The sequence below is a fragment of the Buchnera aphidicola (Tetraneura ulmi) genome (assembly GCF_964058925.1).
Taxonomy (GTDB): domain Bacteria; phylum Pseudomonadota; class Gammaproteobacteria; order Enterobacterales; family Enterobacteriaceae; genus Buchnera_D; species Buchnera_D aphidicola_B.
Genome location: NZ_OZ060366.1, coordinates 388,665 through 446,335, shown reverse-complemented (window position 1 = coordinate 446,335; position 57,671 = coordinate 388,665). Strand labels below are relative to the sequence as shown.

Genomic DNA, 57,671 nt, shown 5'->3' with positions numbered 1-57,671 from the left:
GGTTTTTTTAGTTCTTTTAATAATTTTTGTAATTCTTCGATTATAGAAGAAGATAATTTTCATAGTGCTATGAAAAATGATTTTAATACTCCTAAAGCAATATCTGTTTTGTTTAGTATAGTTAAAAAGATAAATTTTTTTAAAAAAAATAAAAATTTAAAAAATGTTTTTTTGTATTCCTTTAAGTTAAAGGAATTAGTAAAAATTTTAGGTTTTTTTACAGATCAAAATGTTTTTTTAAAAGATAAAGATATAAATGAAGAAACATTAAAAAAAAGAAATAAAAAAAAAAGTATTGCATTATTTATAAAATTGAGAAACAAAGCTAGAAAACAAAAAAAATGGGATTTAGCTGATAGTTTTAAAGAAAAATTATTAGAATTTGGAGTAGTTATTGAGGATAAATCTTATAAAGATTTGAAATAAAGAAATTAATTTTTTTTATTTTTATTAAGTTCAAAATTTTTATATGCATAAATAGTATTTTTTAATAAAGTTGCTACTGTCATTGGTCCTACTCCTCCAGGAACTGGAGTAATAAAAGATGCTTTTTCTAAAGCAGAATTAAAATCTACATCTCCAATTATTTTCCCTTCTTCGTTTCTATTAATACCTACATCTATTATAATAGCCCCTTCTTTAATTAATTTTCCATTCAGAAAATTTTTTTTACCTACACTAACAATAATTAAGTCAGCGTTTTTTGTATAAAATTTTAAATTTTTTGTAAATTTATGTACTACTGTAGTAGTACATCCTGCTAGTAATAATTCCATACTCATTGGTCTTCCAACAATATTAGAAGCTCCTATAATTACAGAATTTAAACCGTATGTATTTATTTTATATTTTTTTAATAAAGTAATAATTCCATATGGAGTACAAGATCTCATCAGAGTAGGATGTCTTTGACATAACATTCCTATGTTATAAGGATGTAAACCATCTACGTCTTTTTTAGGATCAATTTTTTTTATTATATTTATAGGATTAATAAATTTTTTAGGAAGAGGTAGTTGTATTAGAATTCCATCGATATGATTATCTTTATTTAGTTTTTCGATAATTAATAATATTTTTTTTTCATCTATTTTTTCATTTAAATATATAACTTTTGAAAGAATACCTACTTTCTTGCATGCTGATTGTTTTTTTTGTATATAAATTTTAGAAGAATAATTATTTCCAATAATTATTATTGCTAATCCTGGAATTCTTCTTTTATTTTTTTTTATTTTTTCTTTAATGTATTTTTTTATGTTTATAAAAATTTTTTCTGCTATTAATTTTCCTTGCATAATTTTACAGTTCATGATTATCTCTTGTATAAATAGGTTATTAGTATTATATTTATTTTTTTTATTTTTTTTCTTTTTATAAAGAAAATAAAGTAATAATTAGAATTATTCGTTGTTGTATTTATAAAATTGTAATATAATCTTTTCTATTATATATTAACCAGCGTTCTTAGCTCAGTGGATAGAGCAACGGCCTTCTAAGCCGTAGGTCATAGGTTCGAATCCTATAGAACGCAAAAAAAAATTTATTCAAAATTTTTTTATAAAAGAATTTCTTTTATTTTTTTTTGTATTTCTAAAATAGAAATACTTGTATTTATTCTAAAATATTTAATATTTTTTTTTTTATTTTCTTTAATATAAAATTTAATTAATTTTTTTGAAAATTTTTTATATTCTTGTATTCTTTTTTTTATAGATAATATATTATCATCATTTCTTTCAGTTAATTTTTCTCCAGTTATATCATCTATATCTTCTTTTATAGGAGGATTAAATATAGAATGATAAATCCTTCCAGATGGAATATGTATTTTTCTTCCTAAAATTCTTTTTATAATTAATTCAGTAGACATAAAAAATTCAATTACATAATCTATTTTTATTTTTTCTTTTTTTATAAAATACGCTTGTTTCATTGTTCTAGGAAAACCATCTAATAAAAATCCTTTTTCACAATCTTTTTTATATATTCTTTTTTTTATTAAATCGAAAATTATTTCATCGTTTACTAGTTTTCCAGAACTTATTATTAAATTTATTTTTTTTCTGATTTTTTCATTTTTTATAGTATTTTTTGATCTTAGTAAATCTCCTAAAGTAATTTTTGGTATATTAAATTTTTCTTTAATAAAATTAGATTGGGTTCCTTTTCCGGTTCCTGGAGCTCCCATGAGTATGATTTTCATTTTTTATTTTTTCTTAATTTTTAATGATTATTTAATCGTATGTTATAAAGATATTTTTTATAAAATATCTTTATAACTATTTAAATTAATAAAACTTTTTAGTTTGTTAAATATAAATTATTCATTAATTTAATAAAATTACTTGGATTTTCTAAACTACCTCTTTCTGCTAAAAGTGTTTGTTCTAATAATAAATCGATCCAATTCTTAAATAATTTTTCGTCTTTGATAGATTTTATTTTTTCTATTAATTTATGATTTGGATTTATTGCTAATATATATTTAATTGGATTCACGTTTTGTCCTGCAGCTAAAAACAATTTTTCCATCTGTGTAGACATTTCGTTTGAATCTGTTAAAACTATAGCTGGAGTTTCAGTTAGTCTGTAAGTTAGCCTAACGTCTTTTACTTTTTCTCCTAGTATTTTTTTTATTTTCTTTATAAACTGCAAACAATCGTTATTGTTTATATTTTTTTTATTTTTTTCATTTTCTTCTGTTAATCTATTGATAGATGAATCATTTATACTAACTGATTGGAATTTTTTATTTTTAAATTCAGTTAAATAATTCATCATCCATTCGTCAATTCGATCGGTTAAAATTAAAACATCGATTCCTTTTTTTTTAAATAGTTCTAGATGAGGATTGTCATATGCAGAATCATAACTATCGGATGTAATATAAAATATTTTTTCTTGTTTTTCTAACATGTTATCAATGTAGTTTATTAAAGAAATTTTATTATTATTTTTTTTAGTTGAAATAGATGAGAATCTTAATAAACTTGAAATAATTTCTTTATTTTCAATATCTTCTGCAGGACCTTCTTTAAATACTGAACCAAATTCATTCCAAAATTCTAAATATTTTTTTGGATTTTTTTTCTCTAAGTTTTGTAGATTTTTCAAGATTCGTTTTGTTATTGATTTTTTTAATTTTTTTATAATTTTATTTTCTTGTAAAATTTCTCTTGATATATTTAAAGGCAAATCGTGTGTATCAATTATTCCTTTAACAAATCTTAAATAATTTGGTAGGAATTGTTTAATTTCTTCCATTATAAAAACTTTTTTAATGTATAGCTTTAACCCACTTTTGTTTTCTTTATTCCAAATATCCCAAGGAGCTTTGGATGGAATGTATAAAAGATTAATATATTCTAGTTTTCCTTCTACGTGATTATGTATCCATAAAATTGGTTCGTGAATATCGTTTGTAAGTTTTTTATAAAATTTTTTGTAATCTTTGTCAGAAATCTCTGATTTTTTTAATGTCCATAAAGATTTTGCAGTATTTATTTTTTTCCAAGAGTAAGTTTTACTTTTTTTATCATAATTTTGTATTTCTATAGGTATAGAAATGTGATCTGTATATTTATTAACTATTTTTTTAATTTTTTGGTTTTCTAAAAAGTCTAGTTCTTTTTCCTTTAAATATAAAGTAATGCTAGTTCCACGGTTTTTCTTAGTACAATTATTTACAGTAAATTCTCCTTTTCCTTCTGATTCCCACATTATTCCTTCGTTAAAAGGAACGTTTGCTGTTCTAGTTCTAACTAATACTTTTTTTGCAACTATAAAAGATGAATAAAACCCAACACCAAATTTTCCAATTAATTTATTATTTTCTTCAGAAATTTTTTTTATTGATTTTAAAAAACTTTTAGTCCCTGATTTTGCTATAGTTCCTAAATTTTCAATAACTTCTTTTTCTGTCATACCGATTCCATTATCAGAAATAGTTATTGATTTATTAATTTTAGAAGTAGTTATTTGAATTTTGGTTTTTGAATCATTTTCATATATTTTTGCATTAGATATTGATAAAAAATGTAATTTTTCTATAGCATCTGCAGAATTAGAAATCAATTCTCTAAAAAAAATATCTTTATTAGAATATAAAGAATTTATCATTATATCTAATAATTGTTTTGATTCTGATAGAAATTTATAGTTCTTTTTTTTATTTTTCATTTATTTTTCCATGATTTTTATTTTTTAAAATAATTTAAAAAAAAATTTTTAATTTTTTTTATATTTATAAATTATTTTTTTAATTAAACAATTTTATTGTCATTTTTTTATATTAATGGAAGATTTAATCCATTAGGAAATGGTGATTCTGCAGAAATTGAGTCCATTTTTTTCTTTTTTTCTTCGGACATTCGTCTAATAGCGTCATTAAAAGCTGCAGTAGTTAGATCTTCTAATATTTCTTTTTCATCAATAGATAATAAACTAGGATCTATTTGTACTATTTTACAATTATATGATCCATTAATAGTAATTTTTACTAAACCAGCCCCTGATTCTCCAGTTACTTCTATTTTTTCTATTTCTTTTTTTGTTATTTCTATTTTTTTTTGTATTTCTTGCGCTTGTTGCATAAAATTACCTAATCCTTTTTTAGTAAACATTTTTTCTCCAGTTATATAAATGTAATAAAATGATTTTTTTTAATTTATTTAATAAGAATTTATTTTTTATTAGAATTTAGTTATTCTTTTTAAGAAATTTTAAATATTTTTTTTATCATTTTTATATTTAAATTATTTTTAAGTTTTTTTTTATTTTTTTTTTCAGAATTTATTTTTTTATTTTTTATGTTTTTGTTTTTTTTTAAAAAGTATTTTTCTTGTATTTTTAAAATTCTTTCATTAGAAATAGTTTCTTTTTTTTTTTCTTTTTTTAAAAATTTTTTTTTTTTTAATAATAAATGTATAATTTTTATAAATAGTTCTGTAGTATTTTTTTTTTCATTGTTTATTATTTTTTTTCTAATTATAATAATATTACGCTTAATAAAGTCATTTCGACACTAATTTTTTTAGTAGGAGCTAATTTTATATCTTTTTTTCCTATTATTATTTTATTATATATTTTTTTTATTTTTAGTTGAGATGTTTTATTTGCAACTTTTATTAATTTTTTTTTTTGTTCTTTCGTGAATTCTTGATCTTCCCAAATTAAAGGATAAGATTGTGATATAAAAATATAGTATAAAATTTTAAGTAAACTTGTTAAAATTTGTTCCCATTCGATTCCAAACTCACTTATTTTTTCGATAATTTTTATTAATGATATTGGATCTTTTTTTAATAAATAGATAATTATTTTTATTGAATAATCTTCATTTAAAATCCCTAACATATTATTTACGATAGTATTAGAAATACTTCCATTACCTATAGAAATAGCATTTTCAATACTACATAAAGCGTCTCTAAGACTACCTTCTGAAAATCTAGAAATATTTTTAATGGCTTTTTTTTCAAAAGAAATTTTTTCTATTTTTAAAATTTCAACTATTTTTTTATAAATTTTTATTTCACTAATCGGTCTTAAATTAAACATTAAACATCTTGATAAAATAGTTTTGGGTATTTTTTCAATATTTGTAGTTGCTAAAATAAATTTAACGTATTTAGGAGGTTCTTCGAGATATTTTAATAATGCATTAAAGCTATGTTTAGATAACATATGAATTTCATCTATCAAATATATTTTAAATCGTCCTTTTATAGGAGGATATTGAATGTATTTGAGTAATTCTTTTATATCTTCTACTTTAGTATGAGAAGCACCATCTATTTCAATTAAATCTAAAAAGTTTCCTTTAGATATATTTTCACAATTTTTGCATTTTTCACATGGATTATTAGTTATTTTTTTTTCGCAATTCAAATTTTTAACTAATATTCTAGCTATACTAGTTTTACCTATTCCGCGATTTCCAAAAAATAGCCATGCATGATGGATTTTTTTCATAGATAGGCTATTACTAATTGCTGATACTATTTGTTCTTGTCCTATTATTTCTTTTAGATTTTTTGGTCTCCATTTTATATACATTGCTTGATAATTCATGTTTATTTCTTAGGATCATTGATATTAAATTAATATTTAATATGCTAACACAATCCTAACTGATATAAAGAATATAAGAATTAATATTTTATAAAAATTATAAAAAAAATTTGTAACAAACTCTAAAATATGATATATCTCTACTAAAGATAGATTATATGTTATAATCTTTCAATTGTATTGTTTTCTGTTAGTTTTAAACTGTAATGTTAGTTTAAAAAACTGGTCAGGTTCGAAAGAAAGCAGCCAATTTAAATGATTACATGTACTGGAAATACTAGCAGAAAACAACACAAGTAAGTTTTATTTTTTTATTTTTATTTCTATTGTTTACATAATTTTAAGTTGAATTTTATGCATTTCCCAATACTTCCCTTTCTTAGTCATTAAGCTTTTATGATTTCCTGATTCCACAATTTCTCCATTATCCAAAACAAATATATTATCTGCTTGAATTATTGTTGATAATCGATGAGCAATTACTAATAAAGTGGTTTTTTTTTTTATTAAATGCAAAACTTTTTGAACAAATTGTTCTGTTTCTGAATCAATGTTTGCTGTAGCTTCATCTAAAATTAGAATTTTTGGATTAGTTATTAATATTCTAGCAATAGAAAGTAGTTGTTTTTGTCCTACAGAAAGATTATTTCCTTGTTCTCCTAACATTGAATAAATTCCATTTTTCATAGAATTTACTAAAGGTAGTAATTGTACTTTTTTTAAAATTTTAAAAACTGTTTCTTCTTTGATTTTTCTTCCTAAAGTTATATTTGAAAATAGAGTATCGGCTAAAATAATTGGATCTTGTTGTACCATACTAATTCCGTTTCTTAAAACGTTATGACTTAATTTTTCTATTTTTCTATTATCTAAATATATTTCTCCATTCTCAATAGGATATTGACCCATAAGAAGGTTAGCTAAACTGCTTTTACCGCTTCCTGTATGTCCTACAAAGGCTACAAAGCTTTTTTGTGGAATAAATATATTAATATTTTTTAATACTTTTATAGAATTATTTTTATAACTAAAGTTTAAATTTCTAATTTCAATTTTTCCACTTTTAAGATTTTTTTTATCATTTCCATAATGTTGTCTAGGTGAATCTATTAATTCAAATATTCTTTCTCCTGCTACTATAGCTTGTTGTAATATCGATTGTTGTGTAGTAATGGCAATTAATGGTTCATTCAATCTTCCTAAATAATTAATAAAAGCATATAAAACCCCTACTTTAAAGAATCCTATTGGAAAATAACTAAATAGAATCATTAGTGCAGATAACATAATAGCTGAAAATAAACTTATAAGTGGTCTTAACAAAAAACCATCCAATTGTAATGTTTTCATTCTCATAAAATAATGTTTTTGGCATGTTTTTTGTATTATTTCTTTAAATCTTTTTTGTTGGGAAAATTGTTGAATAATTTCCATTCCATTAATGACTTCATTAAATTTGTTGTTTATATTAGCTAAATAGGATCTTATTTTTCTTATCATAGGAATACTATAGTATTGATATGTAAACATTATTATTACTATAAATGGAAAAATAGAAATAGATACTAATGCCATATGCCATTCTAAAGCAAACATCGCTAGTAATATCACTATAATTAGTGAACTACTACGAAAAATAGTGACGATAACAGTATCGTACAGCTCTCTAATTACTTCAGTATCATTAGTTACCTTAGAAATTATTTGACCAATAGGTTCTGTATCAAATTTTGCAATTGGTTGTTGCAAAGCAGCTTCAATGACGTCAGATCTTATTTTTTGAATAATTTTTATTGCTATTTGACTAAACAGTATTGTTTGAAAATAGTTTAAAATAGCTGCGACAGTTTGTAAAATAACGAATGTTATTATTATAAATACAACAAGTTTTTTATTAAAATAGTGTTCTTCTATTATATTATGAATATAATAACTAATTAATATTGGTCCTAGTACTTCGGAAATTGATGATCCTAATAAAAGTAAAAAAGCTGAATATAATGATTTTTTCCATGGAATACCATATTTTAACAACCTTTTTAATATTGGCCAAAATTTTATTAAATTAGCCATTTTTTAGAAAACCTCTTTATTTTTTATTTGAGTATTTTTTATATATTTATCTTGATAATGATATGTTTGATGATACCAATCATTTTTCTTTTTAATTAACTCATCATGAGTTCCTTGTTGAGAGACAGTATTATTATTAATTACAATTATTTTATCCATTTGTGATAACACGGATAATTGATGAGATACCACAATAATTGTATGTCCGCTTTTTTTCCAGGATTTTAAACTATTTAATATTTTTTTTTCAGTAAAAGTATCTACTGCAGATAAAGCATCATCTAAAATTAAAAATTCGGATTTTAATAATAATGCTCTAGCAATTGCAATTCTTTGTTTTTGACCGCCTGACAACATGACTCCTCTTTCTCCTATAGGAGTATTATATCTTTTTGGAAATCTCATTATATCTTCATGTATATGTGCTAGTCTTGCAACTTTTTTTATTTCTTTAAGAGAAGAATTAGGTTTTCCAAAAGCAATATTTTTAGCTATAGTATCTGAAAATAAAAAAGTAGTTTGATTGACAACAGATAATTTGTTTCTCCATTGTTCTAAATTTAATTTTTCTAAAGAATGGTGGTGATAACATATTTCTCCTTTAGGAATAAAAAAATTTTTTTGTATTAATCGAATAATAGTGCTTTTTCCAGAACCTGTTGGACCACAAATACCAATTTTTTGTTTAGGATATATAGAAAAGAAAATATTTTTTAAAAAGTATTTTTTATTGTTAGAATAAACAAATTTTTTTATTTTTATTTCTAATAATCCACAAGAAGATGGGATATTTTTTTTTCCACTTTTTATAAGAATTTTATTTTTTAGAATAGATTGAATTCGATCCCATGCAGCACTTCCTCTTTCGACTATATTGAACATCCAAGCTAATGCTAACATTGGCCAAATCATTACTCCTAGATACATAATAAAACTAGTTAATTGACCTAAGCTAATTTTTTCATTCCAAACCAACCATCCTCCAAAAGTAATAGCTAATAAATTAGACAAAGAAATTGCTAAATGTATTGTTGGATCAAATTTTGCATCTATTTTTGCAACAAGCATATTTTTTATTCCAGCATCTTTGGTTATTTCATAAAATTTTTGATATTGTCTTTTTTCTAAACCAAATGTTCGTATCATTCTAATACTAGTTAGACTTTCTTGTGTTTGATCATTTAAATTAGAAAAAGCGGCTTGTGCTTGTCTAAAATGTTGATGTAGTTCTTTTCCATATGTTTTTATTAAAAACGCCATTATTGGCATTGGTATTAATGAAATTACAGTCAATTTCCAACTAATTTGACTTGTCATAACTATTAATACAGAACAACCCATTACTAAAGAATCTACTAATGTTAAAACTCCTTCTCCTGCTGCAAATACAACTCTATCAACATCATTGATAGCTCTTGACATTAAATCACCAGTTCTATTTTGTAAATAAAAAACAGGAGATTGTTTACTAAGATAGGAATAAAATTTTACTCGTAATTCTACAGCTAGTTGATAAGAAGCTCCGAATAATAAAATTCTCCATATATATCTCAAAATGTATACAGTTATAGCAGTAACTATCATAATAACTATTAATAAAAAGACATTTTTTTCGTTTGTTTTTTTTTGTACAATTGAATCAACTATTATACCAACAAGTTTTGGAGGTAATAGTTGCAGTATAGATATTATAATTAAAAGAGAAACAGCTCCTAAGTATCTTTTCCACTCTTTTATAAAATACCAATTTAGTTGTTTAAATAATTTCACAAATATTCCTATTACTTTTTATTAATTGTTAATTTTATTAACTTCGAAAAAAATAAATTATACATATCTATTTATATATAAGTATATTTTTTAAAAAAAACTAATTTTTAAAATATATAGTGAATAAATTTTATATAAGTAATTTTTTTGTTAAATATTTTTCTTAACATTAAATTTTATATTTATGAATTTTTTATTTTGTAATCATTGATGATTTTTATGAATATGTTTTATTTATTTCTGAAATTGATTAAAAATTTATTTTATAGAAAAATTTTTCCATATTTTATATTAGAATTTTTTTGCAAGTTTTTTAAAATAGTAGCTAATATTATTTCTGATTTATATTGTTTAAAATAATTAGAGATAATTTTTTTTTCGGATGGATTTAATTTTTTATTAAATACTTTATAAAAACATATAATATTTAAATTTCCTATTTCATTTTTCTTAAGAATATATATTTTTTTATTTTTTTTTGGGTAAGGTAATTGAAAAACTGTTCTAGATAATGAATTATTAATATCTCTTGATAAAATTATGTGTTTTTTAAATTTGTATTTGTTATTATTTGATAAAAAATTTTCATTTTTAGTTAGATTTTTAATTATATTTAATCCGATTTTTTTTGATTTTTTTCTTGATTTTTTGTTTTTTAAGATTAAATAAATTTTATTTTTTACTTTTTCGAATTGAATTAGTTTTTCTTTTTTAATTTTTTTAAATTGAATTAAGTACATAAGATTTTCATTTATTTTTATAAATGATGTTTTTTGTTTTTCTTTTTCTATTTTAGGATCAGATAGTAATCCAATAATTTTTTTATTAGATAATTCTTTAGGAATATTATTTTTTGTAATCCATTTAGTTTTATTTTTTTTTATATTTATGTTTTTAGAAATTGTTTTTATCGATTGAAATAGAAATTTTTTATTTTTATTTTCTATTGTTTTTTTTAGATTTTCATAAATTTCTGATTGTTTATAAAATTTAATTTTTTTTATTATATTATTTTTAATTTCGTTGATTTTTTTTATTTTTTTGATTTTTATGTCATCTAATTTTATTATTATGTAAATTTTAGAATTTATTTTAATTATTTTTGATATTTGACCTTTCTTGATTAATTTTGCTTTTTTAATAGAAATTGGAAGTTCGTTTGAATTAAACCATCCTAATTCTCCATATTTTTTTGAAGAGATTGGATCACTAGAATATTTTTTTGCTAATTTTTTGAAATTGCTATTTTTTAATAATAATATAGATAATATTTTTTTTAGTTTTTTTTTATTGTCACTTTGTATAATACTAAATTTTTTAAATTCATTTGTATAAAATTGTGATAAATGTTGTTTGTACCAGTGTTTTATTTCTTTATTTTTTATTTTTATTGGAATTTTATTTTTTTGAATTTTTATGTAAGAAATTTTGATTTTTTTTGGAGAAATGAATAATTTTTTATTTTTTTTAAAAAAGTTTTTTATTTCATTTTTTTTAACTTTTTCTTTTTCGAATAGAGAAAAATTATTAATATTTAATATTTTAATAAATCTTTTTTCTGATATAAGTTTAGAGATGAAATCTGTTTCTTTTTTTAAAGAAAAATTTGTATTGATGAAAGTGTTAATAAAAGTGTTCGTGGCAATTTTGTTTTTTATTTTTTTTTCATATTGTTTAGGGGTAATATGATGTTGATATAATTTTGAAAGATATAAATTATAATTAAATTTTCCTTCTTTTTTAAAATATGGTTTATTTATTATTTTTTTTTGAACAATAAAATCTGAAACAGAAAAACCAATTTTTTTTGTATATTGTTCTAATAAAGCATCATTTATTATTTTTGACAAAATTTGGTTAAAAATTTCTAGTCTTATTGATTGATCGTTTTTTTCATAAAAGGATATTTCTTTATTTTTTTTTTCTATTTCTTTTTTGTATAAATTAAATTTATTTAAAAATTTTTCGACAGTTATTGTTTCACCATTAATTTTTAAAGCATATGAACGATAATTTTTATTATAGTAATTTAAAAAACTACTTAAAAAAATAGAAATTATTATTATAAATAAAATAGTGTTTAAGAAAATTGTTTTTATTTTTTTTTTAGAATAATTCATGAAATCTAATACCTATGTTTAATAAAATTAATTAGATTTTTTTTATTTTTTCTACAAGGCTGGCAATTCGATTATTTTTTGCCAGCCAAAGAAATTTAAAAAAAATAAAATAATATATTTTATGTTTAATATATATATTTTTATTTTAAGAATAAGGATTTTTCTCCAATGCTAACACTAGTACTTCTTGGATGTTTTTTACTGGATGTATTTTTAAACAAGAAAGAATATTTTTTGGGATTTCTTCTAGATCTTTTTTATTTTCTTTAGGTATTAACACTTTTTTTATTCCACCTCTATGGGCAGCTAACAGTTTTTCTTTTAGACCTCCTATAGGTAATATTTGTCCTCTTAAAGTGATTTCACCAGTCATTGCTAAATCAGATCTTACTGGGTTTTTTGTAAAGCAAGAAACCATTGCTGTACACATTGCGATTCCTGCACTAGGCCCGTCTTTAGGAGTTGCACCTTCTGGAACATGCACATGAATATCATTTTTTTCATAAAAATTTTTAGTAATTTTTAATTTTTTTGCTTGGGATCTTACTACAGTTAATGCTGCTTGTATAGATTCTTGCATAACTTCTCCTAAAGACCCTGTATACATCAATTTTCCTTTTCCAGAAATACAAGCGCTTTCTATTGTTAGTAATTCTCCTCCTACTTCTGTCCAAGCTAAACCAGTTACTTCACCTATTTGGTTTTTTTCTTTTATTTTTCCATAATCAAATTTTTTTACCCCAAGATATTTTTTTAAATTATTTTTATTAACTTCTACTTTTTTTATTGATTTATTTAGTAAAATTTTTTTTACTGTTTTACGACATATTTTTGATATTTCTCGTTCTAAACTTCTAACTCCTGCTTCTCTTGTATAATACCTAATAATATTAGTAATAGCTTCATCATCAATAAATAATTCTTCTTTTTTTAGAGCATTTCGATTAATTTGTTTGTTTTTCAAGTGTGATTTAGCAATATTTAATTTTTCATCTTCAGTATATCCAGATAGTCTAATTACTTCCATTCTATCTAGCAATGGTTCTGGAATGTTCATAGAATTGGATGTTGCAACAAACATAACTTCAGAAAGATCATAGTCAACTTCTAAATAATGATCGTTAAAAGAGAAATTTTGTTCTGGATCTAATACTTCTAATAGTGCAGAAACTGGATCAACTCTCATATCACAAGACATTTTATCTATTTCATCTAATAAAAATAGTGGGTTTTTTACTCCAATCTTTGCCATTTTTTGAATTAATTTTCCAGGCATTGAACCAATGTATGTTCTTCTATGTCCTCTTATTTCAGCTTCATCTCTTATTCCACCTAAAGCCATTCTAATATATTTTCTTCCAGTGGCTTTTGCTATGGATTTTCCTAGAGATGTTTTTCCAACTCCAGGAGGTCCTACTAGGCATAAAATAGGGCCTTTTATTTTAGATGTTCTATTTTGGACTGCTAAATATTCTAAGATTCTTTCTTTTACATTTTTTAACCCAAAGTGATCAGAATCTAAAATTTTTTCTGCTATTAATAGATTTTTTTTAATTTTACTCTTTTTTTTCCAAGGAACTTGTAACATCCATTCAATATAAGTTCTTACAACAGTAGCTTCAGCAGACATAGGAGACATCATTTTTAGTTTTTGTAATTCTGATTCTAATTTTTCTTTTGCTTCTTTTGGTATACAAATTTTTTGTATTTTTCTTTTTAAAATTTCATTTTCATCGGGTATTTCTTCATTTTCTCCTAATTCTCTTTGAATAGCTTTCATTTGTTCATTTAAATAATATTCTCTTTGACTTTTTTCCATTTGTCTTTTTACTCTATTTCTAATTCTTTTCTCTACTTCTAATAGTTCTATTTCATATTTCATCATTGCAATTAGATAAGAAAATCGCTTTTCTATGTTTGTTATTTCTAAAAATGATTGTTTATTAGTTAATTTTAATGGAATGTGGGAAGCAACAATATCTCCTAATTGTTCAATATTTTTTATTTTTTTAATAGATTCAAGTAGTTCTATTGGAGATTTTTTATTTTTTTTAATAAATTTTTTAAATTGATCAATTATTGTTTTAGCTAATATTGTTTTTTCTTTTTGTTTAATTTTAGAGCTTTTTATTACTTCTATTTCTGCAGATAAGTATTTTTCATTATTTAACAAACATAAAATATTGGCTCTTTGTATACCTTCTATTAGTACTTTTATTGTCCCGTCCGGTAATTTTAATGTTTGTAAAATTACTGAAATTGTACCTACTTTGAATAGATCGTTTATTTTAGGTTCATCAATTGATGCTTCTTTTTGAGTTACCAACATAATTTTTTTTTCATTATTCATGGACGATTCAATACACATAATCGATTTTTTTCGACCTATAAATAAAGGAATTACCATATGAGGGTATATTACGACGTCTCTTAGTGGTAAAACAGGAATTTTAATGCGTTCTGAACGCTCAAGATTCATAGATCTGTCTCTCTTTTCTGCAACATACGATGGGAGATATGATGTAATAAATAAAATATATGATTGCTCTCTTTGATGATTTAAGGAGTAGTTTTTTTGAATAGATATTTAAGATATTACAATAATTAAATAATAATTATTATTATTAATTTTTTTATTTTTTTATATCAAAAAATAGTATTAATTTTTAATTATTCTCCAGATTTTATTTCTTTGTTAATTTCTTTTTTTTTATAAATAAAAATTGGTTTTTCGTTTTTGTTGATAACTGATGGACTGATAATTACTTTTTTTACATTCATTAAGGAAGGTAATTCATACATAGTATCTAATAAAATTTCTTCTATTATCGATCGAAGTCCTCTAGCACCTATTTTTTTTTCTATAGCTTTTTTTGCAATAAAATCAATAGATTTTTCTTGAAATTCTAGTTTTACTCCTTCTAATTGAAATAATTTTTCGTATTGTTTTAATAACGAGTTTTTAGGTTTTGATAAGATTTCTATTAGTAGTTTTTTATCTAAATCGTGTAATTTTATAATTATTGGTAATCTTCCTATGAATTCTGGAATTAAACCAAATTTAATTAAATCCTTTGTTTGTATGTTTTCTATTTTTTTTTCTTTATTTTTTCTTTTTTGTTCATGTTTTTTTTTTTGAAATCCAATATTTATGTTTTTATTTTTTCTTTTTAAAATAATTTTATCTAAATTGTAAAAAGTTCCTCCACAAATGAATAAAATTTTTGAAGTATTTAAATATATAAGATCTTGTTGTGGGTGTTTTCTACCTCCTTTAGGAGGAATGGATACGATAGTTCCTTCAATTAATTTTAGTAATGATTGTTGTACTCCTTCTCCTGAAACATCTCTAGTAATTGATAGATTTTCAGATTTTTTAGATATTTTGTCAATTTCGTCTATATAAATGATACCTAATTCAGCTTTTTTTATATTAAAATTACAATTTTGTAATAGTTTTAATAATATATTTTCAACGTCTTCACCTACATATCCTGCTTCTGTAAGCGTAGTGGCATCAGCTACAGCAAATGGAACTTGTAAGTATTTAGCCAATGTTTCTGCTAAAAAAGTTTTACCGCTTCCTGTAGGTCCAATCATTAAAATATTGCTTTTTCCTATTTCAACTTTATTTTCTGTTTTGGTATTTATATATTTTATTTTTTTATAATGATTATATACGGCGACTGATAACATTTTTTTTGCTTCATGTTGACCAATTACATATTGGTTTAAATATTCATATATTTTTTTTGGAGCGGGTAAATTAGTTAATTCTATACATTTTTCTTGTTTTTTATTATTGTTTTTAACAATTTTATAACATATTGTAATGCATCTGTCGCAAATATTTACAGATGGACCAGATACAATTTTTTGTAGTTCTTCTTGTTTTTTTTTACAAAAAGAACAAAAAATATTATTTTTAGAATTATCATTTTGATTTTTAGACATAATCTTTTTCTTAAATTTTTAGTTTATGTTTTTTTATTTTTTTTAGATTTTTTAAAATTTCAAGATAAAAAAATCAATAAATAGAACATTTTTTAGTAAAGTTAATTAACTTTTTTTAGAAATTAGTTATTTTAAATATAATTTAAATTTAATAAAAAAAATTATCTTTTTACTATAATTGAATCAATTAGTCCATATTCCATTGCTTCATTAGGGGAAAAAAAACGATCTCTTTCACTATCTTTTTTTATTTCTTTGATATTTTTTCCTGTAAGTTTTGAAAAAATTTTATTAATTTTATTTTTTATTTTGATTATTTCTTTAGTATGGATTTCTATGTCTGTTGCTTGACCTTTTATTCCACCAATTGGTTGATGTATCATAATTCTAGAATTTGGTAATGAAAATCGTTTTCCTTTTTTTCCTGATGCTAAAATAAAAGCTCCCATAGAACATGCTTGTCCTAAGCAAATAGTATTTATTTCAGGTTTTATAAATTGCATTGTATCGTAAATAGAAAAACCAGCAGTTACTGATCCTCCAGGAGAATTAATATATAAAAAAATATCTTTTTTTTCATCTATCGATTCTAAGAATAATAGTTGAGCTACGATTAAATTAGACAATTCATCGTTAAGAATTCCGGTAAAAAAAATTATTCTATCTTTTAGTAAACGAGAATAAATGTCATATGAACGTTCACCAGTAGAATGTTGTTCTACAATCATTGGAATAAGATATGAATTAATTTTGTTTTTTTTTTTGTTTTGATTTTTATAGAATATCATTTTTTTTTTCTCAAAAATATTTTTAGAAATTTGGTTTTTATTTAAATTAATTAAAATATAGATTTAATTAAAAATTATTAAATATCTAGATTATTTTTATCGATTATTTTTTATCAATTTAGTTATTATATATTTCAAACAACAATTTATTTTTTTTATGGAGAAAATATTTTACATTTTTTTAGTAAGAAATATTATTTTTGAAAATATTAATTTAATTTTTTCAAATAAATGGAAGGAATAAACAAAAGATTTAATTCTAAGGAAGAGATAATTAGGTTATTAAAATTTATATTCTTAAATTTGTATAAATTTATATATTTCATTTTTTATATATATTTTTTTTGAATTTAGTAATTTAGTTTTTTTTTAGTATTTATTTTTTTTTAAAACAATATATCAATAATTTTCCTATCTTTTTTTTTAAATGGAAATTATTATTTTTAGTTAAAATTTTTTGAAATTTATTTATTTTTTTTAAAAAAAAATATTTTATTTGTTTTCAAATTTAAGATTTTATTTAATTTTTAAAAATTTTTATAATATTTCGATTTTTTTAAATAGTGTTTAAAATAAGTTTAAAAAAATATTCTTTTATAATGTATGTATAACAATAATATGTAATATTAGCATATTTTAAAAATATTAATAATTATTAATATCAACTAAACATTTATTTTAAAAAAAATAAATATTTATAGATAATATTTTCTACAATTTTTTCATTAAATATGTTATTTTTTTTGATAAATTGGATTTTAAACAATTTTAAATGAGGAATATTATAATGAAATTTAAAGAAAAAAGTAACATTATAATAAAAATTATATTTTTTACAACCATATTATTTCTTTCTGGTTGTAGTAGTAATTTTCTTTTTCCAAAAGGAGAGATTGCTATTAAGCAATATTCATTAATTGTAATTGCTTTTTCTTTAATGTTATTGATAGTAACACCTGTATTTTTTATGACTTTCTTTTTTGTTTGGAAATATAAAAAGAGTTTTTATAAAAATATTTATAAACCAAATTGGGATCATTCTAATATAATTGAAGTTATAGTTTGGTTTTTCCCAGTTTTAATTATCTCAATTTTATCTTATTTATCTTATCAATCAGCACATGAATTAGAACCTAGCAAACCTTTGTTGTCTGTAGTTAAACCTGTTAAAATAGAAGTAGTTTCTTTAGATTGGAAGTGGTTGTTTATTTATCCAGAAGAAAATATTGCAACTATTAACGAGATTGTATGTCCAACGAATACTCCTTTAGAATTTAAAATTACTTCTAATTCAGTTATGAATTCTTTTTTTATTCCATCTTTAGGAAGTCAAATTTATGCAATGCCTGGAATGGTTAGTAAATTACATTTATTAACTCATTATCCAGGTTTTTATGAAGGTTTCTCTGCTAACTATAGTGGAAAGGGATTTTCTGATATGAAGTTTAAAGTTTTAGCAATAAATAATCAAAAATTATTTCGTTTATGGGTAAAAAAAGTAAAAAAATCTTGTAAACAAATTAATAATTTTTATAGTTTTAAAAAACTAGCCGTATCTGATGAAAATCATTCTATTGAATATTTTTCTGATATTGGAACTGAACTTTTTAATAAAATTCTAAAAGATAATTGTAAGGATTAAAAAACTACTAAAAAAAAATTTTAAAAAATATTAAAATAACATAATATTTAAAGGATAGAATAAGATGTTCGGAAAATTAACAATTGCAGCTATTCCATATCATGAACCTATTATTATTTTTACTTATATAATAGTAATGATAATTGGAATTTTTTTATGTGTTTCTATAACTTATTTTAAAAAATGGAAATATTTGTGGAATGATTGGTTTACAAGTGTGGATCATAAAAAAATTGCAGTAATGTATTTTTTTGTAGCATTAATAATGTTTTTCAGGGGCTTTGTTGATGCTTTAATGATGAGAACGCAACAATTTCTTTCATCTCATGAAAATACTGTTATAGGTAGTGGTTCTATTAATAACAGTGGGTTTTTACCTGCAGATCATTATGATCAAATATTTACTGCTCATGGTGTAATTATGATTTTTTTTGTTGCCATGCCTCTTGTTATAGGATTTATGAATTTTATAGTTCCTTTACAAATAGGAGCAAGAGATCTTGCTTTTCCAATATTAAATAATTTAAGTTTTTGGTTAACTGTTACTGGCGTAGTAATTATTAATTTATCATTTTTTATAGGTGAATTTGCTAGAACTGGTTGGTTGTCATATCCTCCGTTATCTGGTATTAAATATAGTCCTGGAGTAGGAGTTGATTATTGGATTTGGAGTTTGCAGTTAGCAGGTATAGGCACTACTATGACAGCTATAAATTTTATAGTTACAATACTTAAAATGAGAGCTAAAGGAATGGATTTATTTAAAATGCCTATTTTTACGTGGACTTCATTATGTACTAATGTTTTAATTTTAGCTTCTTTTCCAGTTTTAACAGCAACCTTGTTTTTATTAACTTTAGATAGATATTTTAATTTTCATTTTTTTACTACTGAAATGGGTGGAAATCCTATGATGTATGTGAATTTAATTTGGATTTGGGGGCATCCTGAAGTATACATATTAATTTTACCTGCTTTTGGTATTTTTTCCGAAATAGTTTCAACGTTTTCTAGAAAATCATTATTTGGTTATTTTTCTTTGGTTTTAGCCACAATAGCAATTACGATTTTATCTTTTATTGTTTGGCTTCATCATTTTTTTACTATGGGAGCTGGTGCAAATATAAATTCTTTTTTTGGAATTACTACTATGGTAATAGCTATACCTACTGGTGTAAAAATTTTTAATTGGTTATTTACCATGTATCGAGGTCGTTTACACATACATACATCATTATTATGGACGATAGGATTTTTAGTTACTTTTACAATAGGTGGAATGACTGGGGTTTTATTATCTTTACCTAGTATTGATTTTGCATTGCATAATAGTTTATTTTTAGTTGCACATTTTCACAATGTAATTATTGGAGGTGTATTATTTGGTTGTTTTGCAGGAATTAGTTATTGGTTTCCAAAAATTTTTGGTTTTCTTTTAAATGAAAAATGGGGGAAACGTGCTTTTTGGTTTTGGATAGTAGGTTTTTTTGTTACATTTATTCCGTTATATTTTTTAGGTTTAATGGGAATGACTCGACGATTAAGTCAACATATTAATCCTGAATTTCATAATTTATTAACTATCTCAATTTGTGGTACAGTTTTAATTTTTATTGGAGTAATTTGTCAAATTATACAGTTTTATGTTTCTCTTAGAGATAAAAATTTAAATCTTGATCTTACAGGAGATCCTTGGCATGGAAGAACATTGGAGTGGTCTACATGTTCTCCTCCTCCTATATATAATTTTTCTATCTTACCAATTGTAAAAAGTAAAGATGATTTTTGGAGAAGAAAAATTGAACAAAAGGATTTTTTTTCAATATCTTCATTACCAGAAATTAAAATTCCAAAAAATACTAATATTGGTTTTTTTGTTGGTTTATTTTCTATTTTTTTAGGTTTTTCAGCAGTTTGGCATATTTCATGGATGTTTTTTTTGTCTTTATTTTTAATTTTTTTTACTTTTTTTATTAACAGTTGTAAAACTAGCTTTAAGTATTCTCTTTCTTCTAAATGTGTTAAAAATATTGAAATGGAGAATTTATTAAAACAGGAATATAACGATAATGACAATTATAAACGATAAAAAATACAGTGATATTTCTTGTAATAAAAATAATAATCTAGACAAAAAAATATTAGGAATGTGGTTATATTTAGTTAGTGATGCTATTTTTTTTTCTGTTCTTTTTGCAGTTTATGCAGTTATGTTTCATAACAATAATATAAATTTTTTTAAACAAGAATTATTTAATTTAAATTTAATAGTTTTAGAAACATTAATTTTATTATTTAGTTCAATAACTTGTGTTTTAACTACAATTTATTTTGATTTAAGTAAAAAAAAGTCTACTTTTTTTTATTTAATTTTAACGCTATTTTTAGGTGTTACTTTTATTTCTATAGAAATATTTGAATTTTTAGAATGCAGCTCAAAAGGTTTTTTACCACAAAAAAATGGTTTTTTGTCTATTTTTTTTACTATTATATCTCTGCATGGATTACATGTTTGTTTTGGGGTAATATGGATGTTTTGTCTTCTTTTTCAAATAATAAAAATGGGATTTACTCCTCTAGTTTATTCTAGAATAAAGTGTTTTAGTTTATTTTGGCATTTTCTGGATTTAATTTGGATTTTTGTATTTACCTTTATTTATTTAATTGGGGTAATTTTGTGAAAAGTTCTTTTGAAAAAAAAATAATTATCAATAGTATTAAAATGAGAAAAAAAGATTGTTTTTTAGGTTTTTTTTTATCTGTTCTTTCAACAATAATTTCATTTTTATTAACAATAAAAAATTATTTATCTAAAGAAGAAACTATATTTTTAATCGTTTTTTTTTGTTTATTTCAAGTTATTGTTCAACTTCGATTTCTTTTTGGATTTAATGCAGATAATTATAAAAGTTGGAATATAATTTTTTTGTTATTTTCTTTTTTTGTTATTTTGATAATTTTTTTTGGATCTGTATGGATAATGTATAATTTAAACAATAATCTTATGAAACATTAGAAGAAATATAAAAAATGTTACTTTTTTATTTAGAATTAATTAAACCTAGAATAATTTTAGGGAATTTAATTACTATGGTTGGAGGTTTTTTTTTCTCTTCTAAAGGAGAAAACGACTATTTTTTATTGTTTTTATCCTTGATTGGATTAACTTTAATTATTTCATCTAGTTGTATTATTAATAATATTATTGATAACGATCTTGATAGATTAATGAATAGAACTAGGAATCGAATATTAGTAAATCGGAAATTTTCAACATGGAAAATTAGTTTTTTTTCTTATATTTTAGGTTTTTTAGGGTTTTTAATTTTTTATTTTTTTTTAAACAGAATCGTATTTTTATTAAGTTTTATTGCATATTTTGATTATTTGATTTTATATACTTTTTTCTTAAAAAGAAATACTAAATATTCAACTTATGTTGGCGGAATTGCTGGAGCAATTCCACCAATTATTGGTTATTGTTCAGTATCAAATAGTTTTGATTTATGTTCTTTAATTTTATTTTTTACATGTTTTATATGGCAAATTCCTCATTTTTATTTGATTGGGATTAAATATTTAGAAGAATATAAAAAAGCAAAAATTCCTATATTTCCTGTGATAGAAGGATTTAAAAAAACTAAAAAACGAATTTTGTTTTTTATATTATTTTATTTTTTGTTTTCTTCATTATTAACTATGTTAAATTACACAGGTTATTATTTTTTTTTTACTAACTTTATTTTTTCTTTATTTTGGTTTTTATTTTCTTCCTTTATACAAAATAAAAAAAATTATATCCTTTATATTCGTAGTGCTATATTTTTATCTATATTAGTTATATTTAATTTTAGTTTTTTTATTTCTTTTGATTATATTAATTAAAAAAAAGAAAAGAATTTTTACAAGCAATGATTTGGTTTTGGTATTCCAGCAATTTTACTAGCTTGGTTTGCTGCACCTTTAGGAAATAATTTATATAAATAAATACTGTTTGACTTTTTATTTCCAAATTTTAATTTTAAAGATTTTGATAACATTTTCATAGATGGGGTTATTTTAAATTTTAAATAGAAATTTCTTATAAATAAGATTATTTCCCAATGATTAATTGTTAAATTTATTGATTCTTTTTTTGCAATTTCTATTGCAATTATTTTGTTCCAATATAAATAATTTTTTAGATAACCATTTGAATCAAATAAATTGTTATTTGAATAAATTTTTGATTTTTTTTTCATATTTGTTTTATTTATTTTGGTTTTTATTTTTTTTAAATAAATTATTTTTTATTTATTTTTTTAAATGATAAAAAAGTGATTTTTAAAATATTTTAATATTTTTTTATAGAATAAAAATTTTTTCTAAACAATATTATGTTTTTGATTTTTTAAAAAAAATGAATCGTTATTTTTTAACTTTTTTTTAAAGATTTTTTTAAACAACTTTTTTTTAAATTCATTTGTTTTTTATATAAAAAAAATATCTTTTTTTGTATTTTTTCTAAAGAAAAATTATATTCATGAAAAATTATAAATATCCATTGAGTGAAAAATATCTTATTTTAGTTTTTTGTTTTATATTTTTTTTGAGAATGTTTGGTTTATTTGTTATTAGTCCTATAATTCCTATTTATGGTTTTAATCAATTGAAAATAAATGATTTTTGGGTTGGAATTGCTATAGGAATTTATGGTTTTTTTCAATTTATTTTTCAAGTTCCTTTAGGTTTTATTTCAGATATTTTTGGGAGAAAAAGAATTATTTTATTTGGTTTGATATTATTTTTTTTTGGGAGTTTAGTTGGTGCAATGACATTTTCTTTAACTGGTTTAATAATTAGTAGAATATTACAAGGTTCTGGTTCTATTTCTTCTATAATAATGGCTTTTATGACAGATTTAGTTACAGAAGAAAATAAAACTACATCAATGTTTTTTTTAGGTTTTTCTTTTGTTTTTTCTTTTGTTTTATCGATTATTGTTGGTCCTATTATTTTTAATTTTTTTGGTTTTCAATTTATATATTTAATAGTTTCTATATTAAGTTTATTATGTATAATAATAACTTTTCTATTTTTGCCTTCTGATTACTCTTCTTTTTTAAATAAAAATAAAAATAAAAAAATAAATTATAAAAAAATTTTTAATTTTATTAATAAAGATTTAAAAATTTTGTTTTTAAGTATTTTTCTTGTCAATGTTTTATTGACGGTAAATTTTATAATTTTTTCAAAAGAATTAAATTTTTTGGGTTTTAAAATTAATGATTATTGGAAAGTTTATTTACCGATTATATCAATAGCTTTTTTAGCAATATCATTTTTTATAAAGAAAATAGAAAAATTATTCTCTCCAAAAACTATTTTATTAAAATTTATATTTTTGTTGTTCATATCAGAATTAATATTTTTAGAAAATATTAATAACAAATTTAATTTTTTTGTTTATTTAGAGTTATTTTTTATATTTTTTAGTTTTTTGGAATTTTATATTCCCTCTTTAACTGGAAGGATTGTTCCTATTTCATATAAAGGAACAATCATGGGTTTATTTTCTATGTTTCAATTTTTTGGAACTGCAATAGGAGGTAGTATCGGTGGATTAGTTTTAAGTTTTTTCAGATTATATTATGTTATTTTTTTTCTTTTAGGAATCAGCATATTTTGGTTTTTATTTGTATATTTTTTTTGTTCTTCAATGGAACAAAGAAATAAATTTTAATCATTAATATTTTTTTTTATTTTAGATGCGGCTTTATCTAGAACTCCGTTAATAAATTTATGGCTGTCTTGAGCTCCAAATATTTTTGCTAATTCAATTCCTTCATTAATTAATACTTTATAGGGAATATCGTTTCTTATTAAAAGTTCATAGAAAGCGATTCTAAGTATTGTTTTTTCTATTGGATCAACTTGTTTTGAAGTTCGGCTGAGATATGGTTTTATTTTTTTGTCAATATAATTATAGTTTTTTACTACTCCTAAAATTATTTTTTTAAAATATATAACATCAACACAATGCATATTTTTTTCTTGTAGGAATTGTAGTTTTATTAAATTAATATCATTTCCAGATGTTTTCCAAGCATATAGTGCTTGTAGTGCATACTTTCTTGCTTTTCTTCTTGACGTAGAATTTATCATTTTTTTTATTTTTCTTAATTTTTTTTAAACTAATTTTAACTTATAGAATTTTATTTTTTCTAAGTGTAATTTTTAAATCTGAAGAAATTAATTTAATGCTATAGAAGATTAATTTTTGTTTTTTGTTAACGTCTTTTATTGGGTTTTTTAGCTCAAAAAGCGGTTTTGCTGTTTGACCTAATATTTTAGGAGATGTATATAAAATTAATTCGTCTATTAGTTTTTTTTCTAAAAAATATCCTGCTAAGCGGGGTCCGGATTCGATCCAAACTATATTAATTTTTTTTTTTCCAAAATATTGTAATAGTTTTTTTATGTTTATTTTTTTTTTAGATTTTTCAAAAATTATTTGTTTAACATGTTTAGGCCATTTTTCTTCATCTTTTTTTAATCTTATTATCCAAATTTTCTTTTTATTTTTTAATATAGAATGATGATTAGGTTTAATTTTATTTTTGTTATCTATTATTACTAAAATTGGTTTTTTTATTTTTTTATTTTTGTTTTTATGTTGTACATTAAATAATGGGTTATCTGATAAAATAGTTTTGCTACTTGTTAGTATTATTTGACTTTGAGCTCTAAAATTATAAACATCTTCTCTAGATTTTTTACAAGTAATCCATTTACTTTTTCCATTTTCAAGAGCTATTCTACCATCTATAGACATACCCAGTTTTAATTGTATCCATGGAATTCCAGTTTTCATTCTTTTAAAAAAACCTATATTTATGTTTATAGCTTCTTTTTCTAGAACTCCAATTTTTACTACAACTCCATGATTTTTTAAATATTCAACTCCTTTTCCTGAGACTTTTGGATTAGGATCTAATGTTGCAATTATTACTTTTTTTATTCCAGATTTTACTATTTTTTTGCAACATGGTGGGGTTAAACCATAATGAGAACAAGGTTCTAAAGTGACGTACATAGTTGAACCGTTGGTTTCATTTCTTGCCATGTTTAAGGCGAATATTTCAGCATGGTGTTCTCCTGTTTTTTGATGCCATCCAAACCCGATAATTATTTTTTTTTGATTTATTATAATGCATCCTACATTTGGATTTGGTGGTGTGGTAAAAAAACCGTTTTTTGCTAATTTTATTGCTTTTTTCATGTAAAAAATATCATTTATCATGTTTTTTAATTTTTTTTAATTAGTAGAATTTATTTTTTATTAATTTTTTATTTTAAAAAACTATTTTTTTTAAAATTTATTTTATGATTTTTTAAATATTTTTTTTTATTAATTTAATTAAATTTAAAATTTCCAATGTACAAATAGCTGATTCGTATCCTTTATTTCCTAGTTTTGATCCAGCTCTTTCAATTGCTTGTTCAATGTTTTTAGTCATTAGTAATCCTAATATTATTGGTATTGAGTTTTCTAGACTTATTTTCATTAAGGCATTGCTTATAGTTTTAGATATGTATTTGAAATGATAGGTATCACCTTCTATTAAGGTTCCTAAAACTATGAAAGCTGTAAATTGATTTGGAAAATTTTCTATTACGCTTTTTGTAATTATTGGAATTTCATATGCTCCTGGAACTTTAAAAATAGAGATATTTTTATTTTTAATAAGTCCAATTCTAGTTAAAGTTTCTATTGCTGAATTTAATAAGTTTTTATTTATAAAATAATTAAATCTTGAAATTATAATTGCAATTTTAATTTCTTTATCATTTACGACAACACCACTTTCAAAAATTTTCATTTTTATCTAATAATATTTATTAAAAACAATATTATACATAAATCTTATAATAAAAGTAACAATACTTTTTTAGTGTGTATAGTTGTTTATTTTTTTAAAGTCAAATAGAAAAAAAATGTTGCTATTTTAGTCGTATTAAAGTATGATTATTATCGCGGGGTGGAGCAGTCTGGTAGCTCGTCGGGCTCATAACCCGAAGGTCGTTGGTTCAAATCCAACCCCCGCAACCATTTTTATTTTCATTTCTTGAGAATTTCTGTTTCTAAATTTTAATTCAAAAAAAAATATATTTAAAAATTTGTTTTAATAAACAAATTTTTAGTATAAAAATTTATTTTCTTTTGAAATACGAAACATATAAGGTTCAATAATTTATGAATAAAAGAAATACAGAACTAATAACTGGATTTCGTCAAATTGTTCCGTATATTAATTTTCATAGAGGAAAAATTTTTGTTATTATGTTATCTAGTGAAGTTATAAAAAACGAAAATTTTTCAGAAATTGTTAGTGATATTGGTTTATTACATAGTTTAGGTATTTCTTTAGTTTTAGTTTATGGTGTATCGTTACAAATTGATAATTTTTTATCTAAACTTAAAATAAAAAAGAATTATCATAAAAATATTAGAATAACTGATTTTAAATCTCTTTCATGTGTTAAAAGAGAATCTGGAAGATTACAATTAGAAATTACAGCTCTTCTTTCTATGAGTTTAAGTGATACTCCTTTAGAGGGTGCTAACATAAATGTTGTAAGTGGAAACTTTATTATAGCTCAACCTCTTGGAATAGAGGATGGAGTTGATTATTTACATAGTGGAAGAATAAGAAAAATTAATAAAGAATCGATTTTAAAACAATTAGAAATTGGATCAATAGTGTTAATAGGTCCTGTCGCTGTTTCTGTTACTGGAGAAAGTTTTAATTTAATTTCAGAAGAAATAGCAACTGAATTATCAATTCAGTTAAAAGCAGAAAAATTAATTGGATTTTGTGAAAAACAAGGAGTTATGAATAAAGATGAGAAAGTTATTTCTGAATTATTTCCTAATGAAGTAGAAAAAATAATAAAAAATAAAAATAAAAACAAAAATATTGTTTTTTCTTCTAGTGTAATTAGATTTTTAAAAGGATCTATAGAAGCTTGTAAAAATAAAGTACCTAGAAGTCATTTAATAAGTTATTTAAAACATGGTTCTTTGTTACAAGAATTGTTTTCTAGAAATGGAATAGGAAGTCAAATTGTTGCAGAATCTACAGAAAACATTAGAAAAGCTGTTATAAGTGATATTGGAGGTATATTAGATTTAATAAAACCTTTAGAAAAAAAAAGGATTTTAGTAAGGAGATCTAGGGAACAATTAGAATTTGAAATAGATAAATTTACTGTTATAAAACAAGATAACCTAACAATAGGTTGTGCTGCATTGTATCCTTTTATAAAAGAAAATATTGGAGAAATGGCTTGTTTGGTTGTACATCCAGATTATCGTAGTTCTTTTCGCGGGGAAACTTTATTAAAAAGTATTATATCTGAAGCAAGAAATATAAATTTAAAAAAAATTTTTGTACTTACGGTACAGAGTGTTCATTGGTTTCAGGAAAGAGGTTTTTTTTTAGTGAATATAGATTCTTTACCAGAAAGTAAAAAGAAAATGTATAATTATCAAAGGAATTCTAAAGTTTTAATGTATAAATTGTAATTTAAAGAATTTATTAAATATTTATTATTTATAATTATTTTTTATTTTTAATATTATATTAGATTTTCTATTTATTTTATTTTTTAAAGATTTTTTTAAAATTTTTTTATTTGAGAAGATATTCAAAGTATTTTTTGATCTTGTTATTCCAGTATATATTAGTTCTTTTGTTAATATTGGATAAAATTTTTTAGGTAAAATTAAATTTGAGTGAAAACATTCTGATCCTTGAGATTTATGTACAGTAATTACCCAAGCAGTTTTATGTTTTGGTAAAATATTTATTGGTAAAATTTTTTCCTTTCCATCGGAAGATAAAAAATGCGCTTTTAATTTTTTTAATTTGTTCATTAATATTATTCCGATTTCTCCATTTAATAAATTTAAAGAATAGTTATTTTTAGATATTATTATTGGTTTCCCTTCGTATATATAGGAATAGTCATTTAAAATTTTTAATTTTATTATTTTTTTTTCTTGCATTCTTATTTCTAAATTTCTATTCATTTCTTTTATTCCGAAAATTCCATTTTTTAAAATTACAAGATTTTTATAATAAAGAAAATTTTCTAAGATATCTTTTGTTTTTCCTTTTTTTTTAACTAAATTCCAATAATTAGAATATTGTAAAATTATTTTTTCTAATAAATAATTATATTGTTTAAAGTTTTCTACTTTATAGAAAGATATTTTTTTTAGTTTTTTTTTTCTTAATTTGAAAAATAATTTGATTTTTCTATTTTTAACAAAATTAGCTAATTTGTGAATTTCGGAGTTTTCAGAAAAACGATAATTATTTTTTAAAAGACATATATTATCGCTAATTGTTTGTTTTTTTGTATTTAAGGTTTTTATTTTTAAATTAGTTATTTTTTTTAAAATAGTGGCATATTTTATACTATAGGTGTTATTTTTAGAAAAATAACTTATGTCTTTTAGAATTTGACCATTTCCTATTGCAGGAATTTGATTAATATCTCCTAAAAACAGAATTGAAGTTTTTTTTTTTAAAGATAAAACTAATTTCTCCATCATAAATAAATCAATCATTGATGCTTCATCTACAATTAAGAAATCTAAATTTATTAAATTTTTTTTATTAAAATATGGTTGTTCATTATCTATTCTAATTTTTAATAGTTGATGTATTGTACAAATATTTTTTTCTAAATTTAATTTTTTTTCTATATTTTTTAAAGACATAAAAACCAATTCTTTTTTAATTGATTCTTTTATTCTGTTTATTGCTTTTCCTGTAGGAGCTACTAGTTTGATTTTGATTTTTTCTATATTATATAGTTTTGTAATAGCTATTAAGAATTTTGTAATGATGGTAGTTTTTCCTGTACCAGGTCCTCCTATAATAAATGATATTTTTTTTGTTAATGCAATAGCTATAGCAATTTTTTGTATTTTTTCTTTTTTTTTAAATAAATTATTTATAATAATAGAATATTTTTCTATATATTTTTTTTTTGATTTTTTTGATTTTTCTAAAATAAAATTTAAAATGTTATTTTCAGCTTTCCAAGATTTATATAGATAAAAAGAATTATTTGAAAAAATTAAAGGAGTATCTTTTGATCCATTACTTATAGATTTACTATTTAAAATTTTTTTTTTCCAATTGTCAAAAAAAGATAATTTATCTTCTATTTTTTTTTTGGAAATATAAATTTCTTTTTTTATGTGTAAAAATTTTTTTTCTATTTTTTTCATTTTGATACAAGTATGTCCAATACTCGTTTCAAAGCTGGTTAAAGCAGCAATTAACATAATAATTGGATATTCTTTTTTTGCAATATAATATGCAAATTGGGCGTCTATTTCTCTAATTTTTTTTTTTTTTATTTCTTTTTTTATAATATTTTTCATATTTACAATATTTTTTATTAATTAAAATAATTTTTCTAACTTTTTTATTTGATTTTTATTTGTGTTAGTTTTAAAAACACCATATTTATGGTCTTTATTTTTATCAACAGCTCTAATAAAAAAGTAAATAATTCCACCAAAATATTTTTCAAAGTTATAATTTTTAATTTTGCTCTTTAAATATCTGTGCATTGCTAATGAATAAATTTGGTATTGTAAGCAATATTGGTTTTTTACCATAGCTAATTGGATGTTTTTAATTGAGTAACTTTTTTCGTTATTTCCTAACCAATTAGATTTATAATCTAGTATATAGTATTTTTTTTTCCATAAGAAAATTAAATCAATTGATCCTGTAATTATTCCTTTTTTTTTACTAAATGTTAAATTAGAAGAAGATTTAGAAAGTTTATCAAATTTTTTTGTTATTATAAATAGTTTTTTTTGATTCAAAGTATTTTTTATTGGTAAAAAAAAGTTTAGTTCTTTTATATATTGATTTTTTTTTAAGTTAGACAATGATAATGATTTTTTATCAAGATTAGTAGAAACGATGTTGTTTATCCAATTTAATAAAATTTCTTTATATTTTTTTTCTAAGTTATATTCGATTAGTTTTTCCTCAATATATTTTTCTTTAATAGGTTTTGAAAAATTAATATTTTTTAGAATTTCATGTATTAGTAACCCAGATTTTATTCCTCTAGGAAATGAATGTTGATCTAAATTAATTTTATTTTTTTCTGAGTAAGATAAAGATGAAAAATAGTTTTTTATTTTTAATTTTATTTTGTTTTTTCTTTGGTTTTCTTTTTTTATTTTCGAATAGCTTGTAATAGAAAAAGATTTTTTTTTTAAGTTAATTTTTTTTTCATTTTTTTTAAAAAAAATAAGATTATTTTTTTTATTAATTTTTATTTTTTTTTCTTCTGAAATTATATTTATATATTTTTTTATTTTTTTAGTTTCTTTTAAGAATTCTTTTGAGTTTAGTTTTTTTCCTTTTTGAATTAAATGTCCAATTGCAGTTAAATGCATTCTAGAATATGATTCTAAATTTTTATTGTTTTTTTTTTGAATTTCTACTCCTAAAATACTATAGAAAATAGATCTAGTTAAAGCTACGTATAGTAATCTTAAATCTTCAGATAGTTTTTCTATAAAAATTGATGGATGATTTATTTTTGTTGATTTATTTTTAATGTTTTTTAAATTTTTTTTTGTTATTTCATGTTCTAAAATTGAATTTTTAAGAATTGAATTATAACTTGTAGAAAAAGGGATTAATACAATTGGGAATTCTAATCCTTTTGATGCATGTATGTTAATAATTTTTATGCAGTCATTATTGAAAACATTTCTTATAATTTCTGTTTTTTTTATTTTTTTATTTTTAAAAAAAACTTTTTTTTCTAACCAATTTATTAATAAGTTTTTATTTTTTAAAGTAGTTGATTTTTTTTGTAGTAATTCTCCTATATGTAGTAAATTTATAATTTGTTTTTTTTTTTCATTAATACTTTTTGGGTTTAGTTTGTTGTTTTCATTTATAAATTTTTGAAACATTTGATAAATACTATTTTTTTTCCAAATTAATTTATAGTTATTAAATTTCCCTCTCCAGTAAGATTTTTTTTTATAATTATTAGCAATTAATTCCAAATCATAAATATTTTGATTCATTAGATTTGTTGATAATGCTGTTATGAACTTTTTTTCACAATATTCGTCTAAAATAGATTTTAATATAATTAATATTTCTCTGGATTCTTGAGTTTTATAAATAGATTTTTTTTCTGAAACATATTTGTTTTCAATTGACAGTTTATTTAATTCTTTTTGTATAATTTTGTTTTCTATTTTATTTTTTACTAGTATTGTTATATCTTTTTTTTTTATCTTGTATATTTTGTTTTTAATATTAATTTGGTATTTTATTTTTTTCTGATTAATCCAATTGAATATTTTAATTGCGAATTGTTCAGCTAGCCATTTTTTTGAAGTATTTGTTTTTTGAATTTTTTCTGGAACAACTAACATTTCTATTGCAGATTGGATTTTTTTATTTTTTAAAAATTTTATTGTTTCATTTTTTTTAGAAGGAATAGATGGATAAAATTTTATTTCTTTTAATAAAAATGGATATTTTATTCTTGAAAACAAAAAATTTATTGATTCAACCATATTTTTAGATGATCTAAAATTTGTATTTAATTGACAATATGATGGGATTTCTTTTTTTGCTTTTAAAAAAACGTTTATATCGGATCCTCGAAAACTATAAATAGATTGTTTAGGATCTCCAATTATTATCATTGTTGTTTTTTTATCTTGAAAATATATTTTTTTGAAAACGTTATATTGATTTAAATCAGTATCTTGAAATTCATCTATAAAAGCTATTGGGTATTTTTTTTTTATATCATTTAATATTTTTTTTTTATTTAAAAGTTTATTAAACCAATTTATTAAGTCATCGAATTCATATACTAGGTTTTTTTTTTTTTCTTTTTTTATAATTTCTGGTATCTCTTTTAGAGATTGTATAAAAAAAATTTTTTCAATAGAATATTTTTTTTTTAAAAAATATTCTATTTCTTTAAAGAAATGTATTTTTTTAAAGTTTTTTATTGTAGTTTTTTTAGATTCAATTTTTTTTAATAAAAAATAATTCAGTTCTTTTGGAATTCTATAATTGCTTGAAGTACTTAAAGCCCAATTATCAATTTTACTAACCCATCTGAAAATATTTTTTTTATTATAAATTCTTTTATTGATATGATCTTTTTTTAAATATGAAATTATTTCAACTTTTTTTAGCATCCATCTTTTTTTAAAATAAGAAATTTTTGATTTTATTTTTTCGCATTTTTTAAAAAAATTAAGTTTTTCTTTATTATTAAATAGTTGTTTTTTTTTTCTCAGTAATTGATAAATATTTTTTAAAAACTTTGTTGGATTTTTCCATTTATTTAAAATAATTTCTATGATTTCGTAGTTACAATTATATAAATATTTTCTCCAAAAATTAATCGTAGATGATAAATATAATTCTTCTTCATTATCAATTAAACTATAGTTTTTTGTTATAAGATATTTATATTGGTAAAATGATAACATTTTTTTACAGAATTTATGAAAAGTATAAATAGATGCTTGTTCAATGTTTTTTTTTGCTTCTTCTAGAATTTGTATAGATTTTTTAAAGTTTTTTATTTTTTTAATAAATATTTTTAAATTATTATCATTTGTTTGTCTTTTAATACATGCTTTTTTAAGTTTTGAAATATATTTATAAATTCTTTCAATTAGTTCTGATTTAGCTACATTAGAAAGTGTAACTACTAAAATTTCTTGAATTGAAAAATATTTTTTATTATTTTTTTTGTTGTTTAAACCTAACAATAATCGTAGATATAATAATATTATTGTAAATGTTTTTCCTGTTCCTGCTGATGCTTCAATAATTTGTGTATTTTTTAAATTGATTGTAAATATATTATAATTTTTCAATTATTATTTTCCTTATTATTTTAAAATTTTATTTTTTAATAAAGGCAACCCCCATTTATTAGCAGAATTACATATTTTATGTATGTTTTTTTTATCTAGTTTTGAAATAATTTTTTTTATATATAAATCGTTTTTTTCACCATAATATTGAGGGTTTCCATTCCATGTATTTAAAAGAATATTTTTACTATTATTCGAACTTGTTTTATAATCAAAAAAACTTTTTTTTTCTTTTTTTAAATTAATAGTAGCTTCTTTTTGAAGCCATAAAAAACCTGATTTTATTAAAAAGATAGGTTTTTGGTTTCCTTTTATATATCCTTTTATGTATTTTAACAAATAATTTCTGGCTTTTTTTTTTTCTAATATAGGAAACATCCAAGAGGTGTTTTTTATTCCAAAAATACAACTTATTTTTTTTGGTTTCATATAAATGCAATAAATTAAATGTTTTAACCAAAAAGATAATCCATCTATAATATTTATTATTTTTGGTTTCCAAGCTATTAAATTATTATTTTCCGTTTCATTAATTGTACAATTATATAGTTTAAAATTTTTAATTTTTAGTTCAAATATAGTTTTTTTTTTGTTTGGATTTAATAAACTCACTTTTTTATATAAAGGGTATAGTTCTTGTACGTATTTTTCCCAGTAGTATTTTGCACATTTTTTGTTTGGTAATAAACCTGAAAGTTGATAATTTTTAAATAGTTGTTTTATATTTTTTTTATAAATTAAATATTTTAAAATGTTCTTTTTAATTAAATATGAATTAATAAAATTAATTTCAAATGGTTCGTTGTTAAGATCGCTTCTATAATTTTTAGAAAAGTATATATTTAGACGGTGGTTAAATAAAAATTTGATTGGATGTTTCCAAAAACTCATAAATTTTTTGAAATTAATTGATTTAATTTCTAATTTTGATAATTTTATTTTTTTTGTATTATTTTTTTCTTTATATAATTTCTTTATCCAAAGATTGTTATTTATTTGAGAATTTTTCAAATTTATATTTTCTTTTTCTAGAAAAGGATTTATTGAATACTTAAAGGATATTTTTTTTATAATATTTTTATTTTTTTTATTTGTTATTTTTTTTTTAATATAAAAACTTTTTTGTAAATATTTTTGTAGTTCTTTTATCATAAAAGAACAATTATCAAAATCTTTTTTATTTTCTTGTATTGAATAACTAATTAGTAAATATTTTTTTGCATTGAGAATTATTTTTAAAAAATTATAAAGATCTTTTTTTTGTGTATTTAAATCTCCTTTTTTTGGATAAGTTTTGATTAAATCAAAATATTCTGTATCAATTTCCATAGGATTATTATCTTTATTCATTCCTAAAAGATAAATTACATCAGAAGTAATATTTTCTATTGAATTTAAATTACAAAAATTTACTTTACCTTCAAATAAATTAGATTGATGATTTTTATATGTTTTTTTTAGTAAGAATATTTTTATTAATATTTCTAAGGAAATTTTCTTGTCATAATTTGCGTTTAATGCATTATCAATTATTAATTTCCATTTTTTATTCATAAAAAGAAATATTTTTTTTTCTTTATATCTTTTTGGTAAAAAATCGTTCATAAATTCTTCAAAGGTAAGATACCAATTTTCAATTTTTTTTTTTTGGGATATTGTTTTTTTCCACTTTTCGATAAGACTTAAAAATATTTTTATTTGAATTATTTCTTTATAAATATTTTTTTTAATTTTTTCATATGATAGGGTAGAATTCCAAATTACGTTTTTATTCATAGAATAGCCTAATAAAATTCTATTAATTCCAAATTTCCAATTGTTATATTTAATATCGATATTAAATTCTTTTTTTAAATTTTTTTTGTTTATTCCAAATTTAATCCCTAGTTCTTGAATGCATTTTTTTAGTTCAAATATATTTTTTGTATCAATTGAAAATTTTTCAGATATTAACGGAATTTCTAATAATGAAAAAAATTCTTCATAAGTGATTTTTTTTCTTTTTAAGTTTAAGATACTTTTTATTATTTTTAATATCTCTTTTTCTTTGGGGTTAAAATAGTTAGATATTGTAAATGGAATTTGATTAGTTTGGTTAAAAACCCCATGTATATATGGAATATATATTTTTATGTTTTTAGCTACAACAAGAATATTATTAAAATTTATTTTTTTATTTTTTTTTAATATTTTTAATAAATTAAAGTGTAAAGTTTCTATTTCTTGTTGTATTGAATAACAAATGTGAATACTGATTGAATCATCAGTTGAATTTAAAGAAATTTTCTCATTATTATTTTTTTTTTTAAAATTAGATTCTTTTAATATTTTATTTTGTACTTTTTGTAAAAATTTATTTTTATTTTCTTTTTCTAAATTATAAAAATATTCTTTTTTTTTAATTTTTAGTAAATATTCAATATGATCGATTCCATTTTTTCCGAAATTCAAAACGAAAGGTTTTTCATATTTATTTTTTTTTATTTTTGAAAAATTTTTGTTAGATATATAAAATGGGCTGTTAACAAACATGTAGATATCATAAAATTTACTAAATTTATATAATGTATTAATATAAGTATTAGAAATGTTAATTGTATCGAAAACAAATATTCTTTTATATTCTATTCTTTCTTTTATTTTTTTTTTGTTTTTTAATATTAAATTTTCTAAATTTAAATAATTTAGAATTGTATTATTTTTTTTATTAAAAGAACCAACTATTTTTCTCCAAATTTTTTTTTGCCATTTTTGTATTGGAATAGAATTAATATCATTTATTTTTAATAAAAGATTGTTGTTCCATGATTCTATTAAATCAGGACGATAAATATCATATTTATGAAATAGTTTATATAATTTATATGAAAGTTCTAAGATTTTTTCTTCATTTTTTTTTTCTTTTTTATATCTTGAAAGACTATCAATATTTTTTAATTTCATTATTTTCCAAAAAAATATTTTTTTGTTTGAAAAATATTGATGTGAAGCATTAGGGTTTATTTTGATAAATATTTTTTTTATAAAATTATTAATAGATAAAAAATTAATATTTGCACATATTCCTGAAAAATAAGATATAGAAATTTTGATCCATTTTTCTATTTCTTGATGTTCTACTAAAAAAATCTCTTTTTCTAAAGGATTTTTAAGAGGTTTATTTTTTATTATTTCTAGAGATTTTTTTAGTAAATTTTTTGAATTGTTGGATTGATATATAAATAACATTTTTTAAATTTCCTTTTTTTTAAAAGAATTAAAAATTGTTTTTAGTACTTTGTATGAGAGATTTGTAAATTGATAATTGATTTTAAAAAAATAAATAGTTTAATGAATTATTATTTCATATCAATTTGAATTTTTGGATAGGGAATACTAATTAGATTTTTGTCTAGTTGTTTTTTAATTTTTGACATTAAATCCCAATAAACAATATTTAAATCATCTGTATCACTCCAACATCTAACAATAAATTTTAGAGAAAATGGAGTTAGTTCACTAAGACCTATTACGATTCCTAAATCTTGTATAACTCTTTCTTCGGATTCTATCGTATCCCTTAATATTTTTATAACTAAATCTATATCTGAATCGTATCCTACATTAATAATAAATTCGTTTCTTCTAAAACGCTCTCTAGAATAATTAATTATATTTCTAGAAATAATCTTTCCATTGGGTATTTCTACTATTTTCCCATCTAATGTTCGAAGAGTAGTATAAAAAATATGTGTATTGATTATAGTTCCTGCAATACTTCCTAAATCTACGTATTCTCCGATTTTAAAAGGTTTTAAAGTTACTAATAATATTCCTGCTGAAAGATTTGATAAAGAACCTTGAACAGATAATCCAATTATCATTCCTGTAATTCCTATAATAGCAAGAATAAATGTTATGTCTATTCCTATTTTTCCTAAAGATGAGACAATTGAAAATATAATAATAATATATTTTGTTATTGTTGTAAAAAGTATTGTTATGTTAGAATCTACATTTTTAATATTGAAAAATCCATCTATTCCTTTGGAAATTATTTTTGCTATAATAATTCCTAATATTGATTCGAAAATTGTAGAACTAAAATTTATTAAATAACATAACATCAATTCTTGTTTTAGAACAAACCAATATCCAAAATTGGAAATGTCATTAATTATACTAATTTCTTTCATTTTTATTTCTCTATCGTAATATTTCATTTTTACTAAAAAAATAATATTTTTATAAATTGAAATATTCATACGATTTAATTTTCAATTAATTTTTTAGAAAAGTATAATAAAAAAAAATATTTTTTATTTTTATATTTATTTTTATTAACATATAGGATTATAAATGGAGGAACTATTTTTAGAATAAATTTTGAATAAATAAAAAATATTTAATATTTATAGAGAATTTTAATTTTAGGATAGACGCTGTTTTTTTTAATAAAGAATATAAATTTAATATTTGTTAGTAATAAAAAACGGAGAACATATAAATAATAATATTCCCCGTGGTTATCCTTCCTTTAATTATTTTTTTTGTTTAGAATATTACAGGCATTAAGAGTATAAAAAGCTTTTTTTAAACGGAATAACATTGAATACTGAGATGATCTAATCCATGACCTAGGATCGTAATATTTTTTGTTAGGAAGGTCCAAACCAATTGGATTTCCCAATTGACTTTGTAAAAATTTTTTATTTTTTTTATAAAATTTTAAAACTCCTTCCCATGTAGCCCATTGCATATCAGTATCTAGATTCATTTTTACTATCCCATAATGAATTGATTTTTTAATCTCTTGATTAGAAGACCCAGAACCTCCATGAAATACAAAATTTAATGGTTTTAATGATGATAAATGATGCTTATTTTTAACTAAATTTTGAGATTTTTTTAAAATTATTGGAGTTAACTGTACGTTACCTACTTTATACACTCCGTGTACGTTTCCGAATGATGCAGCAATAGTAAAATTTGAACTAATTGATTTTAATTTTTCATATGCATAATTTACTTCTTCTGGTTTTGTATATAAAGATTCAATGTTTAAAGAAGAATTATCTACTCCATCTTCTTCTCCTCCTGTACAACCTAATTCTACTTCAAGCATCATGTTTATTTTTTTCATTTTTAAAAAATATTTCATACATATATGTATATTTTTTTTTATTTTTTCTTTAGATAAATCAATCATATGAGAAGTAAATAGAGGTTTTCCTGTTTCTTTAAAAAATAGTTTTCCTTTTTTTAATAATCCATCAATCCATGGTAATATTTCTTTATGACAGTGATCAGTATGTAAAATAACTGGAACTTGATAATATTTTGCTAATAAATGTACGTGTTGTGCTCCAGATATAGACCCTAAAATAGCGAGATCTGTTTCTTTATTTTTTTTATTTTTTTTTAGTCCTTTACCAGCAATAAAAATAGAGCCTCCATAAGAAAATTGAATAACTACTGGAGATCTCATCATAGATGCTGTTTCTAAAACAGTGTTTATAGAATCATTTCCTATACAGTTAACAGCTGGCAAAGCAAATTGATGTTTTTTGGCAAACTTAAACAGATTAGATGCTTCTATCCCAGATAAAACTCCAGGTTTAATAAAATCAATAATTCGAGACATTTTTTTTCCTGTTGTTAACTTAAATTCAACTATGACGTTGTATAAAAAATAATTTATTATTCAGTTTTCTTATGTTTTTTATAAGATTTTTTTTTTAGTATTTCAATGACAGGTAGTTTTTTTCCTTCTATAAATTTTAGAAAAGCACCTCCTCCAGTAGAAATGTATGAAATTTTTTTTTCTATGTTAAACATATCGATTACAGATAGTGTATCTCCTCCTCCAGCAATAGAAAAAGATTTTGAATTTGCGATAGTTTTAGCTAAAATTTCTGTTCCAATTCTAAATTTAGGAAATTCAAACACTCCTATTGGACCATTCCATAAAATGGTATTTGCTTTTTGTATTATTTTTTTCATTTTTATAATTGTTTTTTCCCCAAAATCCATGATTTCTTCATTTTCCTTAATATTATTAACATCTGTTATTCTAGACGGAGCATTTTTTTTAAATTCAGTTGCAACATGAGAATCTATTGGAATTGTTATATTAAAATCATTTTTCATTTTTTTTGCAGATTGAACGAATTTTTTTTCAAACAAAGATTTTCCTACATTATTTTTAATTGCTATAAATGTATTAGCTATTCCGCCTCCTACAATAATATTATCAGTAATTTTTCCTAAAGCATTTAAAACATTAAATTTAGTCGATATTTTTGACCCCCCAATTATAGCAATCATTGGTCTTTTTGGTTTTTTTAAAATGTTTGTTAAAGCGTTTATTTCTTTTATCAATAAAATACCAGCACATGATTTTTTTGAAAATTTTATAACATTATATGTAGATGAATGTTTTCTATGAACCACTCCAAATGCATCCATAACAAATAAATCACAAAGATTTGCATATTTTTTTGCTAGTTCTTCGTTATTACTTTTTTCTCCAACGTTAAATCTAACATTTTCTAAAACAGTTAATTTTGCATCGAAATTTATTTTTTCTGTTAGATATGATTTGCAAAAATTTACTTTAATTTTTGGAAAAATTTTTTTAAAATATAAATATATTGGATACAAAGAAAATTTTTTTTCAAAAACACCTTCTTTAGGACGTCCTAAATGAGACATAATTATGATTTTGGTTTTTTTTTTCAATGCAAATTTTATAGTAGGTAAAGATGCAATAATTCTAGAATATGAAGATATTTTATTATTCTTCATAGGAACGTTTAAATCACATCTAATTAATATTTTTTTTTCATTAAGTTCCATATCATTTATTTTTTTCATTTTTTTCCTGAATTATTTTTCTTCGAATTTTAATTTTTAGATTGATACTAACATTATTTATATAAAAATTAAAAATTAAGTTTTAAAAAAGTAAAAAAAATTAAAAAAGCAGTATAATTTAATTAAATTTTTGTATTAAAGTATTTATTTTTTATATTATTTGATAATTAATTTAATTAAAAAAATTAACTTTTAAACCAATTGTGTATTCCTTCTAAAAACATTTGAGTTGATAACATAATTAAAATTAAACCCATTAGTCTTTCTAATGCATCAACTCCTTTTTTTCCAAATAAATGTAAAAAAAAACTAGAAGAAAGTAGTATTAATAATGTAACAAACCAAGCTATGAAAAGAGAAATTGTTAAATAAAATAATTGAAATGGATACTGATGAGATAATAAGATAAGAGTAGCCAATAGTGAGGGTCCAGCAACCAAGGGAACTGCTAATGGTACTAAGAATGGTTCATCAAAGTTAATCGATGTATTATCAGTATTTTCTTCATATGGAAAAATCATTTTAATCGCTATTAAAAATAAAATTATTCCACCTGATATGGATACTGTTTCTGTTCTTAAATTTAGTATAGTTAGTATTTTTTCTCCAGAAAACAGAAACATTAACATAATAAGAAAAGCAATTATCATTTCTCTTAATAATAAAATTTTTCTTCTATTTGGTTCGAAATTTTTTAAAATTGACATAAAAATTGGTAAATTTCCCAACGGATCCATAATTAGTACTAGTAATATGGTAGTAGAGATCATATTTTTCATGGTTTAACCCTGATGACTATTATGTTATTTTCTAGATTTGGAATTCTTGATTAATTTCTTATGAGATAAATAAATATTTGTTTTTTTAGTTTTTATAATTAATTATTATAATACATATGTATATATAATATATAGTAATAAATATTTGAATAATGAATATTAGTTTTAAAATTTTTTCTATTAAAGAAAATTATTTTTCATTTTTTTATTGATTTTTTTTTTATTAATTAATTAATATTTAATTAAATAATTACAAATATTTTTTACTAAAAATGTTTAATAAGTTTCTTTTAAATTTTATAAATATAATTTTTTTATTAAATTAGAGAATTTAAAAATGAAAAAAAAAATAGTAGGAATAGTGGGTTGGAGAGGAATGGTTGGGTCTGTATTAATATCAAGAATGATTCAAGAAAATGATTTTAATTATTTTAAATCAATTTTTTTTTCAACTTCTCAATTTGGGACAGATGCTCCTTTAGTTAAAAATTTATATTTAAACAAGTTACAAAATGCTTATGATATTGATTCGTTAATGGATTTAGATATTATTATTACTTGTCAGGGGTCAAATTATACTAATTTTATTTATCCTCAACTTATTAAAAAAAAATGGAATGGATATTGGATTGATGCAGCATCTTTATTAAGAACAAATGAAGATTCAGTTATTGTTTTAGACCCAGTTAATAAAAATGTAATTGATATGTCTTTAGAAAAAGGACTTAAAACTTTTATTGGAGGAAATTGTACTGTTAGTTTGATGCTAATGGCTTTAGGAGGGTTATTTAAAGAAAAATTAATTGAATGGATTTCAGTTTCTACCTATCAAGCAGCATCAGGAGCTGGATCTAAACATATGTTAGAGTTGTTGTCTCAAATGGGTTATTTATACGATTCCGTAAGGAATAAATTAAAAAATAAAAATTGTTCTATTTTAGACATAGAACGTTTAATTGCTAATTCTAGTAATGAAGAAAATTTTCCTAAAAATAATTTCAAAGTTCCACTAGCTTCTAATTTAATACCCTGGATAGATATAGAATTAAGAAAAAAAGGTCAAAGTAAAGAAGAATGGAAGGGTCAATTTGAAACTAATAAAATTTTAGGAATAAATAAAAATAGAATTATTAAAATTGATGGGATTTGTGTTCGTATTGGTTCGTTTCGTTGTCATAGTCAGTTTTTTACAATTAAGTTAAATAAAAATATTTTTTTATCAGATATTGAAAATATTTTAAGTAATCATAATTCTTGGGTTAAAATTATTTCGAATAACCGGGATGAAACAATCAAAAAATTAACTCCTTGTTCAGTTACTGGAAGCTTAGATATTCCAATTGGAAGAATTAGGAAAATGAATATTGGTTCAAAATATTTATCTGCATTTAGTGTAGGAGATCAATTATTATGGGGGGCTGCTGAACCTTTAAGAAGAATTTTAAGAATAATACTTTTATCATAGAATTATTTATTTTATTTTTTATTTTTTATTAAATATGTATATGGAATTTTATCTATTTTTTTTTTTAATAGTTTATGTTTCATAAAATGACAAAATATTGGAATTTCATATTTTGTACTAATATCATCTGCAATTACTAGAAGTATTTTTTTTCTTTTCATTTTTTTTAGTGTTTTTCTAATGATTAGAATTGGATCAGGACATTTCATTCCTATGATATTTAAAACTTTAATATATTTTTTTTTTTTATTTTTTGGGGTTTTCATTTTTATTTTTTAAGTATTTTTTTATCAAAAGATATTTATAATTTTTGTTGCATATTTATTTTTTTTAAATAAAAAAATTATTTAAAATAATTTAGAATTATAAAAAAGATAATGATAAGATTTTAAAATCCAACCAAATTAGATCTTTTTTATTTTTTTTATAGTTTATTTCTATTTTTGTAAGTTTTCTAATTATTTTATAATATTTTTCACTATTAATTGTTATTCGTGTTCTTGTACAGAAGAAAGATGTTTCTTTGTTTTTTGGATTACGATTTTCAATCATGTTTAATAAACATTTTTGAAATATTCGTAGCAATATTATTGGTTGATAATTATTTTTTTCAAATTTATTTAAAATTCTAATTGATTTTTTATTATTGTTTAATAAAACTGATAAAGACCATTGATAAGCGTTGAATATTCCTTCATCATTTATTAAAGATGATATAATTTTATTATTAATGATTGTATTTGGATAAATTAAATGTAGTATTTTAATTGTATTGGATAAAAAAAATATATTTCCTTCGTAAAGTTTTATTAGAAGTTTACTGGTTTCTTTTTCGATTTTTAATTTGCATTCTTTTATTTTATTTTCGAACCATTTTTTAAAAAATATATCACTAGATTCGCAAATTATGATTAATCCATTTAAATTAGAGTAATTTATTTTTTTTTGTATTTTTTTAAAACATTTACTGTTTTCAAAGTGAATTATTAAAAGATTTTTTTTTTTTAAAGTTATATAAAGTAGATTATTAATTAAATTTATTTCTTTTTTGTTTATTGTATTACTTGAAATATGTATTATAAATATTTTTTTTGAAATAAAAATATCATTTGTTGAATACAAATAAAACAATTTTTTCCAGCTATTTGTATTTTTTATATTAATTTCTATTTTTTTAATTGTTTTTTCATCTATTTTACATATTTTTTGTATAGATTCTTGAACTAATGTTGTTTCATTTCCTTGAATAATATAAAAATTAAATATATTTTTTTTTAATTTTTTTAAAATGTTATGAGGATAAGTAACAATCATCATTGTATAATTTTTTTCTATTTTTTTTAATAATAACATATATTTTTTTTAAATTACAAAATTTAAAAGTTTATTTTTTATATAAATAATTTTTTTAATTTTTTTTTCTTTTAAGTATTTTTTTATATTTTTAGATTTTTTTGCTATATTTATTATTTCTTCTTCAGAAATATTTTTTTTTAATTTAATCTTTTCTCTTATTTTACTATTTATTTGTATTACTATTATTATTTTTAAATTAATTATTTTTTTTGTTTTTAGGCAGTTATTTTTTGGCCATGAAGCATAGTCAATATTATATTTTCCTGTTAACGATTTCCATAATACAAAACAAACGTGTGGAATAAAAGGATACATCATCTTAATTATTGATAATAATATTTTGTAAAACGTAGATTTATCTTTTTCGTTTTCTATATTATATTTGGATAATTCATTGACTAATTTCATTATTTTAGAAATAGCTGTATTAAATGATTTTCTTTTTTCGATATCGTTAGTAACTTGTTTTATGGTTGAATTTACCTTTTGTTTTATTTCTTCTTGAAAATCATTATTTTTTATCTTTTTAGTAGTGAAATTAATATGATTATTTTCATTATTTTTGTATTTTTGAACAATTTTCCATAATTTTTTTATAAATCGGTATGAACCTATTACACCAGATTCATTCCATTCTAGAGAAGCTTCTACTGGAGCGGAAAACATAATAAATAATCTAATTGTATCAGCTCCGTATTTTTCTATCATAGTTTTTGGGTCAATTCCATTTTTTTTTGATTTTGACATTTTTGTCATTCCAGCATTGATTATCTTTTGACCATTATTAAGAAAATAATTTTTAGTTTTTTCTTTTTTGTTTTTTTTAACTAAAATTAATTCTTTTGGTAACCATTTTATAGTTCCATCTTTTTTTTTATAATAGAAGGAATTAGATAATACCATTCCTTGACATAGTAAATTTTTCACAGGTTCATCAGAATTTACTAATCCTATATCTCTTAATAATTTATGAAAGAATCTCAAATAAATTAAGTGCATTGTTGCATGTTCAATTCCTCCAATATATTGATCTATTGGAAGCCAATATTTTGCTGCTTGTAAATCAAATATACCTTTTTTAAATTTTGGGGAAGTATATCTAGCATAATACCAAGAGGATTCTATAAAAGTATCGAAAGTATCTTTTTCTATTTTTACTTTTTCTCCTTCAATTAAAATTTTTCTGTTTTTTTCTAAAAAAAATATATTTTTTTTGTTTTCTTTATTTTTATTATTTATTTTAGGCAGTATAATAGGTAAATATTTTTCGGGTACAGAAAGAATTTTACCATTTTTATTTGTATACATAGGTATAGGAGTACCCCAATATCTTTGTCTTGAAACCCCCCAATCTTTTATTTTAAAAATATATTTTTTTTTAGCTATTTTTTTTTTTATTAATTCTTGAAATATTTTTTCATAACTTTTTTCTGAAGATAGACCGTTAAATTTTTTAGAATTAAATAATTCACCTTTTTTTAAAACAATAGAATTATTTTTATTTTTATTGTTTTTTATTACTTGAATAATTGGAATATTATTTTTTATTGCAAAATTCCATTCTTTTAAATTATGAGCTGGTGTACAAATAAAGGCGTTGATTTTTTTATTTTTATTTTCTTTTATAAAATTAACAATCCATATTGGAATTTTTTTCTTTGTAAATGGATGAATAGCTAATTCTTCTGTTTTTATTCCATAGTTATCAATATTAACATTATTAGTTTCTTTTTTTTTTGTTTTTTTTAAAAACAAAAAAAAATTTACATTTTTTTTATTTTCATTTTTTAATTTTGTTGCTATCCAATGATTTTTAGAAACAGCTATATAAGTAGCTCCCATAATAGTATCTAATCTTTTTGTATAAACTTTAATTTTTTTATTTTTATTTAATAAAGGAATAGAAATTTCAATAATTTCTTTTTTTCCAATCCAATTTTTTTGCATTTTTTTTACTTCTTTAGGCCATTTTTTTAACAACGATAAGTCATTTAACAATTGTTCTGCATATTTTGTAATTTTAAGAAACCATTGATAAATTTTTTTTTTTTGAACTAAAGTATTGCATCTCCAACATTTATTATCTATAACTTGTTCGTTAGCTAATACAGTTTTGTCGTTTGGACACCAATTTACAATTGATTTTTTTTTATATGTTAGTTTCTTTTTATATAAAATAGTAAATAACCATTGTTCCCATTTATAATATTCTGGTTTTGAAGTATTTATTTCTCTAGACCAATCATAGCTATAACCCAATTGGGTTAGTTGTTCTTTCATATATTCAATGTTTTTTTTTGTCCATTCTTCTGGATGTATTTTATTTTCAATTGCAGCAATTTCTGCAGGTAATCCAAATGCGTCCCAACCCATTGGGTGTAGCACATTTTTTCCTAGCATTCGTTGATATCTAGCAATAACATCTCCTATTGTGTAATTTCTAACATGTCCCATATGTAATTTTCCAGATGGATATGGTAACATTACTAAACAGTAAAATTTTTTTTTGTTTTTATCTTCAGTAGTTTTAAAAATATTATTTTTTTTCCAATAATTTTGAACAAATTTTTCTATTTTTTTTGGTTTATAAGATTCTTTTATAAAGTTCATTTTTTCCTTATTTTTTTTAAATTTTTATAAATTTTTAAAAAATATATGTATATATTTAAAAATTTAAAAATAAAAAAAATTTTTTTTAATAATATAAAAATATTTTTTTAAAATAATTTTATTAGTTATTTGCATAATAGAATTAGAAAAATTTTGATAAATTATAATTTTAATATTTCTCTTAAATAGTTCTTTATTTTTTTTAAAAATCGTATTTTTGTATTATAAATTTTTTATTTTTTTTTTGAAATATAGACAATAGTTTTTTTTTATTTTCTTTTCATATTTTTTATGAATTTATTTTTTTTAAAATATTTCTTTATTTTTTTTTAAATTTTTACGTTTAAAAAAAATTGTTTTTATATTTTTAATTCTTAATTTTTTTAAATTTTTATATTTTTTTAAAGTTTAAATTTAATTTTTTTATATAAAAATATCATTTTGATAACACTAGAGAAAATGTTTATTAATTAATATTAATTTAGTATAAATTGTTTTTTTAAAATATTTTTAATTTAATATTTTTTTTAAATATTTTTTTTTCATTTGGAAATAAAACTTTTATTTGTATGATTTTTCTACTATCAGAAATAGAAACAATAAAAAGATGTTTTTTAATGGATATTTTTTCTCCCTTTTTTGGTAACCTACCTAATTTTTTCATAATTAAACCTCCTATCGTATCTACTTCTCGATCATCGAATTGAGTTTTGAAAATTTTATTAAATTCCTTTATTTCAATTAATCCAGGTATTGTGAAAGATCTTTTGTTTATTTGATGTATTGTTAACATTTTATTTTTATCATATTCATCTTTAATTTCTCCTACAATTAGTTCTAAAACATCTTCGATTGTTACTAGTCCAGAAACTATTCCAAATTCGTCGATCACAATTGATAGATGACATTTTTTAGATCTAAATTCTTTTAGCATTAAATTAACATTTTTACTTTCTGGGACTACAATAGCTGGACGTAATATTTTTTTTATATGGAAATTTTTTGAATTTTTTTGCATAAAAGGTAATAAATCTTTTGCAATTAATATTCCTTTAACATAATTTTTATCGTTACTCATTACAGGATATCTAGAATGTGAAGATTTAATTATGGTGTTTATACAAGTTTTAAAATTACAATGAAAATCTAAAGTTATCATTTTTGTTCTTGGTATCATAATTTGATGTACTCTTTTTTTATAAATATTTAGTACACCCTCTAACATATTTCGAGTATCTGAATCAATAATTTTATTTTTTTTAGAATTTTTAATAATTTCAATTAGTTCTTCTTTGTTGTTTGGATTTTCATTTTTTGTTTGATCAAATAAATTAGAAAAAAAACTTCTTTTTTTTTTTTTTTTTCGTTGTAATAATTATTACTCATTATATTTATTTTTACTCATTGTAAGATTTAGTAAAAATGATTATTGATTGATATTATATGGTTTTTCAAAACCTAAAGATAGTAGACATTTGGTTTCTAAATTTTCCATTTTTTTTCTCTCGTTGTATTTAAGATGGTTAAATCCTAGTAAATGCAAACCTCCATGTATTATAATATGAGCCCAATGTGAATTAATTGATTTTTTTTGTATTTTTGCTTCTTCTTCAATTATTTCTGTACATGCAATTAAGTCTCCTAAGAAACAAGATTTATTTTTTTTATTTTTATTAAAATAAGAAAAAGATAAAATATTGGTTGGTTTATTTTTTTTTCTATATAAATAATTTAGATTATGTATTTCAGGTTTATCGACAATTCTAATTGTAATTTCTATAAATTTTTTTTCTTTATAGATAGTTTTTAACCATAAGATAAAATCTTTTCTTTTTGGTATAGAATTTCTGTTCATACATACTATTTGAAGATTTAAATTTAAATTTTTCATTTTTTATTATTTTTAAAAGATGGTTTTTTGTTAAAAGTTTATTTTTTATACAGTATATCCATATAAATTATGAGTGCTAAAACTAGTTATTTTTACTTTAGTAAAATTACCAATTAATTTTTTTTCCCCTTTAAAGAAAACATTTCTATTATTTTCTGTTTTCCCTTTAAGATTAAAAATTTTATTTTCTGATTCTTTTTCTACAAGAATTGTTTTTTTTTTGTTTAACATTTTTTTACTCCAGAAAAGTGTTTGTTCATTTATTTTTTTTTGTAAGAAATATAGTCTTTCCTTTTTTTCTTGAATAGATGTTAAGTCTTTCATTTTAGAAGCTGGAGTTCCTGGTCTTTTAGAATATATAAAACTAAAACTCATATCGAATTTAATTTCTTCTATTATTTTAATTGTTTCTAAAAAATCTTGTTCAGTTTCTCCTGGAAAACCTACTATAAAATCAGAACTAATTTGAATATTTTTTCTTATATTTATTAATTTATTTACTATTTCTTTATATTCTTGAATAGTATGTAATCTTTTCATTTTTTTTAAAATTCTATTTGACCCACTTTGTATAGGTAAATGTAAAAAATTAACAATTTTTTTTGTTGTTTTATATACATTTATAATGTCATCTGTAAATTGAAATGGATTACTAGTTGTAAATCGAATTCTGTCGATTCCATTAATTTCTGCGACCATTTGTAATAATTCAGAAAATTTACACATTTTATTGTATCTTCCAATTCCTAGATAAGAGTTGACGTTTTGTCCTAACAAATTTATCTCTCTTACTCCATTTTCTGAAAGTTGTTTTATTTCTTTTAAAATATGATTAACGGGTCGGCTAATTTCTTTACCTCTAGTAAAGGGAACAATACAAAAAGAACAGTATTTATTACAACCTTCCATTATAGAAACAAATGAACTTATTTTTTTTTTTATTATTTTTGTTTCTTTTTTGATTTTAAATTTTTTAAATGTATTAAAAGAAATATCTATAATTAAATTGTTTGAATAATGAGCCATCTCAATCATTTTTGATAATTTATGTAGAGTTTGTGTCCCAAATACTATATTGATATAATTTGCTCTTTTATAAATTTTTTTTCCTTCCTGAGTAGCTACACATCCTCCTACAGCAATTATTGTATTTGGTTTTTTTTTTTTTATTTTTTTCCATCGTCCTAATTGATGAAAAACTTTTTCTTGGGCTTTTTCTCTTATTGAACAGGTATTTAATATAAGAATATCAGCTTTTTCTGGATTTTTAGTAATTTTATATTTTTTAGTAGTTAATTGTTTTTCGATTAATTCAGAATCATACTCATTCATTTGACAACCCCAAGTTTTTATATAAAATTTTTTGTTCATTTATAACTCCTTTTTATAATTATTTTTTGTATTTTAAAAAATTTTATTTACAGCATATTTTAAAGAATAGTTTTTTTAATTTTTGATTTTTTAAATTATTTTTATTTATATTGCAACTTCAGCTGGTATATGAGGATAAGGATTGTAGTTTTCAAATTTAAAATGTTTAGATGTGTATTTAAATAAAGATTTTGGACATGGGTCTTTAATAATTAGATTTGGTAATTTTTTTGGAGTTCTTTCTAATTGTATCAATGCGCTTTTTAAGTGATTTTTATATAGATGTATATCTCCACCTGTCCATAAAAGATCTCCTACTTTTAATTTACATTGTTGTGCTATCATATGGGTAAGTAATGCATAACTTGCTATATTGAAGGGGAATCCTAAAAAAATGTCACAAGATCTCTGATATATTTGGCAACTTAATTTTTTATTTGTAACGTTTAATTGAAATAAAACATGACAGGGTGGAATAGACATTAATGGAATTTCTGCAGTATTCCAACTAGAAACTAACATTCTTCTAGAATTAGGTGAATTTATTATTTCTTTTAAAATTAATTGTAATTGATCGATTGATTTTCCATTATAGGTTTTCCATTTTCTCCATTGTTCACCATAAATAGGCCCTAAGTTTCCTTTTTTATCAGCCCATTCGTTCCAAATAGATATATTATTTTCGTTTAGATATTTTATATTTGTATCTCCTTTTAAAAACCATAATAATTCATGTATTATAGAAGGTAAATGGCATTTTTTTGTTGTAATTAATGGAAAACCTTTGTTTAAATTAATTCGGATATGATGACCAAAAATGGATAGCACTCCAATTCCAGTACGATCTGATTTTTTTTTTCCAGTATTTATAATTTTTTTTAGTAATTTAAGATATTTTTTCATTTTTTTATTTTTAAATTAGTTATTAGGTATATTCCCAAAAAAAACATTGGTATTGATAAAATTTGTCCCATAGTAAAATTGTTAAATATAAATCCTATTTGAAAATCTGGTTCTCTGAAAAATTCCAGAATAAATCTAATAACTCCATAAAAAATAAGAAAAAAACTGGTTAATAAACCTTTTTTAAGTTTTTTTTCTTTGAGTTTGTAAAATATGATAAATAAAAATATTCCTTCAAATAAAAATTCATAAATTTGAGATGCATGTCTTGGTAAATTGTTAAATTTATTAAATATTATTAATAGTTCTGGTTTTTTTTTTGCTATTTCGAAATCGAATGGTCTAGCTTTAGGAAATAGAAAAGATACTAGAATTTTTGTATTTACTCTTCCATATAATTCTCCATTTATAAAGTTTCCAATTCTACCGAGAGCTAATCCAAATGGTATTATAGGTATAATAAAGTCAGATATTTCAAAGAATTCTTTTTTTTTTTTTATACAGAAATATTTTATTCCTAAAATTATTCCTAGTAATCCTCCATGAAAAGACATTCCTCCATTCCAAATTTTTGGAATAGAAAAAATTTTTTCCATAGTTGTTTGAGTATCATAAAAAATTATATATCCGATTCTTCCTCCAATAATCATGAATAAAAAACAATAAAATATTAAATCTTCTATTTCTATTTTTTTTAATTTTATTTTTTTATTTTTTAAATTTTTTTTTACATACCATAATGCAAATGTTAGACTAATTAAATAAATAGTTCCATACCAGTATATTGATACTGGTCCTATAGATAGTATTATTGGATTAATTATTGGAGTTTTTATTAAATAGTGTTTCATTATTTCTTTTAATTTTTTTAGATTTTTTCTAACATTAACATTTCTTTGAATGTTTGTCTTTTTCGAATTATTCTGAATTTTTTATTTTCTATTAGTATTTCAGGAATTAATGGTCTACTGTTGTAATTTGATGACATAGATGCACCATAAGCTCCAGTATCATGAAAAATCACATAATCTCCTATATCTAATTTTGGTAATAATCTGTGTGAAATCATTTTTTTTTTAGTTTGTGTAAATATATCTCCTGATTCACATAAAGGACCACCAATAATAGTTTTTTCCATTTTTTTAGATTTTTCTTTATTTCTTTTAATAATTGATATATGGTGATAACTACTATATAATACAGGACGTATTAATTCGTTAAAACCTACATTAACCAATGTATATTTTTTTTTTCCCATTTTTTTAATTGATCTAACTTTTGATACTAAAATTCCTGATTCAGCGACTAAAAATCTTCCTGGTTCAATTTCTAGTTTGATTGGATTACCTATGTATTGAGAAATTTTTTTTCTAGTTTTGTCCCAAATATTAAAAAAATTGTCTACATTAAATTTTTTTTCATTAAGTTTATATGGAATTGACAATCCTCCTCCAGTAGAAATAAATTTTATTTTTTGTTTAAAATTAAAAATTGTTTCTATCATTTTTTTACATACTTTTTTTAAATTATTAAAATTTATTCCTGATCCGATGTGCATATGTATTCCAACTAGTTTAAATTTATACTTTTTTATATAATATAAACTTTTTTGAATGTTCCATATTCCATGTTTACTGTTTTCTCCTCCAGTATTGGTTTTTTCATTGTGTCCATATCCGAATTTTGGATTAATTCGTAACCAAATTTTATGTCCTAGAGATAATTTTCCTAATTGTTCTAACATATTTATAGATCCAATATTTACGGTTATGTTTAATGAAACAATTTTTTTTATAAGTTTATTACTTTCAAATAAGTCTGATGTAAAAACGATATCTTTTTCTGGGTTATATCCTGCATAAATAGCTCTTTCTATTTCTCCTTCAGAAACAGCATCAACTTTAACGTTGTTTTCTTTCATAAATTTTAAAATATGTATATTAGAACATGCTTTTTGAGCAAATCGAATCGAATCGAATTTTTTAAGTTGTAAGATTCTATCTTTTATAATATTACTATCATATATCCATAAAGGAGTTTGATATTTTTCAATTATTTGTAATATATATTTTTTATTTAAATTTTTTGAATTATTTTTCATATAGGTATCTTAATTAGAAATAATATTTTTATTACTAGATCGCATAGTTGGAAATAGAATAATATCTTTGATGTTTTTTTGATTTGTAAAAAACATAATTAATCTATCAATTCCTATTCCAATTCCTGCTGTAGGAGGTAATCCATGTTCTAAAGCAGTAATATAATTAGAATCGTAATTCATAACTTGTTTATATCCAATTTTTTTTAGTTTAGATTGTTCTAAGAATCTTTTTTTTTGATCTTCAGGATCATTTAACTCTGAAAAACCATTAGCTATTTCAAATCCTCCTAAAAAAAATTCAAAACGGTCTGCCATTTTCTTTTTTTTATCGTTTCTTCTAGATAGAGGAGATACTTCAATAGGATATTGAGTTATAAAAGTAGGTGGAATTAATTTTTTTTCAATTATTTTTTCAAAAATTTCGTTAATTAATTCTCCAATTTTCCAATTTTTATTTATTTTAATTCCTAGTTTTTTTGATTTTTCAATCAATTTATCGAAGTTTTTTAAATCTAATTTTTTTATACTAGGAACATATTTTAGAATAGATTCTTTCATTGTAAGCTGATTATATGGTTTTGAAAGGTCAAATTCTTGATTTTGGTATTTTATTACTTTTGTACCAAATACTTTATTTGAAATATTTTGTAATAATTTTTTTAAAATATTCATCATATCTTTATAATTAGCATAAGCCATGTATAATTCTAACATGGTAAATTCTGGATTATGTTTAAATGACATACCTTCATTTCTAAAATTACGGTTAATTTCGAAAATTTTTGTAAAACCACCAATGATTAATTGTTTTAAGTATAGTTCTGGAGAAATTCGTAAATACATACTTGTATGATATGTGTTATGATAAGTCATAAAAGGACGTGCTGTTGCACCTCCAGGAATTGTATGTAACATTGGAGTTTCTACTTCTAAAAATTGGTGATGATTCATAAATTTTCTTATTTCTGAAATTATTTTTGATCTAATTATAAATTTTTTTTTTGATTTTTCATTGGTTATTAAATCTAGATATCTTTTACGAAAACAAATTTCAGGATCTGATAAACCATGATATTTTTCTGGTAAAGATCGTAGAGATTTTGTTAGTATATTTACTTTGTTACAATATATAGATAACTGATTGGTTTTTGTTCTGAATAATTTTCCTTCTACGCTAATTATATCTCCTATATCTGTGTTTTTTATAAAAGATTTATATTTTTTATGATGAAAATCATCGTTTTGTCTGACATAAATTTGTATTTCGTGTAAATTATCTTGTATTGATAGAAATGTTGCTTTTCCAATAATTCTTTTTTGTAGGATTCTTCCAGCAATTTTAATTTTTATTTTTAATTTTTGGAGATCTTCTTTATTAAATTGAGAAAACTTTTTTAAAATTTTTTCAGCAGTGTAGTTTGGTTTAAATTTGTTTGGAAAAGAAAAACCTTTTTTTTTCATTTTATTTAGTTTTTCTAATCTATTTTTATATTCATTTTTTTTGTTTTTTTTTAATTCTAACATTTGAGAAATATCCTATAATCCAAGTTGTAGGTTAGATAAAATAAATAATTCTAAATTTCCATTTAATATTTCGTCTATTTTTCTGGTTTCTATTCCAGTCCTTAAATCTTTAATTCTAGATTGATCTAATACATATGAACGAATTTGTTGTCCCCAACTAATATTAGATTTTTTATTTTCTATATTTTTTTTTTTAATTTCTTCTTTTTTATTTTCTAATTGATATAGTTTTTCTTTAATTTGTTTTAAAGCTTGTTCTTTATTTTTATGTTGAGATCGACTTTTTTGACATTGTGTAATAATTCCTGTAGGTAAGTGAGTAATGCGAACTGCTGATTCGGTTCTGTTTACATGTTGTCCTCCAGCTCCAGATGATCTATAAACATCAATTCGAAGTTCAGATGTATTAATTTTAATTTCTTCATTTTTATAAATATCAGGATATACAAAAATTGAGCAAAAAGAAGTATGTCTACGGTTTCCTGTGTCGAAGGGGCTTTTTCTAACTAATCGATGTATTCCACTTTCTGTTCTCATCCATCCAAAACAAAATTTTCCATAAATTTTAATAGTTGTTGATTTGATTCCAGTAATTTCACCCATTGTTTGTTCAATAATTTTAGTTTTGAATTTTTTTAGTTCACACCAACGCAAATACATTTTAAGAAGAATTTGAGCCCAATCTTGAGATTCAATACCTCCGGAACCAGGCTGTATATCTATATAACAGTTGCAGTTATCATTTTTTTTTGTAAAAATATGTATTTTTTTTACTTTCTGAATTTTTTTTTCTGTTTCTAAAATTTCTATTTTGATTTCTTTATACATAGAAAAATCAGAAGTATCTTTTGTAATTTCAAATAAAAATTTAATGTCTTTAATAGAATTTTCAATTTTTTGTATAGGTTTAATAATTTTTTCTAAAAAAATTTTTTTTTCGTATAATTTTTTTATTTTTTTAGATTCATTCCAATTTTTTATGTTATTTAGTTTTTCTAAAACTATTTTTAATTTTTCTTTTTTTCTTTCGTAATCAAAGGTTCCTCCAAAGTTTTTTTGTTTTTTTATTAATTTCTATAATTTTATTTCTTATTGAATTACTTTCTGACATAATCATTTTCTCATATTTATTTTTTATATTTTTAATTAATCTTTTTTTATTTTATCAGTGTTTTTTTAAATGAGAAAATATTTTTTTAAAATTAAAAAATTATATTAATTGCTTTTTTTTTAAAAATTGGAAATTATTAATTATGATTAATATTAAAAAAAAATTCGTATATTCTTCTTTTCAAAAGATACCAGATACTTTCATTGTTTTAAGTGATTGGTCTTGTGTATTTATTAGTGGTCCAGATAGTGAAAAATATTTACAAACACAATTGACAGTTGATGTATCTTCTTTTGAATCTGAGAAACATTATATTTCCGCATATTGTAATAATAAAGGAAAAGTTTGGAGTATTTGTAAAGTATTTCGATATAAAAACGGTTTTCTTTGTATATTTAGAAAATCTGTTGTAAAAAGAATAATATTAGAACTTAAAAAATACTCGATTTTTTCTGATGTTAGTATCGTTGAAGAAATTAATTTAATTTTAGTTGGTTTAATAGGAAAAAACATAAAAGAAACACTAAAAGATTATATTAATACATTTTCTGAAGAAAAAATGATTGAACATTTTAACTTCATGAGTATTCTTAAGTTTAAAAAACCAATAGAACGATTTTTATTAATTTCAAATAGATCTTTTTTTAATATTTTTAAAAAAAAGATTATTAAAAAACTATCAATTAGTTCTTCTGTTCAATGGAATTCTTTAGAAATTGAATCTGGGTTTCCTATAATTGATTATGATATGATGTTGAAATTTTTTCCTCAAGATGTTAATTTAGATTTATTAAATGGTATAAGCGTTAAAAAGGGTTGTTATTTAGGTCAAGAAATTGTAACAAGGATTCATTATAATAAAAATAATTCAAAAAGATTATATTGTTTAAAAGGAATTTCATCAGAAAATAAAATTAAGGTTAATTCTATTTTGAAAATTAAATTTGATGAAAAAAAATTTAATTCTGGTTTAGTTTTATTTACATTTAGAACATACGATGGTTATCTTTGGATACAAGCAGTATTTACAAAGAAAATATTACTAAATAAAGAAATTTATATATTTGACTTGAAAAAAAATTTTTTAGTAGTTTGAAATAAATAAACCTGTAAGTTTATTTGAATTTAAAATAATTTAATAATATGAATCGAGAAGGTATTTTATTTATTATTTCTGCTCCTAGTGGAACTGGAAAATCTAGTTTGATTAAAGAATTTTTAAAAAAAAAAAAAATATTAAATATCAGAGTATCAATATCTCATACTACTAGGAATATTAGACCAGGAGAACATCAAGGAGAACATTATTATTTTGTTTCTATAAAACAGTTTAATAATATGATAAAAAATAATTTTTTTTTAGAATATGCAAAAGTATTTAATCACTACTATGGTACATCTAAAAAGAATATATATAGATTTTTATCAAATGGAATCCATGTTCTTTTGGATATTGACTGGCAAGGAGCTAAACAAATTCGTTCTGTTATAGAAAGAACTTGTAGCATTTTTTTGCTTCCACCATCTAAAAAAGAATTATATAGAAGATTAAGAAATAGAAATCAAGATAGTGATTCGGTAATTTATAATCGTATGAATTTGTCAATTTCGGAAATAATGCATTATAAAGAATATGATTATGTTATTATTAATGATAATTTTAATTTAGCTGTTTTGGAATTAGAACTAATTATTCAGTCTGAAAGATCATGTATTCGTTATCAAAAAAAAAAATATGATTTTTTGATTAAAAAGTTATTAAAAGAAAAATTATTATTGAATAAATAATTTTTATATATAGAAAAATTATTTTTTTTTAAAAAAATCTTCAATAGAATTGAAGATTTTATTTTTAAATTTTTTTATTGTTTTTTTTGTCTTTTAGAAACTCTTCTTTCATTTTCTGTTATTTGTTTTTTTCTGATTCTAATAGAATTGGGAGTGATTTCAACTAATTCATCTTCGTTAATAAAACTTAAGGAATTTTCTAGATTCATTTTTTGTGTATTGATCAAATTAATAGCTTCATCAGTACCAGAGGCTCTCATATTAGTTAACTTTTTACCAGTTAGACAATTTACGGTTAAATCATTAGAACGATTATGTATTCCAATTATTTGTCCTTCGTATATTTTTTCCCCGTGGTTTATTAGTAGTTTACCTCTTTCTTGTAAATTAAATAAAGAAAATGCAACAGCGGATCCTGTTTTATTTGCTATTAGTACTCCATTTTTTCGATTTTTAATTTCAATTTGGTTGTTAACATTTTTATAATGACTGAAAGAGGAATAAAATAAACCAGTTCCAGAAGTAATATTTAAGTA

At 21.1% G+C, this 57,671-nt stretch carries 44 protein-coding genes, 2 tRNA genes, 1 other RNA gene and 1 pseudogene (2 of these 48 cut by a window edge); 14 read left to right on the top strand and 34 right to left on the bottom strand.

Annotated features, from left to right (window positions below; translation table 11 throughout):
* Window positions 1-426, top strand: partial view of a cysteine--tRNA ligase gene (gene cysS, locus AB4W66_RS02025; RefSeq protein ID WP_367674781.1) — the 3' portion only. 990 nt of this gene lie to the left of the window's left edge; 426 of the gene's 1,416 nt are visible here — the last part of the coding sequence; its start codon lies beyond the left edge, outside the window; the stop codon is at window positions 424-426.
* Window positions 427-431: 5 nt separating this feature from the next.
* Here cysS and folD read toward each other — a convergent pair whose 3' ends face one another.
* Window positions 432-1,313 carry a bifunctional methylenetetrahydrofolate dehydrogenase/methenyltetrahydrofolate cyclohydrolase FolD gene (gene folD, locus AB4W66_RS02020; protein WP_367674780.1) on the bottom strand — a complete coding sequence of 294 codons (882 nt, stop codon included), beginning with the start codon at window positions 1,311-1,313 and terminating at the stop codon, window positions 432-434.
* Between the two features lie 148 nt (window positions 1,314-1,461).
* Between folD and AB4W66_RS02015 the strand changes: the two genes are divergently transcribed.
* Window positions 1,462-1,534 (top strand) — tRNA-Arg (locus AB4W66_RS02015).
* Window positions 1,535-1,558: 24 nt separating this feature from the next.
* Here the strand turns inward: AB4W66_RS02015 and AB4W66_RS02010 are convergent.
* From AB4W66_RS02010 to dnaX, 4 genes are all read right to left on the bottom strand, one after another.
* Window positions 1,559-2,206, bottom strand: a complete 648-nt coding sequence (locus AB4W66_RS02010; RefSeq protein ID WP_367674779.1) for an adenylate kinase family protein — start codon at window positions 2,204-2,206, stop codon at window positions 1,559-1,561.
* Window positions 2,207-2,304: 98 nt separating this feature from the next.
* On the bottom strand, window positions 2,305-4,182 hold the full coding sequence (gene htpG / locus AB4W66_RS02005) for a molecular chaperone HtpG (RefSeq protein WP_367674778.1): 1,878 nt from the start codon (window positions 4,180-4,182) through the stop codon (window positions 2,305-2,307).
* Window positions 4,183-4,289: 107 nt separating this feature from the next.
* Complete coding sequence (locus tag AB4W66_RS02000) at window positions 4,290-4,625, bottom strand: YbaB/EbfC family nucleoid-associated protein (RefSeq protein ID WP_367674777.1); 336 nt, start codon at window positions 4,623-4,625, stop codon at window positions 4,290-4,292.
* A 364-nt stretch (window positions 4,626-4,989) separates the two neighbouring features.
* Window positions 4,990-6,075 (bottom strand): DNA polymerase III subunit gamma/tau, encoded by a 1,086-nt coding sequence (gene dnaX / locus AB4W66_RS01995; protein ID WP_367674776.1) that lies wholly within the window; start codon window positions 6,073-6,075, stop codon window positions 4,990-4,992.
* A 188-nt stretch (window positions 6,076-6,263) separates the two neighbouring features.
* On the opposite strand from dnaX, the gene ffs reads away from it, so the two are divergent.
* Window positions 6,264-6,361: signal recognition particle sRNA small type (ffs, locus tag AB4W66_RS01990), an RNA gene on the top strand.
* 44 nt (window positions 6,362-6,405) lie between these two features.
* Here the strand turns inward: ffs and AB4W66_RS01985 are convergent.
* From AB4W66_RS01985 to clpP, 6 genes are all read right to left on the bottom strand, one after another.
* The gene (locus AB4W66_RS01985) at window positions 6,406-8,148 is read right to left on the bottom strand and encodes a SmdB family multidrug efflux ABC transporter permease/ATP-binding protein (protein ID WP_367674775.1); all 1,743 of its coding nucleotides are present in this window, start codon (window positions 8,146-8,148) and stop codon (window positions 6,406-6,408) included.
* A gap of 3 nt (window positions 8,149-8,151) precedes the next feature.
* Window positions 8,152-9,918, bottom strand: a complete 1,767-nt coding sequence (locus AB4W66_RS01980) for a SmdA family multidrug ABC transporter permease/ATP-binding protein (RefSeq protein WP_367674774.1) — start codon at window positions 9,916-9,918, stop codon at window positions 8,152-8,154.
* Window positions 9,919-10,181: 263 nt separating this feature from the next.
* Complete coding sequence (locus AB4W66_RS01975) at window positions 10,182-12,038, bottom strand: SurA N-terminal domain-containing protein (RefSeq protein ID WP_367674773.1); 1,857 nt, start codon at window positions 12,036-12,038, stop codon at window positions 10,182-10,184.
* Window positions 12,039-12,183: 145 nt separating this feature from the next.
* Window positions 12,184-14,517 carry an endopeptidase La gene (gene lon, locus AB4W66_RS01970; RefSeq protein ID WP_367674772.1) on the bottom strand — a complete coding sequence of 778 codons (2,334 nt, stop codon included), beginning with the start codon at window positions 14,515-14,517 and terminating at the stop codon, window positions 12,184-12,186.
* Between the two features lie 191 nt (window positions 14,518-14,708).
* Window positions 14,709-15,992, bottom strand: coding sequence for an ATP-dependent Clp protease ATP-binding subunit ClpX (gene clpX / locus AB4W66_RS01965; RefSeq protein ID WP_367674771.1), 1,284 nt, complete (start codon window positions 15,990-15,992; stop codon window positions 14,709-14,711).
* Between the two features lie 161 nt (window positions 15,993-16,153).
* The gene (gene clpP, locus AB4W66_RS01960; protein ID WP_367674770.1) at window positions 16,154-16,780 is read right to left on the bottom strand and encodes an ATP-dependent Clp endopeptidase proteolytic subunit ClpP; all 627 of its coding nucleotides are present in this window, start codon (window positions 16,778-16,780) and stop codon (window positions 16,154-16,156) included.
* Between the two features lie 787 nt (window positions 16,781-17,567).
* Here clpP and cyoA point away from each other — a divergent pair.
* From cyoA to cyoE, 5 genes are all read left to right on the top strand, one after another.
* The gene (gene cyoA / locus AB4W66_RS01955; protein WP_367674769.1) at window positions 17,568-18,422 is read left to right on the top strand and encodes a ubiquinol oxidase subunit II; all 855 of its coding nucleotides are present in this window, start codon (window positions 17,568-17,570) and stop codon (window positions 18,420-18,422) included.
* Between the two features lie 64 nt (window positions 18,423-18,486).
* Window positions 18,487-20,511, top strand: coding sequence for a cytochrome o ubiquinol oxidase subunit I (cyoB, locus tag AB4W66_RS01950; protein WP_367674768.1), 2,025 nt, complete (start codon window positions 18,487-18,489; stop codon window positions 20,509-20,511).
* Complete coding sequence (locus AB4W66_RS01945) at window positions 20,492-21,103, top strand: cytochrome c oxidase subunit 3 (protein WP_367674767.1); 612 nt, start codon at window positions 20,492-20,494, stop codon at window positions 21,101-21,103. The genes cyoB and AB4W66_RS01945 overlap by 20 nt, the downstream gene beginning before the upstream one ends.
* Entirely contained in the window at window positions 21,100-21,438 is a 339-nt protein-coding gene (locus AB4W66_RS01940; RefSeq protein ID WP_367674766.1) for a cytochrome o ubiquinol/quinol oxidase subunit IV, read from the top strand. Before AB4W66_RS01945 ends, AB4W66_RS01940 begins: the two co-directional genes overlap by 4 nt.
* Before the next feature lie 14 nt (window positions 21,439-21,452).
* On the top strand, window positions 21,453-22,307 hold the full coding sequence (gene cyoE, locus AB4W66_RS01935; RefSeq protein ID WP_367674765.1) for a heme o synthase: 855 nt from the start codon (window positions 21,453-21,455) through the stop codon (window positions 22,305-22,307).
* A 17-nt stretch (window positions 22,308-22,324) separates the two neighbouring features.
* Here the strand turns inward: cyoE and AB4W66_RS01930 are convergent, their stop codons facing one another.
* Window positions 22,325-22,663: a TusE/DsrC/DsvC family sulfur relay protein gene (locus tag AB4W66_RS01930; protein WP_367674764.1), complete on the bottom strand. Its 339-nt coding sequence runs from the start codon at window positions 22,661-22,663 to the stop codon at window positions 22,325-22,327.
* Window positions 22,664-22,944: 281 nt separating this feature from the next.
* Between AB4W66_RS01930 and AB4W66_RS01925 the strand changes: the two genes are divergently transcribed.
* Window positions 22,945-24,144 carry an MFS transporter gene (locus tag AB4W66_RS01925; protein WP_367674763.1) on the top strand — a complete coding sequence of 400 codons (1,200 nt, stop codon included), beginning with the start codon at window positions 22,945-22,947 and terminating at the stop codon, window positions 24,142-24,144.
* Here the strand turns inward: AB4W66_RS01925 and nusB are convergent.
* The 3 genes from nusB to ribH all read right to left on the bottom strand — a co-directional run bounded on the left by nusB (window position 24,141) and on the right by ribH (window position 26,284).
* Window positions 24,141-24,563: a transcription antitermination factor NusB gene (gene nusB, locus AB4W66_RS01920; protein ID WP_367675086.1), complete on the bottom strand. Its 423-nt coding sequence runs from the start codon at window positions 24,561-24,563 to the stop codon at window positions 24,141-24,143. The genes AB4W66_RS01925 and nusB overlap by 4 nt on opposite strands.
* Before the next feature lie 43 nt (window positions 24,564-24,606).
* The gene (gene ribD, locus AB4W66_RS01915; RefSeq protein ID WP_367674762.1) at window positions 24,607-25,704 is read right to left on the bottom strand and encodes a bifunctional diaminohydroxyphosphoribosylaminopyrimidine deaminase/5-amino-6-(5-phosphoribosylamino)uracil reductase RibD; all 1,098 of its coding nucleotides are present in this window, start codon (window positions 25,702-25,704) and stop codon (window positions 24,607-24,609) included.
* 91 nt (window positions 25,705-25,795) lie between these two features.
* A complete protein-coding gene (gene ribH / locus AB4W66_RS01910) occupies window positions 25,796-26,284 on the bottom strand; it encodes a 6,7-dimethyl-8-ribityllumazine synthase (RefSeq protein ID WP_367674761.1) in 489 nt (162 codons plus the stop codon).
* A 153-nt stretch (window positions 26,285-26,437) separates the two neighbouring features.
* On the opposite strand from ribH, the gene AB4W66_RS01905 reads away from it, so the two are divergent.
* Both AB4W66_RS01905 and argA read left to right on the top strand, forming a co-directional pair.
* Window positions 26,438-26,514: transfer RNA gene (locus tag AB4W66_RS01905), tRNA-Met, on the top strand.
* Window positions 26,515-26,658: 144 nt separating this feature from the next.
* Window positions 26,659-27,990: an amino-acid N-acetyltransferase gene (argA, locus tag AB4W66_RS01900; RefSeq protein ID WP_367674760.1), complete on the top strand. Its 1,332-nt coding sequence runs from the start codon at window positions 26,659-26,661 to the stop codon at window positions 27,988-27,990.
* A gap of 24 nt (window positions 27,991-28,014) precedes the next feature.
* On the opposite strand, the gene recD is transcribed toward argA, so the two are convergent.
* From recD to AB4W66_RS01865, 7 genes are all read right to left on the bottom strand, one after another.
* Entirely contained in the window at window positions 28,015-29,865 is a 1,851-nt protein-coding gene (gene recD / locus AB4W66_RS01895; RefSeq protein WP_367674759.1) for an exodeoxyribonuclease V subunit alpha, read from the bottom strand.
* A 21-nt stretch (window positions 29,866-29,886) separates the two neighbouring features.
* Window positions 29,887-33,378 (bottom strand): exodeoxyribonuclease V subunit beta, encoded by a 3,492-nt coding sequence (recB, locus tag AB4W66_RS01890; protein ID WP_367674758.1) that lies wholly within the window; start codon window positions 33,376-33,378, stop codon window positions 29,887-29,889.
* A gap of 15 nt (window positions 33,379-33,393) precedes the next feature.
* Window positions 33,394-36,606: an exodeoxyribonuclease V subunit gamma gene (locus tag AB4W66_RS01885; protein ID WP_367674757.1), complete on the bottom strand. Its 3,213-nt coding sequence runs from the start codon at window positions 36,604-36,606 to the stop codon at window positions 33,394-33,396.
* A gap of 110 nt (window positions 36,607-36,716) precedes the next feature.
* Complete coding sequence (locus tag AB4W66_RS01880) at window positions 36,717-37,622, bottom strand: mechanosensitive ion channel domain-containing protein (RefSeq protein ID WP_367674756.1); 906 nt, start codon at window positions 37,620-37,622, stop codon at window positions 36,717-36,719.
* A 272-nt stretch (window positions 37,623-37,894) separates the two neighbouring features.
* A complete protein-coding gene (gene fbaA, locus AB4W66_RS01875) occupies window positions 37,895-39,001 on the bottom strand; it encodes a class II fructose-bisphosphate aldolase (RefSeq protein WP_367674755.1) in 1,107 nt (368 codons plus the stop codon).
* A 56-nt stretch (window positions 39,002-39,057) separates the two neighbouring features.
* Window positions 39,058-40,233 (bottom strand): phosphoglycerate kinase, encoded by a 1,176-nt coding sequence (locus AB4W66_RS01870; RefSeq protein WP_367674754.1) that lies wholly within the window; start codon window positions 40,231-40,233, stop codon window positions 39,058-39,060.
* Between the two features lie 185 nt (window positions 40,234-40,418).
* On the bottom strand, window positions 40,419-41,012 hold the full coding sequence (locus AB4W66_RS01865; protein WP_367674753.1) for a YhgN family NAAT transporter: 594 nt from the start codon (window positions 41,010-41,012) through the stop codon (window positions 40,419-40,421).
* A 337-nt stretch (window positions 41,013-41,349) separates the two neighbouring features.
* Between AB4W66_RS01865 and asd the strand changes: the two genes are divergently transcribed.
* Entirely contained in the window at window positions 41,350-42,477 is a 1,128-nt protein-coding gene (gene asd / locus AB4W66_RS01860; protein WP_367674752.1) for an aspartate-semialdehyde dehydrogenase, read from the top strand.
* A gap of 11 nt (window positions 42,478-42,488) precedes the next feature.
* Here asd and tusA read toward each other — a convergent pair whose 3' ends face one another.
* The 11 genes and pseudogenes from tusA to prfB form a co-directional block, all read right to left on the bottom strand.
* A complete protein-coding gene (tusA, locus tag AB4W66_RS01855; protein WP_367674751.1) occupies window positions 42,489-42,743 on the bottom strand; it encodes a sulfurtransferase TusA in 255 nt (84 codons plus the stop codon).
* A 97-nt stretch (window positions 42,744-42,840) separates the two neighbouring features.
* On the bottom strand, window positions 42,841-43,830 hold the full coding sequence (locus AB4W66_RS01850) for a hypothetical protein (protein WP_367674750.1): 990 nt from the start codon (window positions 43,828-43,830) through the stop codon (window positions 42,841-42,843).
* A gap of 9 nt (window positions 43,831-43,839) precedes the next feature.
* On the bottom strand, window positions 43,840-46,443 hold the full coding sequence (gene leuS, locus AB4W66_RS01845) for a leucine--tRNA ligase (protein WP_367674749.1): 2,604 nt from the start codon (window positions 46,441-46,443) through the stop codon (window positions 43,840-43,842).
* A 499-nt stretch (window positions 46,444-46,942) separates the two neighbouring features.
* Window positions 46,943-47,794, bottom strand: a pseudogene (locus AB4W66_RS01840) (HlyC/CorC family transporter); the annotation flags it as partial.
* Between the two features lie 75 nt (window positions 47,795-47,869).
* Window positions 47,870-48,334 carry an rRNA maturation RNase YbeY gene (ybeY, locus tag AB4W66_RS01835; protein ID WP_367674748.1) on the bottom strand — a complete coding sequence of 155 codons (465 nt, stop codon included), beginning with the start codon at window positions 48,332-48,334 and terminating at the stop codon, window positions 47,870-47,872.
* 45 nt (window positions 48,335-48,379) lie between these two features.
* Window positions 48,380-49,705, bottom strand: coding sequence for a tRNA (N6-isopentenyl adenosine(37)-C2)-methylthiotransferase MiaB (gene miaB / locus AB4W66_RS01830; protein WP_367674747.1), 1,326 nt, complete (start codon window positions 49,703-49,705; stop codon window positions 48,380-48,382).
* Between the two features lie 105 nt (window positions 49,706-49,810).
* The gene (gene thyA / locus AB4W66_RS01825) at window positions 49,811-50,608 is read right to left on the bottom strand and encodes a thymidylate synthase (RefSeq protein ID WP_367674746.1); all 798 of its coding nucleotides are present in this window, start codon (window positions 50,606-50,608) and stop codon (window positions 49,811-49,813) included.
* Entirely contained in the window at window positions 50,605-51,459 is an 855-nt protein-coding gene (gene lgt, locus AB4W66_RS01820; protein ID WP_367674745.1) for a prolipoprotein diacylglyceryl transferase, read from the bottom strand. The genes thyA and lgt overlap by 4 nt, the downstream gene beginning before the upstream one ends.
* A 17-nt stretch (window positions 51,460-51,476) precedes the next feature.
* On the bottom strand, window positions 51,477-52,709 hold the full coding sequence (gene lysA, locus AB4W66_RS01815; protein WP_367674744.1) for a diaminopimelate decarboxylase: 1,233 nt from the start codon (window positions 52,707-52,709) through the stop codon (window positions 51,477-51,479).
* 9 nt (window positions 52,710-52,718) lie between these two features.
* Complete coding sequence (lysS, locus tag AB4W66_RS01810; protein WP_367674743.1) at window positions 52,719-54,236, bottom strand: lysine--tRNA ligase; 1,518 nt, start codon at window positions 54,234-54,236, stop codon at window positions 52,719-52,721.
* Between the two features lie 12 nt (window positions 54,237-54,248).
* Window positions 54,249-55,347 (bottom strand): peptide chain release factor 2 gene (prfB, locus tag AB4W66_RS01805; protein ID WP_367674742.1). Its coding sequence is split into 2 segments (ribosomal slippage): window positions 54,249-55,271 and window positions 55,273-55,347, totalling 1,098 coding nucleotides; the frame shifts between segments, so codons are not numbered across the junction.
* Between the two features lie 142 nt (window positions 55,348-55,489).
* Between prfB and ygfZ the strand changes: the two genes are divergently transcribed.
* Together ygfZ and gmk are read left to right on the top strand one after the other, a co-directional pair.
* Window positions 55,490-56,443, top strand: a complete 954-nt coding sequence (ygfZ, locus tag AB4W66_RS01800; RefSeq protein ID WP_367674741.1) for a tRNA-modifying protein YgfZ — start codon at window positions 55,490-55,492, stop codon at window positions 56,441-56,443.
* 47 nt (window positions 56,444-56,490) lie between these two features.
* Window positions 56,491-57,135 (top strand): guanylate kinase, encoded by a 645-nt coding sequence (gene gmk, locus AB4W66_RS01795; protein ID WP_367674740.1) that lies wholly within the window; start codon window positions 56,491-56,493, stop codon window positions 57,133-57,135.
* 74 nt (window positions 57,136-57,209) lie between these two features.
* Here the strand turns inward: gmk and typA are convergent, their stop codons facing one another.
* A protein-coding gene (typA, locus tag AB4W66_RS01790; protein ID WP_367674739.1) for a translational GTPase TypA crosses the window boundary here: on the bottom strand, window positions 57,210-57,671 show its 3' end. Its footprint extends 1,362 nt past the window's final position; only the last 462 of its 1,824 coding nucleotides appear in the window; its start codon lies off the right edge, out of view; it ends in the stop codon at window positions 57,210-57,212.

What these genes read in the sequence shown, in the direction of transcription:
- dnaX (WP_367674776.1), bottom strand. Translation starts at nt 6,075, where the DNA reads ATGAATTATCAAGCAATGTATATAAAATGGAGACCAAAAAATCTAAAA.
- recD (WP_367674759.1), bottom strand. Translation starts at nt 29,865, where the DNA reads ATGAAAAATATTATAAAAAAAGAAATAAAAAAAAAAAAAATTAGAGAA.
- AB4W66_RS01985 (WP_367674775.1), bottom strand. Translation starts at nt 8,148, where the DNA reads ATGGCTAATTTAATAAAATTTTGGCCAATATTAAAAAGGTTGTTAAAA.
- ygfZ (WP_367674741.1), top strand. Translation starts at nt 55,490, where the DNA reads ATGATTAATATTAAAAAAAAATTCGTATATTCTTCTTTTCAAAAGATA.
- gmk (WP_367674740.1), top strand. Translation starts at nt 56,491, where the DNA reads ATGAATCGAGAAGGTATTTTATTTATTATTTCTGCTCCTAGTGGAACT.
- AB4W66_RS01885 (WP_367674757.1), bottom strand. Translation starts at nt 36,606, where the DNA reads ATGTTATTTATATATCAATCCAACAATTCAAAAAATTTACTAAAAAAA.
- clpP (WP_367674770.1), bottom strand. Translation starts at nt 16,780, where the DNA reads ATGATATTCTATAAAAATCAAAACAAAAAAAAAAACAAAATTAATTCA.
- ribH (WP_367674761.1), bottom strand. Translation starts at nt 26,284, where the DNA reads ATGAAAATTTTTGAAAGTGGTGTTGTCGTAAATGATAAAGAAATTAAA.
- ribD (WP_367674762.1), bottom strand. Translation starts at nt 25,704, where the DNA reads ATGATAAATGATATTTTTTACATGAAAAAAGCAATAAAATTAGCAAAA.
- folD (WP_367674780.1), bottom strand. Translation starts at nt 1,313, where the DNA reads ATGAACTGTAAAATTATGCAAGGAAAATTAATAGCAGAAAAAATTTTT.
- lon (WP_367674772.1), bottom strand. Translation starts at nt 14,517, where the DNA reads ATGAATCTTGAGCGTTCAGAACGCATTAAAATTCCTGTTTTACCACTA.
- asd (WP_367674752.1), top strand. Translation starts at nt 41,350, where the DNA reads ATGAAAAAAAAAATAGTAGGAATAGTGGGTTGGAGAGGAATGGTTGGG.
- cyoA (WP_367674769.1), top strand. Translation starts at nt 17,568, where the DNA reads ATGAAATTTAAAGAAAAAAGTAACATTATAATAAAAATTATATTTTTT.
- cyoB (WP_367674768.1), top strand. Translation starts at nt 18,487, where the DNA reads ATGTTCGGAAAATTAACAATTGCAGCTATTCCATATCATGAACCTATT.
- clpX (WP_367674771.1), bottom strand. Translation starts at nt 15,992, where the DNA reads ATGTCTAAAAATCAAAATGATAATTCTAAAAATAATATTTTTTGTTCT.
- htpG (WP_367674778.1), bottom strand. Translation starts at nt 4,182, where the DNA reads ATGAAAAATAAAAAAAAGAACTATAAATTTCTATCAGAATCAAAACAA.
- tusA (WP_367674751.1), bottom strand. Translation starts at nt 42,743, where the DNA reads ATGAAAACCCCAAAAAATAAAAAAAAAAAATATATTAAAGTTTTAAAT.
- lysA (WP_367674744.1), bottom strand. Translation starts at nt 52,709, where the DNA reads ATGAAAAATAATTCAAAAAATTTAAATAAAAAATATATATTACAAATA.
- ybeY (WP_367674748.1), bottom strand. Translation starts at nt 48,334, where the DNA reads ATGAAAAATTTAAATTTAAATCTTCAAATAGTATGTATGAACAGAAAT.
- leuS (WP_367674749.1), bottom strand. Translation starts at nt 46,443, where the DNA reads ATGAACTTTATAAAAGAATCTTATAAACCAAAAAAAATAGAAAAATTT.
- argA (WP_367674760.1), top strand. Translation starts at nt 26,659, where the DNA reads ATGAATAAAAGAAATACAGAACTAATAACTGGATTTCGTCAAATTGTT.
- AB4W66_RS02010 (WP_367674779.1), bottom strand. Translation starts at nt 2,206, where the DNA reads ATGAAAATCATACTCATGGGAGCTCCAGGAACCGGAAAAGGAACCCAA.
- AB4W66_RS01975 (WP_367674773.1), bottom strand. Translation starts at nt 12,038, where the DNA reads ATGAATTATTCTAAAAAAAAAATAAAAACAATTTTCTTAAACACTATT.
- lgt (WP_367674745.1), bottom strand. Translation starts at nt 51,459, where the DNA reads ATGAAACACTATTTAATAAAAACTCCAATAATTAATCCAATAATACTA.
- AB4W66_RS01930 (WP_367674764.1), bottom strand. Translation starts at nt 22,663, where the DNA reads ATGAAAAAAAAATCAAAAATTTATTCAAATAACAATTTATTTGATTCA.
- AB4W66_RS01925 (WP_367674763.1), top strand. Translation starts at nt 22,945, where the DNA reads ATGAAAAATTATAAATATCCATTGAGTGAAAAATATCTTATTTTAGTT.
- cyoE (WP_367674765.1), top strand. Translation starts at nt 21,453, where the DNA reads ATGTTACTTTTTTATTTAGAATTAATTAAACCTAGAATAATTTTAGGG.
- AB4W66_RS01945 (WP_367674767.1), top strand. Translation starts at nt 20,492, where the DNA reads ATGACAATTATAAACGATAAAAAATACAGTGATATTTCTTGTAATAAA.
- AB4W66_RS01865 (WP_367674753.1), bottom strand. Translation starts at nt 41,012, where the DNA reads ATGAAAAATATGATCTCTACTACCATATTACTAGTACTAATTATGGAT.
- miaB (WP_367674747.1), bottom strand. Translation starts at nt 49,705, where the DNA reads ATGAACAAAAAATTTTATATAAAAACTTGGGGTTGTCAAATGAATGAG.
- lysS (WP_367674743.1), bottom strand. Translation starts at nt 54,236, where the DNA reads ATGTTAGAATTAAAAAAAAACAAAAAAAATGAATATAAAAATAGATTA.
- AB4W66_RS01850 (WP_367674750.1), bottom strand. Translation starts at nt 43,830, where the DNA reads ATGTTATTATTAAAAAAAATAGAAAAAAATTATACAATGATGATTGTT.
- AB4W66_RS01870 (WP_367674754.1), bottom strand. Translation starts at nt 40,233, where the DNA reads ATGAAAAAAATAAATGATATGGAACTTAATGAAAAAAAAATATTAATT.
- AB4W66_RS02000 (WP_367674777.1), bottom strand. Translation starts at nt 4,625, where the DNA reads ATGTTTACTAAAAAAGGATTAGGTAATTTTATGCAACAAGCGCAAGAA.
- AB4W66_RS01880 (WP_367674756.1), bottom strand. Translation starts at nt 37,622, where the DNA reads ATGAATATTTCAATTTATAAAAATATTATTTTTTTAGTAAAAATGAAA.
- thyA (WP_367674746.1), bottom strand. Translation starts at nt 50,608, where the DNA reads ATGAAAAAATATCTTAAATTACTAAAAAAAATTATAAATACTGGAAAA.
- fbaA (WP_367674755.1), bottom strand. Translation starts at nt 39,001, where the DNA reads ATGTCTCGAATTATTGATTTTATTAAACCTGGAGTTTTATCTGGGATA.